Genomic DNA, 45588 nt, shown 5'->3' with positions numbered 1-45588 from the left:
AAGCCGCCCCAAACGGTCCGCCGCGGTGTTTCAGAGGGACCGAGGTGTCTGGTCTTAGGGCGGCTTCGCCGCCCAGCGCGGGGCAAGCCCGCTCACTACAGCCACCTTGTAAGGGTTATTGTTGGGCGGTTTTCAGATCCCAACTCGGAATCTTGAATACCCAGAACGACCCGCCCTGTGCCACCGGCTTGGTCAGCTCGGCCATGTCGCCGCCCCACAACGGCACCGCGCCGCCGTAGCCAACGGTCACGCCGATGTACTGCTCGCCATCCTGTTCCCAGGTGATCGGCGGGGAGACGATGCCGCTGCCGGTCTGGAACTTCCACAGCTCCTTGCCGGTTTTCGCGTCGAAGGCTTTGAAGAATCCGTCGCCGGTGCCGGTGAACACCAGGTTGCCCTTGGTCGCCAGCACGCCGGCCCACAGCGGCAGGTGTTCCTTGTGCTCCCACACCACCTTGCCGGTGGTGGGGTTCATCGCCCGCAGGGTGCCGACGTGGTCGTCATACATGCGCTTGATGCGGAAACCCATGCCCAGGTACGCCGAGCCCTTCTTGTAGTTGACCTCTTCGGTCCAATATTCCTCTTTCCACTGGTTGCCCGGGATGTAGAACAGGCCGGTGTCCTGGCTGTAGGCCATGGGGTTCCAGTTCTTGCCGCCGAGGAACGGCGGCGAGACTTCCACCGGCTTGCCCTTGGTTTCACCCGGCAACGGTTTGGCTGGGCGTTGGCCCTCGTTCTCGACGGGGCGGCCAGTCTTGAGGTCGATGTGGCTGGCCCAGGTGATGTTGTCCACGAACGGGAAGGCGTTTTGCAGCTTGCCGTTGTTGCGGTCCACCACATAGAAGAAACCATTGCGGTCGGCGTGGCCGGTGGCCTTGACCACTTTGCCGTCTTTGCCCTTGTAGTCGAACAACACCAGTTCGTTGTTGCCGGAGAAGTCCCAGGCATCGTTTGGTGTGTGCTGGTAGAACCACTTCACTTCCCCGGTGCTTGGGTCGACGCCGACCTGGCCGGAGGTGTAGAGGCTGTCGAAGTCGTGGGGGTTGCCGTCCTTGGACGTGCGCGCCCAGGTGTTCCACGGGCCGGGGTTGCCGGCGCCGACGATGATGGTGTTGGTCTCGGCATCGAAGCTCGCGCTCTGCCAAGGTGCACCGCCGCCGTGGCTCCAGGCCTCGACCTTGCCGGTTTCGGTGGTCGGGTCATCCGGCCACGAAGGCGCCTTGACGTCGCCGGTCGGGGTGCTGTCCTTGCCGTTCAGGCGACCCATGTGGCCTTCCACGAACGGGCGCATCCACACCTCTTCGCCGGTGTCCGGGTCGCGCGCATACAGCTGGCCGACCACGCCGAATTCATCGCCGGAGCTGCCGTGGATCAGCAGCACCTTGCCGCTGACCTTGTCCTTGATCAGCACGGGGGCGCCGGTCATGGTGTAGCCGGCGGCGTGGTCGCCGAACTTCTTGTTCCACACCACTTTGCCGGTGTTTTTGTCGAGGGCGATCAGGCGCGCATCAAGGGTACCGAAGTAGATTTTGTCGCCGAAAATCGCTGCGCCGCGGTTGACCACGTCACAGCACGGGCGAATGTTGTCTGGCAGGCGGTGGTTGTAGGTCCACAGGCGTTTGCCGGTCTTCGCGTCGAGGGCGAATACGCGGGAGTACGAGCCGGTGACGTAGACCACGCCGTCGCTGACGATGGCCTGGGATTCCTGGCCGCGTTGTTTTTCATCGCCGAACGAGTAAGACCAGGCCGGCGTGAGCTTGAATACGTTCTTGTCGTTGACCTGGGCCAGCGGGCTCCAGCGCTGGGCGTTGGTGCCCATGCCGTACTGCAGCACGTCCTTGGTGGTCAGGTGGTCGTTGGCGATGTCTTCCCAGGTGACGTTGCGCGTTTGCTTGGCGGCAGGTTCGGCGGCGGCAAAACCTGCCGCACTGAAGGACAGGCTGCCCACCAGCAAAAAGGCTTGCACGGCAAGGCTTATGGGGGAGCGGGAGGGGAGCGATCTTATTGTCATGGTTTGCAGTTCCCAGTTGAGGTTTTGGCCTGCACAGGGTGGTGCGCCGAGGCGCTGGCTGGATACGGAAAATTTCCCGCTGTTGCCGGGAAGACTTCCCGAACCGCCGCTGATTTGGACGTGCCCCACAAGCCCTACTACCAAGGGAGTAGGACGCGACCACCAAAGCAGCATACGGTGCGGGACGGCGGGTTCCTAAGATGGTTGCCATAGCCTCTGCAATGAGGTTTGCGTGCAATCCTGAGGACAAAAATAATGACAACAAAACGCAATGCCTTGCTCGTGGCCGGCCTGTTGGTGGGTGTGATCGGTGTGGGTAACGTCTGGGCCCATGGCAACGTGGTGCCCCAGGCTGTGGAGACCAAAGGACTGACGCCGATCAAGGATGCGGGCGTACCGCTCGACGCCGATGGCTGGGCCGCCAACAACCCGTATCGCAAGTCCCCTGAGCACGACAGGGCCGTCGAAATCGGCTCCTCCGCCTACAACCAGAACTGCGCCGCGTGCCACGGTCTGGAAGCCAAGTCCGGCGGCATCGCCCCCGACCTGCGCATGCTCGACGAAGGTGACGCCGGGGATGAGTGGTTTGTCGAGCGCGTGCGCCACGGTGCCGTGCGTGACGGCCGCGTGTACATGCCGAAAATGGCCGACTACCTGAGCCAGGAAGCCCTGTGGGCGGTGCGTACGTACCTGGATTCCGTGCGCGTCGAGGAGTAAGCCATGCGCCTGCTCAGCGTCGTGTTCGGCCTGGCCTTGCTGTGCTGCCAGGCGGCACAGGCCCAGGTGCGCAGCTATGACCAGATGATCGCCGCCGGCGAGTTGAAGGTGGCGGTGTACAAGGATTTTGCCCCCTACAGTTTCGACGACGGCGGCACCCCGCGCGGGGTGGACGTGGAGTTGGCCCAGGCGCTGGCCAAGGCCCTGGGCGTGCAACTGAAGCTGATCTGGGCGCCGGCCGGCGAGAAGCTCGACGACGACCTGCGCGACTACATCTGGCGCGGCAGCCCGTTGCACAACCAGCAACTGGCCGACCTGATGCTGCGCGCGCCTTACGACCACGAATACGCGCAGCGGCGCAACGACCAGGGTGAATTGGAAAACGGCCATGTGGTGATGTTCGGGCCGTACCAGAACGAACAATGGCAGGTGGCGTACGACCGCCGCCGCCTGGACAAGGTCGCCAGCGTGGCGGTGTTCGAGGAACACCCCATTGGTGTCGAAGTCGACAGCGTGCCGTCGTTTTACCTGACCTCGGTGTTCAACGGCATGCTGGCGCGCAAGACCCGTCACTATCCCAACGTGCCCCAGGCTTTTGCGGCGATGAAGGCCGGGGAGGTCGACGCGGTGATGGCGATGCGTGGCGAGATTGACTGGCAGGTGCATCAGGCCAACGACCCGCAACTGGCCCTGGCGCAAAACGCTTACCCGAACATGGGGCGGCAACGTTGGGAGATCGGCATGGCGGTGCATGAAAGCAATCGGCAACTGGCCTATGCCGTGGAGGAAGCGCTGGAAGGCCTGATCCGCGATGGCAGCCTGCAAGCGATCTACAGCCGATACGGCCTGCGTTACGAAGTGCCCGAGATGTACCAATGAACTGGCGCCTGACGGTGTTACTGGCCTGCCTGTTGCCGTTGGCCGCGCCCGCCAGTGAGGTCGATCCGGTGCCATCGGTGATGTGGGCGTTCTATCACAAGCAGTTCCTGAACGACGCGCCGTTCGTGTTCGACGAGCGGGTCAAGCTGTTGGCGCCGCCGTTCGCCGAAGACGCGCGGCAGGTACCGTTGGAAATCGATGCGCGGGCCTTCAAGGGCCGGGTGGTGCGCATCTTCGCCTGGGCCGAGCTGAACCCGCTGCCAAAAATCGTCGACTTCCAACCCAAGGCCGGGGTGTTGCCCTGGCTGTCGCTGCGCATCCGCATCGAACAGGCCACGCCGCTGCGCGCCGCGGTGCTGACCGATGACGGCGTGTGGCACGTCGGCTCGACCCTGATCGACGCGGCAGGCGGCGGCTGCACCGCGCCGAGCGTGGTGCGCACCCAGCCGGGGTGGGAAGAGCATATCGGCGAGGTACTCGGCGGGCGTTATCCCCGTGGCGAGTACAGCCGCGTGCGCGTGCAGGTTGCGCACCCGATGGACAACGGCATGGTCAGCGGCATCCCCGAGTTTTACCTCAACCACGCCCAACTGCTTGGGGACAACGGCCAGGTCATGGCCGAGCTGGAGCTGTTCCCGGCGGTCAGCGAGAACCCTAACCTGGCGTTCGACATCGAGGGCGCCGGGCAGACGCGCCTGGTGCTGCGCGACAACAGTGGCAACCAGTTCGACGCGGCCATCCCCTGACCAGAAGGAGCGCGGCATGCGCTGGATACTGTTGTTATGCCTGGCCCTGAGCCTGCCCGCCGTGGCCGACATGGACTATGCCCTCAAACCCCGGCAGATCGCCGAAGGCACCTGGCTGCTGGAAGGCAGCACCGAGAATTTCGCCAAGGCCAATGGCGGCAATATCGTCAATGTGGCGTTTATCGTCACCGAGGCGGGCGTGGTGGTGATCGATACCGGGCCGTCCAGACGCTACGGCGAAGCCTTGCGCCAGGCCATCGCCAGTGTCACGTCCAAACCGGTGATCCAGGTGTTGCTGACCCATCATCACCCCGACCATGCCTTGGGCAATCAGGCATTCAAGGACGTGCCCATTGGCGCCCTGGCCGACACCACAAAGCTGTTGCACGAGCAAGGCGACAGCATGGCGGAAAACCTCTATCGCATGGTCGGCGACTGGATGCGCGGCACCGAGGTGGTGTTGCCCAGCGAAGTACTGGAGCCGGGGGGGCGCAGCTTCGGTAATCATGATCTGCGCCTGCTGGCGCTGACCGGGCATACCGGCGCCGACCTGGCGATTCTGGACCAGAGCACCGGCGTATTGTTTACCGGCGACCTGGTCTTCTACCAACGCGCCCTGACCACCCCCAACAGCCCCGGACTCGCCGCCTGGCTGGCCGACATCACCACCCTGCAAGGTTTGCCCTGGACCCTGGTGGTGCCCGGTCACGGCCCGATCGCCACGGATGCGCAGCCCTTCGAACAGATGCGCGACTACCTGAGCTGGCTCGATCAACTGCTGCGCGACGGCGCCGCCAACGGCAATGACATGAGCGAGATGATCCGCAGCCCGATCCCCGAGCGCTTCGCCGCGATCAGCCTTGCCCGCTACGAATTGATCCGCAGCGTCAGCCACCTGTACCCGCGCTACGAGCGCGAGCAGATGCACCCGCTACTAAGGAACTAGCAAACTCGATACTGCGGTCAATTGTGACGGCGGCCCCTGCGCCCAAGAATCTGCACCAGACCGGGAAAATTTCCCGGGTATAACAAAAAACCGCAGAGGTAGCCGTCATGACCCAACCCGCACGCCGCCAACCCTTCGCCTTGAGTGTGTTGCTCGGTGCCATCCTGTTATCCGGCCAGGCCCTGGCCGCCGTGACCGACCAGGACATTCTCCAGGACCCGAAAAACCCCGAGCAGATCGTCACCAACGGCCTCGGTGTGCAGGGCCAGCGCTACAGCCCGCTGGACACGCTGAACGTGGACAACGTCAAGGACCTGCGCCCGGTCTGGGCGTTTTCGTTTGGCGGCGAAAAACAGCGCGGCCAGCAGGCGCAACCGATGGTCAAGGACGGGGTGATGTACCTCACCGGTTCCTATTCGCGGGTGTTCGCGGTGGATGCGCGCACCGGCAAGAAACTCTGGCAATACGACGCGCGCCTGCCCGATGACATCCGTCCGTGCTGCGACGTGATCAACCGTGGCGTGGCGTTGTATGGCGACCTGGTGTTCTTCGGCACCCTTGATGCCAAGCTGGTGGCGTTGAACAAGGACACCGGCAAGGTGGTGTGGAGCAAGAAGGTGGCCGACCACAAGGAAGGTTACTCCATCAGCGCCGCGCCCCTGGTGATCAACGGCAAGCTGATCACCGGCGTGGCCGGTGGCGAGTTCGGCGTGGTCGGCAAGATCGAAGCCTATGACCCGAAAAACGGCGACCTGCTGTGGACCCGTCCGACTGTCGAAGGCCATATGGGCTACGTGTACAAGGACGGCAAGGCGGTGGAGAACGGTATTTCCGGCGGCGAGGCGGGCAAGACCTGGCCCGGCGACCTGTGGAAGACCGGCGGTGCGGCGCCGTGGCTGGGCGGCTACTACGATCCGGAAACCAACCTGCTGCTGTTCGGCACCGGCAACCCGGCGCCGTGGAACTCCCATCTACGCCCGGGCGACAACCTCTATTCGTCTTCGCGCCTGGCGCTGAACCCGGACGACGGCACCATCAAATGGCACTTCCAGAGCACCCCTCACGACGGTTGGGACTTTGACGGCGTGAACGAGCTGATCTCGTTCAACTACACCGAAGGCGGCAAGGAAATCAAAGCGGCGGCTACCGCCGACCGCAACGGCTTCTTCTACGTGCTGGACCGCACCAACGGCAAATTCATCCGTGGCTTCCCGTTCGTGGACAAGATCACATGGGCCACCGGCCTTGATAAGAACGGTCGGCCGATCTACAACGAAGCCAGCCGCCCCGGCGCGCCGGGCAGTGAAACCAAGGGCACTTCGGTGTTCGTAGCGCCGGCGTTCCTCGGTGCGAAGAACTGGATGCCGATGGCCTACAACCGCGACACCGGGCTGTTCTACGTGCCGTCCAACGAGTGGGGCATGGACATCTGGAACGAAGGCATCGCCTACAAGAAAGGCGCGGCATTCCTCGGCGCGGGCTTCACCATCAAGCCGTTGAACGAGGACTACATCGGCGTGCTGCGCGCCATCGACCCGAAAACCGGCAAGGAAGTGTGGCGCCACAAGAACTTCGCGCCGCTGTGGGGCGGGGTGCTGACCACCAAGGGCAACCTGGTGTTCACCGGCACGCCGGAAGGTTTCCTGCAAGCGTTCAACGCCAAGACCGGCGAGAAAGTCTGGGAGTTCCAGACCGGCTCCGGCGTGCTCGGTTCGCCTGTGACCTGGGACATGGACGGCGAACAGTACGTCTCGGTGGTCTCCGGCTGGGGTGGCGCGGTGCCGTTGTGGGGCGGTGAAGTGGCCAAGCGCGTGAAGGACTTCAACCAGGGCGGCATGCTCTGGACCTTCAAGTTGCCCAAGGAACTGGTGGCCAAGCACTAGTTCTACGACCAAATGACCATAGCCCCCCTGCCAACGGCGCATTCGCCCGGTAGCGGGGGCTCTTTACTATCGGCTCATCGCCTGTTGACCAACAGGCCCGGACCCCGACAGAGGCCTCATCATGATCTACGCACAACCCGGCACCCCAGGCGCTATCGTCAGCTTCAAGGCGCGCTACGGCAACTACATCGGCGGTGAATTTGTCGCGCCGATCGATGGCAACTACTTCACCAATACGTCGCCGGTGACCGGCGAAGTCATCGCCGAATTCCCACGCTCCAGCGCCGCCGACATCGACAAGGCCCTCGACGCCGCCCACGCCGCCGCCGACGCCTGGGGCAAGACCTCGGCCCAGGACCGCGCGCTGGTGTTGCTGAAAATCGCCGATCGTATCGAGCAGCACCTTGAAGTACTGGCCGTGGCCGAGACCTGGGACAACGGCAAGGCCGTGCGCGAAACCCTCAACGCCGACGTGCCCCTGGCTGCCGACCACTTCCGTTACTTCGCCGGCTGCATCCGCGCCCAGGAAGGCGGCGCCGCCGAGATCAACGAACACACCGCGGCCTATCACTTCCACGAGCCATTGGGCGTGGTCGGGCAGATCATTCCGTGGAACTTCCCGCTGCTGATGGCGGCCTGGAAACTCGCCCCGGCCCTGGCCGCTGGTAACTGCATCGTGCTCAAGCCGGCCGAGCAGACGCCGCTGTCGATCATGGTGTTTGCCGAGTTGATCAATGACCTGCTGCCACCGGGCGTGCTGAATATCGTCCAGGGCTTTGGCCGCGAAGCCGGCGAAGCGCTGGCCACCAGCAAGCGCATCGCCAAGATCGCCTTTACCGGCTCGACGCCCATCGGCGCGCACATCATGCATGCGGCCGCCGAGAACATCATCCCGTCGACCGTGGAACTGGGCGGCAAGTCGCCGAACATCTTCTTCGAAGACATCATGAACGCCGAGCCACAGTTCATCGAAAAGGCCGCCGAAGGCCTGGTGCTGGCGTTCTTCAACCAGGGCGAAGTGTGCACCTGCCCGTCGCGGGCGCTGGTGCAGGAGTCGATCTACGACGCGTTCATGGCCGAGGTGATGAAAAAGATCGTCAAGATCAAGCGCGGCAACCCGCTGGACACCGAGACCATGGTCGGCGCCCAGGCGTCCGAGCAGCAATACGACAAGATCCTCTCGTACCTGAAAATCGCCCAGGAAGAAGGCGCGGTGCTGCTCACCGGCGGCGCGGCCGAGCGTCTGGAGGGCGACCTGTCCAGCGGCTATTACATCCAGCCGACCCTGCTCAAGGGCCACAACAAGATGCGCGTGTTCCAGGAAGAAATCTTCGGCCCGGTGGTGGGCATCACCACCTTCAAGGACGAAGCCGAAGCCCTGGCGATCGCCAACGACAGCGAATTCGGCCTCGGTGCCGGCCTGTGGACCCGCGACATCAACCGTGCCTACCGCATGGGCCGCGCGATCAAGGCCGGCCGCGTGTGGACCAACTGCTACCACCTGTACCCGGCGCATGCGGCGTTTGGCGGGTACAAGAAGTCGGGTGTGGGGCGTGAGAACCACAAGATGATGCTGGATCACTACCAGCAGACCAAGAACCTGCTGGTGAACTACGACATCAATCCGTTGGGGTTCTTCTAACCCTCCAGGCTTGAAATGCAGTCCCCTGTGGGAGCTGGCTTGCCAGCTCCCACATTTGGTTCCCTGTATGCCTGAGACTATTGCAGTGCGCGAACTCCTTCGAAAGTAGCATTCGCCTCCCATACCCCCCATGCATTAATGACCCGACCGGAATCTTCCGGCACAACAAGAGGAACGTCCCATGTGGAAAAAACCCGCGTTTACCGACCTGCGTATCGGCTTTGAAGTGACCATGTACTTCGCCAGCCGTTGATCTACCGCCGGCCAGTCTCGTGCTGGCCGGTGCTCAAGCGGTCTTTGGGACCCGTCCTACGACCCCCTCGGAAAGTCTCACCTGAGAAATAACGGTACTGCGTGATTTGATCCTGCCTTTTCGGACAGGGACTGTTGCGCATGACGGATACGCTGTGGGCTGCCCGCGAAGGCGACGCGCTGTTGCACAGCTCGATGTTGGCGGACGTGTTGGGCGGCGTGCTGGAAGTTGCGGCGACGGTGGCCGTGACGGCACTGGCCACGGCGGCCGTTGTGGCTGCAACCGGCATCAGCGTGGCGACAGGTGGCCTAGGCTGCGTTGTGCTGGGGGCCGCGGTCGGTGTGGTGGTCGGGCTCGGCATGGGTGCAAGCGGCGCCGATAAAGGCCTTTCGCGATTATGTGAGTCTTTCGCCAACGCGCTCTTCCCACCCGTCATCGATGCATTCATCAGCAGCGGTTCGCCGGATGTGTTTATCAACGGCAAACCGGCAGCGCGGGCGGCCGGGAAAGTCGCCGCCGCCGTGGCAGAAGCGGGCAGTGAACCGACTTATCTGGATATCGCCGAAGGTTTTTTCTCTCAGCTCTGGCGTCCTACGGTCGCTGCGCCGGTGGCGGGCGCTGTGCCTTGTCCTGCCGATACCGTCGACTGCACTAAACACCCGCCCATGCCGGAGCAGTACCTCGCCGAAGGTTCCAGCAAGGTATTCATCAACGGCCAGCCCGCCGTGCGCAGTGGGGACAGAAGCACCTGCGAAGCCACGGTGGGCAAGGTGCAGATTTCGTCCAACGTGGTCATCGGCGGCGCGCCGGTGGTGGTGCGTGAGATTCGCAGCGGCAAGGCGCCGGGTGTAGGGCTGGCGGTAACGGCGTTGTTGGCATCGCGCGGTGGTGGGGCGAAGTTCTTCAGCACATTGCCCTGTATGACGGTGGGTGGGTTGGTGTCGTGGGGCACAGGGCAGGTGAGCAACGCGCTTGCGTCAGCAGTGCGCGGCTCGCCCAACCCGGTGCATTGCGCCACGGGGGCGAAGATTCTCGACGGTGACGACGACCTGGATTTTGCATTGCCTGGCCTGTTGCCAATCGAGTGGCAGCGCTATTACAGCAGCCGGGATGAGCGCCGTAACGGTCTGTTCGGTGCGAATTGGAGTGTGGCCTATGAGGTTTTCGTCGAAATGGGCCCGCATCCCGAAGGCGGCGAACGGCTGATCTACACCGACGAGCAGGCTCGGCAGATCGACATGGGCGTGATCCCGCTAGGTGCTGCGGTGTTCAGCGCCGGCGAAGGCTTGAGCGTACGCCGCCATGCCAGCGGCCACCTGCTGATTGAGCGTGTCGACGGGCTGTATCGGCTGTTCGAACCCACACCGGACAACCCTACGCATTTGCGCTTGGGCCAGTGGGGAGATCGCAATGACAACCGCGTTTTCCTCGACTATGACGATCAGGGCCGCCTGAGCCAGTTGCGCGATACCTTTGGCGTTGTGCGAATCGAGCTGAGCTACAGCCAGCAATGGCCCCGCCGTGTCGAACAGATCGAGCGCCTGTACCCCGATCATCGTCGCGAAACGCTCTCCAGCTATACCTACGACACGCACGGCGATCTTGCAGCCGTGCGCGATGCCGATGGGCATGTTCAGCGCCGCTTCGCCTATGACAGCGGCCAGCGCATGGTCGAACACCAACTGCCCACCGGCCTGCGCTGCTTTTACCAATGGGCCTGTGTGGACGACCGTGAATGGCGAGTGGTACGGCACTGGACCGATGAGGGCGACGATTATCAGTTTGACTACGACCTGCTAGTCGGGCTTACGCGGATTACCGATGGCTTGCAACGGGTCAGCACCCGCAAGTGGAACCCGCAGTACCAGATCACCGAATACACCGACAACCTGGGGCACACCTGGCAGTTCGATTGGAATGACGAGCGCCAGTTGTTGGGGGCTACCGATCCTCTGGGTGGCCAGTGGCGATTCGGCTACGACGAATCCGGCAACCTGTGCAACACACAAGATCCGCTGGGCCGTATTGAATCGACGGTGTGGCTGGAACACTGGTCGCTGCCATTGGTTGAAACCGATGCAGCCGGCCACAGCTGGCAGTATCGATACGATCAACGCGGCAATTGCGTCAGTGAAACCGACCCGCTGGGGCACGTTGTGCGCTATCGCCATGATGGAGTTGGGCAGGTCATCGAAACCACCGACGCCACGGGCAAGCGCAAAATCCAGCGCTGGAATGAAACCGGGCAGTTGATCGAGCAGGTCGATTGTTCGGGCTATGCCACAAGGTTCGAGTACGACCGTCGAGGTCATTTACAAACCCTTATCGATGCAGTCGGTGAACGCCAGCGCTATCAACACGACAGCCACGGCCGATTGCTGCAAATCGAACGGCCCTACGGTTACATTGAACATTACCTGCGCAACACCAGTGGTCAGTTGAGCGCCTACACCGATGCGGCGGGCCACACTACCCGCTACCAATATGATCGGCGCGGGCAGCTGGTGCGGCGCATTGATGCCCATGGCCGCCAGATCGAATATCGGCACGATGCCTACGGTCGATTGCAAACCCTGACCAACGAAAACGGCGAGCACTATCGCTTCGCCTGGGACCAGGGCGATCGACTCACGCAACAGCAAGACCTCGATGGCAGTGCACGGCGTTATGCCTATGACGCGCTGGATAACGTGGTCTCCGTCGAATACGTCCCGCTGGATGATGCATCTCCTACCGTGCATCGCCTGCAACGCGACGCTGTTGGGCGTATGCGGATCAAGGAGACTGACGAGGGCCGAACCGAATACACCTACGACGCGTTGGACCAACTCACCGACGTCACCACCACCGACCGGCAAGGCAATGCTCAAGCACTGGGTTTTGCCTATGACGCGCTAGGCCAACTGACGTGCGAGCAGAGTACAACCGGCAAGCTGCAACACCACTACGACGAACTCGGCAACCGGATCCAGACGCAACTGCCCGATGGCCGCAGGCTCAACCGCTTGCACTACGGCGGCGGCCACCTGCACCAGATCAACCTGGACGGCCAGGTCATCAGCGACTTCGAACGCGACCGCCTGCACCGCGAAGTCCTGCGTACCCAAGGCCAGATCACCACCCGCAGCGAATACGACCGTTGCGGTCGGTTGCGTTCGCGAACGCGCCGCCCTACAGGCCAGCCCCGACAGTTGCCACCAGCCCAACAAAAGACTTTCGAATACGACCCGGCTGACAATCTGATCGGTCGTTTGGAAGGCGGTCAACGCCAACTGCTGCACTACGACGCAACCGGCCGGATTATCGCTAGTCAGGACAGCACTCAAGGCCAGCTGGAAACCTTCGGCTACGATGCTGCCGCCAACCTGTTGGACGGGGCACAGTCTAGTGCCGGCTTAGTGAGGCACAACAAGCTACTGACCTACCAGGACAAACGCTACCGCTACGACGGCTTCGGTCGAATGATCGAAAAACGCAGTACTCTGCGTGGCCTGCAACGTTTCACCTACGACGCCGAGCACCGGCTGATCGAAGTGCACAACGCCAGCGGCAACGTGGTGCACATGACCTACGACCCACTGGGTCGGCGCATCGCCAAAACCGAGCGGGACAGCAGCGGTCGTCTGCTGGGCGAAACCCGCTTCACCTGGGATGGCCTGCGCCTGTTGCAGGAGCATAAACACCGCCAGACCAGCCTTTACGTCTACGTAGACGAAGGCTACGAGCCGTTGGCGCGAGTCGATGGCATCGGTCCGCAACAGAAGATCCGCTACTACCACAACGACCTCAACGGCTTGCCGGAGCAGTTGACTGAAACCGACGGGCACAACGTCTGGAGCGCGACCTATCGGGTGTGGGGCAGCACGCTGGAAGAGGTACGTGAGCCTGACTACATTGAAGAACAGAACCTGCGGTTCCAGGGGCAGTATCTGGATCGTGAGACGGGGCTGCACTTCAATACGTTCAGGTTTTATGACCCGGATGTGGGGCGGTTTACGACGCCGGATCCGATGGGTCTTGATGGTGGTTTCAACTTTTTCCAGTATGGCCCCAATCCAATATTCTGGATTGATCCATTGGGGCTTGCCCCGGAGCTTTATTACCTGATTGCGAAGAAGGATGGCTATTACGATGAAATGAAGTGGGGCCACAAGCAGCCAATAGGTCAAGTCTATTTAAAAAAAGGTGAAGTGTGGAAAGTCGGCGAAACTGTCAATCCGCACCGGCGGTACACACAACGGTGGCTTAAGGTTAAAAATTTGGCCTACCAGCGCATTATGGCAGCGCCTACGAAGGGCAACATGCGGATATGGGAAAGTCTAAAAATCGGAAAATATTTCAAGCGTCGAGGAAAGTTGCCACCAGGCAATAAATGCAGGCACTGATATAAGGATTTCATCATGCGAGTCGATACCACATCGGACTCCCCGAGCTGGACAAACGTCTTTGAGATCACTGATGAGCTAAATGGCCTCAGTGAAACTCTCGAAAAGAAATACCCCAACCTTGATTTGGAATTGGCGGTCTGCGTGAGATGCGTACCCAAGAAGCTTGAGCGCAAGAATATTTGCCGCTACTACGGCAAAGACAAAATGCTCGGTCTGGATATCGCCTTGGACGAAGAAGATTTCGTTCCACTGAAAAAAGACAAAACTGCTCAACGAAAATTAATCGGTGCCGCTTTTGTCAGTTTTTTTGCAGAGAGCGTCAAAAAGTACGAGAAAAAAATTCCCGATTTTCAACCGTTTTCAACGCAACTGATTGCAGATGTGCAGCAATGGTGCGCCGAAAATGAATGGACTACCTGAAGTCAGCGATTGGGCAGGAGTCCCGCAGTATTTGCCCCATTGGAAATGACCCTTTGGTCTGATTGCAATCGCCCCCGGATCGGTTAGTGTGGAGCCCATCCTTCCAAAATAATAAAAACAGGCTTTCCAATGAGCCCAAACCTCAGCCTCCTGCGTAAATTCGTCTCGCCTGAAATCATCTTTGGCGCCGGCTGCCGGCACAACGTCGGCAATTACGCGAAGACCTTCGGCGCGCGCAAGGTGCTGGTGGTCAGCGACCCCGGGGTGATCGCCGCCGGTTGGGTCGCCGACGTCGAAGCCAGCCTGCAAGCCATCGGTATCGATTACTGCCTGTACTCCGCCGTGTCCCCCAACCCCCGCGTTGAAGAAGTGATGACCGGCGCCGAGGTCTACCGTGAAAACCACTGTGACGTGATCGTCGCCATCGGCGGCGGCAGCCCGATGGACTGCGGCAAGGCCATCGGTATCGTGGTCGCCCACGGGCGCAGCATTCTCGAGTTCGAAGGCGTGGACACCATTCGCGTGCCCAGCCCGCCGCTGATCCTGATCCCCACCACCGCCGGCACCTCGGCGGATGTCTCGCAGTTCGTGATCATTTCCAACCAGCAGGAACGCATGAAGTTCTCCATCGTCAGCAAGGCGGTGGTGCCGGATGTGTCGCTGATCGACCCGGAAACCACCGCCAGCATGGACCCGTTCCTGTCCGCCTGTACCGGCATCGACGCGCTGGTGCATGCCATCGAGGCGTTTGTCTCCACCGGCCATGGCCCGCTGACCGATCCCCATGCCCTGGAAGCCATGCGCCTGATCAACGGCAACCTGGTGCAGATGATCGCCAACCCCACCGACATTGCCCTGCGCGAGAAGATCATGCTCGGCAGCATGCAGGCCGGACTGGCGTTCTCCAATGCGATCCTTGGCGCAGTGCACGCCATGTCCCACAGCCTCGGCGGCTTCCTCGACCTGCCCCACGGGCTGTGCAACGCGGTGTTGGTGGAGCATGTGGTGGCGTTCAACTACAGCTCGGCGCCGGAGCGTTTCCAGGTGATTGCCGAGACGTTCGGCATCGACTGCCGGGGCCTCAACCACCGGCAGATCTGCGGGCGGTTGGTGGAGCATCTGATCGCGTTGAAGCACGCGATCGGTTTCCACGAAACCCTCGGCCTGCACGGGGTGCGTGTGGCGGATATTCCGTTTTTGTCCGAGCATGCAATGGATGACCCGTGCATCCTCACCAACCCGCGCGCGTCGAGCCAGCGTGATGTTGAGGTCGTTTATGGCGAAGCACTCTGACGACCCGCAACGCGCGCTGTCTGCGCTGCTGGGGCTGGGCGATCAGTCGGCGCGCAAGAGTCACTACCCGGAGCTGACCGCACGCCTGGATGAGCTGGAGGCCGAGCGCAAGCGCTATATCCGCCTCAACGACGAGTTGGAGCAGCGCGTCGCCGCACGCACCGATGAATTGCTGGAAGCCAACCACAACCTGCAGCAGCAGATCGCCCAGCGCGAACAGATCGAACAGGATCTGCGCGACGCCCGCGACGCCGCCCAGGCCGCCAACCGCAGCAAGGACAAGTACCTCGCTGCCGCCAGCCATGACCTGCTGCAACCACTGAACGCCGCACGGCTTTTGATCGCCACCTTGCGTGAGCGCCAGTTGCCCGATGTCGAGCGGGTACTGGTGGAACGCACGCACCAGGCGCTGGAAGGCGCCGAGGATCTGCTCACCGACCTGCTCGACATCTCGCGACTCGACCAGGCGGCGGTCAAGCCGGATGTGGCCCTGTATCGCCTGGATGAAGTGTTCGCGCCGCTGGTCTCGGAATTCCAGTCGGTGGCCCAGGCGGCCGGGCTGAATTTGCGCGTGCACACCGGGCATTACGCGGTGCGCACCGACCTGCGCTTGTTGACGCGGATTCTGCGTAACTTTCTCAGCAACGCCTGCCGCTACACCGACGACGGCTGCATCCTCCTCGGCGCACGACGCCGGGGCGATTGCCTGCGCCTGGAGGTGTGGGACACCGGGCGCGGGATTGCGGCGGATCGGCTGGAGGCGATTTTCCTTGAGTTCAACCAGCTGGATGTCGGCCGTGCAGCGGATCGCAAGGGGGTGGGGTTGGGCTTGGCGATTGTCGAGCGGATCGCCGAGATCCTTGGCTACCCGATTGCCGTGCGCTCCTGGCCGGGGCGCGGCTCGATGTTCAGCATCGAAGTGCCGCTGAGTGCCGAGATGCCCCTGGCGATCAGCCAACTGCCGGTACAACCGACCACCGGCAATCCGCTGCCGGGGCGGCGCTTGCTGGTGATCGACAACGAAACCAGCATCCTCGAAAGCATGAGCGCGCTGCTCGAACAGTGGGGCTGCGAAGTGCTCACCGCCACCGACCAGGCCGGTGCGATGGCGGTGTTGCGGGGCAGGGCGCCGGAGTTGATCCTCGCCGACTATCACCTCGACCACGGCGTGGTCGGCTGCGAGGTGGTCAAGCAGTTGCGCGAGCATTTCGCCTGCAAGATCCCCGCGGTGATCATCACCGCCGACCGCACCGACCAATGCCGTCGCGCCTTGCGTCGGCTGGATGCGCCGTTGCTGAACAAACCGGTCAAGCCCGGCAAGTTGCGGGCGGTGTTGAGCCAGTTGCTCAGCTGAATATCCAGGTCCAGCTATGTAAACCCGATCCTCTGTGGGAGCGGGCTTGCTCGCGAATGCGGTGTATCAGTCAATACATTTGCTGACTGACACTCCGCCTTCGCGAGCAAGCCCGCTCCCACATTTGAATCGCTTGATACCCGTCAACACCGCGTGCGGCAAAATGCACCATGCTCAAGGCCCGATCTAGAGCCTTGGAGCACCCGATGAGCGCTGCACCCTTCAAATTGCCCTTGGGCCTGGTCATCGCCGTACTGGTGATGGCCGGGGTGCTGCTGTTGCCGCTGCCGGCGGATTTGCCGGTGGCCGGGCATCGCATGCTGGCGATCCTCGCGTTTGCCGTGGTGGTGTGGATCACCGAGGCGGTGTCCTACGAGGCCAGCGCGATCATGATCACGTCGCTGATGGCGTTCCTGTTGGGCACTGCGCCGTCGCTGCAAGACCCTGCGCATCTGATCGGCACCAGCCCGGCCATCAGCATGGCGTTGACCGGGTTCTCCAACCCGGCGCTGGCGCTGGTGGCGGGCGCGCTGTTTATCGCGGCGGCCATGACCCACACCGGCCTGGACCGGCGCATTGCGTTGGTGACGCTGAGCCGGGTCGGCACCAGCACCCGGCGCATCCTGCTGGGGGCGATTGCCGTGACCATCCTGCTCAGCCTGGTGGTGCCCAGCGCCACGGCGCGCAGTGCCTGTGTGGTGCCGATCATGATGGGCGTGATCGCTGCATTCGGCGTGGACAAGCGCTCGAACATCGCCGCCGCGATCATGATCGTGGTGGCCCAGGGCACCAGTATCTGGAACGTCGGCATCCAGACTGCTGCGGCGCAGAACCTGCTCACCGTCGGTTTCATGGACAAGATGCTTGGCCAGCGCGTGTCGTGGATCGACTGGCTGATCGCCGGGGCGCCGTGGGCGTTGATCATGTCGGCGGTGCTGTTGTTCCTGGTGCTCAAGCTGCTGCCGCCGGAGACCGATAGCATTCCCGGTGGCAAGGAGGCGGTGGCCCAGTCACTGGTGGACATCGGCCCGATGACCGGGCCGCAGAAACGCCTGCTGAGCGTGTCGGTATTGTTGCTGCTGGCCTGGGCCACCGAAGGGCGCCTGCACAACTTCGACACCACCTCGACCACTTACGCCGGGCTGGTGTTCCTGCTGCTGCCGGGGCTTGGGGTGATGACCTGGAAGGATGTGCAGTCGCGCATTCCGTGGGGCACGGTGATTGTGTTTGGTGTGGGCATCAGCCTGGGCACCGCGCTGCTGACCACCCAGGCCGGGCAATGGCTGGGCTCCCAGGTGGTGGCGCATACCGGCCTGGATCAAGTCGGGCCGCTGGGGGTGTTTGCGATCCTGGGCGCGTTTTTGATCCTGATTCATTTGGGCTTCGCCAGCGCCACGGCGCTGACCTCGGCGTTGCTGCCGATTTTGATTGCGGTGTTGCAGACTTTGCCTGGGGAATTCAGTCGGTTGGGCATGACCATGTTGCTGGGGTTTGTAATGAGCTACGGGTTTATCCTGCCGATCAATGCGCCGCAGAATATGGTGTGTTTGGGCACCGGGACGTTTACGGCGCGGCAGTTTGCCAAGGTGGGGATTCTGGTGACGCTGATCGGCTATGGCTTGATGCTGGTGTTCGCTGCCACTTACTGGAGCTGGCTGGGCTGGATCTGACTCAGAACACGCCGCAGATCCAATGTGGGAGCGGGCTTGCTCGCGAATGCGCAGTGTCAGTCAGCAAATGTAGTGACTGATCCACCGCATTCGCGAGCAAGCCCGCTCCCACACAAGCCTGCTCCCACATTTTTTCCGGCGCACACTTCAGTCATCATTTGTACCTTCTCGATGGCAAGATGAACTTCGCTCAGGTTTACTGTCTCTGAGTACCGGTTTACCTGAGTCGTCGAATGGACAAATACACCCCCCGCACCTGGCAGCCCCACGAGCGGCCGAGCCTGCCCGGTTCGCCGTCCACCCCGTTGCACCCGACGCCCAAGCGCTGGCTGTTCGCACTGGTCGGCGTGCTGGTGGCAATCACCGGCGGCTTGGGCAACGCGCTGGTCATCGCCAACCTGCAATACCTGCAAGGCGCCCTCGGTGCGACCACTGCGGAAATGGCCTGGCTGCCCGCCGCCTATGTGATGACCAACGTGTGCATGAACCTGTTGCTGGTGAAGTTCCGCCAGCAGTTCGGCCTGCGTGCGTTTACCGAGGTGTTCCTGGTGCTGTACGCGCTGGTGACCTTCGGGCACTTGTTCGTCAACGACCTCAGTTCGGCGATTGCGGTGCGGGCGGCCCACGGCATGGTCGGCGCGGCACTGAGTTCGTTGGGCTTGTATTACATGATCCAGGCCTTCCCGGCCAAGTGGCGTTTGAAATCCCTGGTGCTGGGCCTCGGCACGGCACAACTGGCGTTGCCGCTGGCGCGGTTGTTCTCCGAGGACTTGCTGCAAATTGCCGAATGGCGCGGCTTGTACCTGTTCGAACTGGGCCTGGCGCTGATCTGCCTGGGCTGTGTGTTCCTGCTCAAGTTGCCGCCTGGTGATCGTTTCAAGACCTTCGAAAAACTCGACTTCCTGACCTTCGCCCTCTTGGCCAGCGGCGTGGCCCTGCTGTGTGCGGTGCTGTCCCTGGGCCGGATCGACTGGTGGCTGGAAGCGCCGTGGATCGGCGTCGCCTCGGCGTGTTCCCTGGTATTGATCATGGCTGGCCTGGCCATCGAGCATAACCGCGCCAACCCGATGCTGATGACCCGCTGGCTGGGCAGCGGGGTGATGATCCGGCTGGCGTTGGCGGTGATCCTGATCCGCATGGTGCTGTCCGAGCAGTCCACCGGCGCCGTGGGGTTCATGCAGGTGCTGAACATGAGCTACCAGCAAATGCACACGTTGTACCTGGTGATGCTGGCCGGGGCGATTGCCGGGCTTGCGGTCAGCGCGTTGACGATCAACCCGGCGCATCTGCTGATGCCTCTGGTGATTTCCCTGGCGTTGATGGCCACAGGTTCGGTGATGGACAGTTTCTCCAGCAACCTGACCCGCCCGCAGAACCTGTACATCAGCCAGTTCCTGCTAGGCTTCGGCGGCACGTTCTTCCTTGGGCCGACCATGGTGCTGGGCACCAAGAACGTGCTGGCCAACCCGCGCAATCTGGTGAGTTTTTCAGTGATGTTCGGCATTTGCCAGAACCTCGGCGGCCTGATCGGCGCGGCGTTGCTGGGTACGTTCCAGATCGTGCGCGAGAAGTTTCATTCGAGCATGATCGTCGAACACCTGACCCTGCTGGACCCGCGTGTGGCCGCGCGGGTGGCGAGCGGTGGCTCGGCCTACGGTGGTGTGATCGCCGACCCCGAGTTGCGCAACCTCATGGGCATCCGCAGTCTCGCGACGGCGGCCACCCGTGAGGCGAATGTGATGGCTTACAACGATGTGTTCATGCTGATCGCGATCATCGCGATGCTGACCATGATCTGGATCTTTATCCGCAGTCTGTGGCTGATGAGTACCACTCGAGCAGCCACTCCCGTTCAACCCAGCGGCGCACCTACATGACCGAACCTTCAACCACGACCACCACCGCCATCGCCGCCACCCCCGAAGGCAGCACGCCGCCGGGCGCGGTGCCCACCGAACTGCGCCCGCTGCGGGTGCGGATCATCTCGTCCCTGGGCTTTGCCGCGATTGCCATTGTCGGCGTGCTGATCGTGCTTTACGCCTGGCAACTGCCGCCGTTCAGCAGTGCAGTGGAAACCACCGAAAACGCCCTGGTGCGCGGGCAGGTCACGATCATCGGGCCGCAGCTCAGCGGCTACGTGTTTGAAGTCCCGGTGCAGGACTTCCAATACGTAAAGACCGGCGACCTGCTGGTGCGCCTGGATGATCGCATCTACAAACAGCGCCTCGACCAGGCGCTGGCACAGTTGGCGGTGCAAAAGGCGTCGCTGGCCAACGTGGTGCAGCAGCGCAACAGCGCCGAAGCCACCATCAAGCTGCGCCAGGCGGCGTTGGCGGACAGTGAGGCGCAGGCGCGCAAGAGCACCGCGGATTTGCGCCGCAATGAAGAGCTGATCAGCGATGGTTCGGTGTCCCGGCGCGAGCTGGACGTGACCCGTGCCGCGAACGCGCAGACCCTCGCGGCGGTGGCCCAGGCCCAGGCGAGCCTGGAAATCGCGCGGCAGGATTTACAGACGGTGATCGTCAATCGCGGTTCCCTGGAAGCGGCGGTGGCGAGTGCGGATGCGGCGGTGGAACTGGCGCGGATCGACCTGTCGAACACGCGCATCACCGCACCACGTGACGGCCAGCTGGGGCAGATTGGCGTGCGCCTGGGTGCCTACGTCAACTCCGGCGCGCAACTGATGGCACTGGTGCCGCCGCAGTTGTGGGTGATCGCAAACATGAAGGAAACCCAGATGGACAACGTGCAGGTGGGGCAACCCGTGACGTTCACCGTGGATGCACTGAACCACCGCAAGTTTCATGGCACGGTGCAGCATATTTCACCGGCCACCGGGTCGGAGTTCAGCCTGTTGCAGGCAGACAATGCCACCGGCAATTTTGTGAAAATTGCCCAGCGGGTGCCGGTGCGGATTACGGTGGATGCGGATCAGGCCGAGAGTGAACGGCTGAGGCCGGGGTTGTCCGTGGTGGTCAGTATCGACACCGCAGGGCGCCTCAAAAACAGCCCACCCTGACACTGACACAACAGCGATCAAAACTGTGGAAGCGGGCTTGCTCGCGAAAGCGGTGTGCCAGGCGCTGAATGAGTTACTGCGCCACCGTATTCGCGAGCAAGCCCGCTCCCACAGTTGGAAGGTATTTCAGCTTGAATGACAGATGTGCCGACTGGTTTTGTTCCAGCAACTTCAACCCCGGCTTGCCGGGCAGATGATGGGCATTCACCGGGTGGCTTACCGGCTCGATGCAAAAGAACTCCAACCCCGGCGGGCAGTAGAGCAGGAAGTAATCGGCGCCGCTGGCCTGGCATTCCAGGGCGTAACCCAGGTCCGGTTGCTCGATGCGGCACTGCCCATCCCAGTGACAGAAGCCGTTGTCGACCAGGCCGTCGGGCAGGCCTTTCAACTGCTGGAAATCCCAATCCACTGGCACCGGCGCCAGGCCCGTGGGCAGTTTCGCCGCATCACTGAGCCACACCTGCGAAGCCTTGGCCTGCAACCGCGTGCCGGGTGTGCGGGGCAAATACGGATGCAGTCCCAACCCATGCCACGCGGCTTTCTCGGCCAGGTGCGTGACCGTTAACGCGATGTTCAACTCACCGTCCCGCAAGCCAAAGCGTTGCTCGGCGCGATAGGCGAACGGTGTGTCGCACAACACCTGCATCACCACTTCATCCGCCGACTGGCTGACCACCTGCCACGCCTGCTGCCACGCCGAACCGTGGATCGGCAACGGGTCGGTGCGGCTGTTGGGTTGCAGGGCCAGCCAGCCGTCGGGGTTGTTGAAGCCGCCTGCCGCGATGCGGTTGGACCAGGGCGCGAGTGGGTAGCAGCCCAGTTTGCCCGGCAGGCCGCTGTTCACGGCGTGCTCATCGCTGTGGCGCAACAATGGCTGGCCGGTGGCGATGACCTGCCAGTTGACGATGCTGCCGCCGATGGCGGGGGCCAGGGTGAGGTGGGTGAGGGCGTCTTTGAGTTCGATCATCAGGGCTGTCCCGTCAGAGGGTGAAAGTCGGCTCGGGCAAACCCTGCACGCCAGGATTGAGGGCAAACACGCCACCCGACAGCGACTGTTCGCTCGGGTCATCGCGGATCGAGGTGACGAACAGTGTGTCCAACCGGCTGCCGCCAAAGGCGCACATGGTGGGCTTTTTCACCGGGACGCTGAGGGAGCGGTCGAGGCGTCCGTCGGGGGTGAAACGGTGGATCAGCCCGGCGTCGTTGGCGCAGATCCAGTAGCAACCGTCGGCGTCCACTGCGGCGCCGTCGGGGCGGCCGGGGTGCTGGTGCATGTCCACGAATAGGCGGCGGTTGGATGGCGTGCCGCTGTCGATGTCGTAGTCGAATGCCCAGATCTGTTGCACCAACGGGTGAGAGTCCGAGGCGTACATCGTGCGCCCATCGGGGCTGAAGGCCAGGCCGTTGAGGGTGATGAAACCGTCCAGTTCGGCATGGGGCGCCTGGCCAGCGGTGTACCGATACAGAATGCCTGCGGCCGCATTCAAGCCCATGTCCAGCACCATGCTGCCGGCCCAGAAGCGGCCCTGGCGATCACAGCGGCCATCGTTCAGGCGCATGTCCGCGCGGGGGTGTTCGACGCGTTCCAAGGGCGTGCTGTCGAGGCTGCCGTCGTTGTGCGCGGTGAGCTGGAAAAAGCCGCTTTCCATGCCGGCGACCCAGTTGCCCGCCGTCGTGCGGGCAATGCAGGCGAGCATCTGCGGGGCTTTCCAGGCGGCGATGTGGCCGCTGGCGGCGCTCCAGCGTTGCAGGCCGCCGTGGGGGATGTCCACCCAGTACAGTGCGTTTTCTGCGGGCACCCACACCGGGCATTCGCCTACGGCGTTGCGGGCGTCGACAATCAGTTCTGCACTCATGGGTCAGTCCCCGAACGGCCCGGCCGCGCAGAAGGCGCCGCCCTGGTAGACCTTGGCCGGATCATCGGCGGCCACTGGTGGCAGGGCTTCGACCTGGGCGCGGAACACTTCGGAGTTATCCTTGGGCGCGTAGCCCAGGTGTGCGGCGTAGCGGTTGTCCCACCAGGTGTCGAGGTTATCCGACATGCCGTAGACCACGGTGTGGCCGACGTCTGGCGTGTACAGCGCGCGTTCGAGCAGTTGGGTCAGGTCATCGAAGCTTAGCCAGGTGTGCATCATGCGGCGGTTCTGCGGTTGCGGGAACGACGAGCCGATGCGGATGCTCACGGTCTGGATGCCGTAGCGATCGAAGTAGAAACTGGCCATGTCCTCGCCGTAGGACTTGGACAGGCCGTAGTAGCTGTCCGGGCGACGGGGCGAATGGGCGTCGAGGATTTCACCTTGTTTGTGAAAGCCGATCACGTGGTTGGAACTGGCGAAGATCACACGTTTGACCCCATGCCGACGTGCAGCTTCGTAGATATGGAAAATCCCGCTGATGTTGGCGCCGAGGACCTCTTCAAAGGAGCGCTCCACCGATACACCGCCAAAGTGCAGGATGGCGTCGACGCCTTCCACCAACTGGTGCACGGCTTGTTTGTCGGCGAGGTCGCAGGGTTGGACTTCTTCGGCGTCGTCAGCGGCCGGGGCCATCTCGGCGATGTCCGACAGGCGCAGTACGCGGGCATAAGGGCGCAGGCGTTTACGCAGGACTTTGCCCAGGCCACCGGCGGCACCAGTGAGCAGCAGGCGGTTGAAGGGAGCGGGAGTGGTCGTGGTCATGGGCGTTCCATTGTTGTTGTAGGTTGTCGTATGACTAGGCCAAAGTATCGTTACAGATTCCCCGGCTTGTCAACGCTCCTTGCGGCGAATGCAATTCAAGTGTGGGAGCGGGCTTGCTCGCGAAAGCGGTGTGTCAGTTACAGGTGTGCTGACTGATCCACCGCTTTCGCGAGCAAGCCCGCTCCCACAGGGGGATTTGCGTTGGCTGCACAGGCGGGTTCGACGTGAATGTTTACAGCAGTGAAATCGGGTAGCTGATGAAGAGTCGGTTCTCGTCGAACTCATTGTTGCTGAAGTCGCGACGCATGGTCGAGTTTCGCCATTTCACGTTCAGGTTCTTCAGCGCGCCACTTTGCACGGTGTAGGCCAGTTCCGACTCGCGGCCCCATTCCTTGCCGTCGGTGATCGTTCCGGTGTGCACGTTACTGCCACTGATGTAGCGATTCATCAGCGTCAGCCCCGGCACGCCAAGCACCACGAAGTTGAAGTCGTGCCGCACCTGCCAGGACTTTTCCTTGGCGTTGTCGTAGCTGGCGTTGTAGCTGTCGTTGGCCAGGGTGCCGCCGCTGGTGCCGTTGATCTTCATCCAGGCGCTGTCGCCGGTGAGTTTCTGCAGGCCCACATAGAAGGTGTTGCCGCCGTAGCGTGCCGAGAGCAGGGCGAAAGCGGTCTTGTTGTCGAGGTCGCCAGCCAGGGCGCTGCCGTCTTCCTTGCCGGTGAAGAAACCGAGGTTGGCGCCCAGGGTCCAGTCGCCTACGGGCTGGCTGTGCGTGAGGTTGAGGTACTGTTGCTGGTAGATGTCGCTGAGTTCGGCGTACCACAGGCCGACCTGGGTGCGCTTTTCGTTGAAGCTGTATTCGGCGCCGCCGAAGTTGAAACGATCGGAGGTGAACGCGGCTTTGCCGTTCATGAACATGTCTTCCATGCTCGCGTCGTTGCGTGGGCTGTTGCCACGGAACTGGCCGCCGTAGAGGGTCAGGCCGGCGATTTCATTGGAGGTGAGCTGGCCGCCACGAAAGGTCTGGGGCAGGGAGCGGCCGTCGTCGGAGCGCAGGATCGGCAGCACCGGCATCCATTCGCCGACCTTCAGTTCGGTCTTCGACAAGCGGGTTTTCAGCGCCACGCCCAGGCGTCCGAAGTTGTCTGCCGGGCGGCCGTCGCTGTGGATCGGCAACAATTGGGTGCCACCCGTGCCTTTGCCGCCGTCGAGCTTCTGCGAGTACAGGCCCAGCACGTCAATGCCAAAGCCCACGGTGCCTTGGGTGAAGCCGGACTTGGCGTCGAGAATGAAGTTCTGCGTCCACTCTTGCGCCTTGGCCTGGGGGTTGCTCGGGTTGGTGAAGTTGCGGTTGAAGTAGGCGTTGCGCAGGTTGAGCGTGGCCTTGGCGTCATCGAGAAAGCCGTCGGCGTGGGCGCCGAGGGGCAGGGTGACGATCAGGCTGCCGAGGCTGACAAGGCCCAGGCGTACGCAGGAATTGCGGGCGAATTGACTCACAGTGGAGCTCCCTTGCTTTGTTGTTTTTATTATTTGTCGTACGTCGTCGTACAACATTGAGCTGAGTATTTGCGTGGTTTGTGGGGGTTGTCAATCAGAAGTTATACGATGACCTGGTTCGCCACCGTTTATAGAATGGGCACGGTTCAAGTGTGGGAGCGGGTTTGTGTGGGAGCGGGCTTGCTCGCGAATACGGTGGATCAGCCAATACGGCTGTAACTGACACACCGCTTTCGCGAGCAAGCCCGCTCCCACACAAGCCCGCTCCCACATTTGGATTGATGTTCGACTTGAGGGGGCTACTGGGTCATGACCATCGGCGGCAGGGTGCCGAGGAGGGACACGGCGGCGACCGCTGAAATGCCCAGCAGCCACTCCAGCAGCACACTGGCCTTCAGGCTGCCTTGGCGTTCGTCACAGCGTTCGATTCGTAATCGATTCAACAGCGCCAGGGCGAGCATGCCCAGCACCAGCATCACCTTGATCAGCAGAATCAACGCGAAACCGCTGAACAGCGGCGTTGGCCATAGCTGACCAGTCAGCACGCGTACGTTGATCAACCCGGTCACCAACAATCCCGCGACCAAGCCATAGCCCACGCCGCTGAACCGCCGCAAGATCGGCTCCAGCGCATAGCCCTGGGTTTGGCGCAGGATCAACACCAGCACCCACAAACCGCCGAGCCAGGCGCCGACGCAGGCCAGGTGCACCACCTGATTGAGGATCAGCAGGCGCCCGCTGAGCCCATCGAGCATCGCGCCATGGCCCACGGGGGCGAGGGTGGCCAGCAGCAACGCGATCAGCGGCAGGCGCAGCGTCGGCCAGGGTTTGATCAATGCGGTCAACAGCAACAGGTTGAGCAGCAGATGCCACACCCACACCTGGCCAAAAAACGTCTTGCCCAGCACCAACTCGACGGTGGTCGGTTGCCATGCGGCGTCCCAACTGCCAGCCATGCTGGCGGTGATCAGCAGCAGCCAGGTGATCCCAGACAACAGCGCGACCCAGGCCAGTGCCCGGGTGCCGCGCAGCAGTTGCCGGTCCAGCGCCGGTTGCACTTCGTTGCCGAGCAGCCAGGGCTTGAGCACGCAGGCCCCGAACATCAACAGCACCGCAATGAAATGCACGAAACGGCACAGCACCAACAGCGTCGCCATGGCTTATTGGCCGACCTTGAAGCTGTATTCACCGTTGCTCTTGTGGGTGTCGACCGATACCGCGTTCCACACCACCTTGTAGTTGCCGGCAGCCAGCGGCGCGGCAGGGGTGACCACCAGGGTTTTCTTGTCCTTGTCCGGGGTTGCCAGGCCCTTGATGGCGACTTCGGTGCCGTCTTTGCTCAGGGAGACCTTGGTGAAGGTGGCTTCGACGCCTTCGCTGAAGGTCAGGCGCAGGTCGGCGGGCGCGGCGACGGTGCTGTCGGCGGCGGGCGTGGCGCTTTTCAGGTGGGCGTGGGCAAAGGCCGCCGAAGCGCCCAGCAGGGAAGCGAGCAGGGTAAGGGTGGTCAGGGTCTTTTTGATCAACATTGTTCAATACCAATCAATGGGGAGAAGCGGGCAGTGTACGAAGTTTCGGTATGGCCTGTCGCCGCGATCTAGAGCCGGTGGTAGTCTCTAACCCATGTTGTTGTCGGGGAGCCCTCATGGGCAATCACAAGATTGGCATTCGTCGGGTCAACGTCGAGAAAATCCTGCTGGCGGCAGAGAAGATCTTCGCCGAAAAGGGCTATGGCAGCACCGCCATGGCCGACATCGCTGAAGAAGTGCAACTGCCGCGTTCCAACCTGCACTACTACTTCACCACCAAGAGCGAGCTGTACAGCGCGGTGCTGTTCGACCTGCTGGAAGTGTGGAAGCAGGACGCCCTGAGCTTCGAGACCTTCGATGACCCGCGCGTGGTGCTCAGCAGCTACATCCGCGCCAAGATGCAACGCTCGCGCACGCGGCCGTATGGCTCGAAAGTCTGGGCCAACGAAATCATCCACGGTGCGCCCACACTGGGTGAGGCGTTGGATGCCAGCCTGTACGACTGGGCCAAGATGAAAGAGGCGAAGATTCGCCAGTGGGTGGAGGACAAGCGCATCCTGCCGGTGGAACCGTCGAGCCTGCTGTACATGATCTGGGCGTCGACCCAGCACTACGCGGACTTTGATCACCAGGTGAAGATTCTGAATGATCACCAGCCGTTGTCGGATATGCAGTTCGAGCGGGCGATCCAGACGGTGACCGGGGTGATTTTGCGCGGGATTGGGTTGGAGCCCTGATTTTTGTGGTGGGGCTGAGGGCCTCTTCGCGAGCAAGCCCGCTCCCACAGTGGACCGCATTTTATCTGGAGGAATGCGGTTGAATGTGGGAGCGGGCTTGCTCGCGAAGGCGGCTTAAAGGACTACACAGCCTCCCGATATGGATTACGCGGGTCCTGCGTCCAATTCAAATACGGCTTGCCCGTGTCTATCGCCACCATCTCGATGCAGTCCGCTACCGGGCAGGTGATCTGGCACAGGTTGCAGCCCACGCACTCGTCATCGATGACCTCGTATAGGTGCGTGCCATCCGCCTGTTTCAAACTCGCAATCGCCTGGTGCGAGGTGTCCTCGCAGGCAATATGGCAACGTCCGCAACCTATGCATGCCGCCTGATCGATCTTGGCGATGACCTGGTAGTTGATGTCGAGGTACTTCCAGTCCGTGGTGTTGCCCACCGCCCGCCCGGAGAATTCCTGCAAGCTCTTGTAGCCCTGGCTGTCCATCCACCGCGACAGCCCGTCCTTCATCTCTTCCACAATCCGGAACCCATGCAGCATCGCCGCCGTGCACACCTGCACCGCGCCGCAGCCAAGGGCCACGAACTCCGCCGCATCGCGCCAGTTGCCGATGCCGCCAATGCCGCAGATCGGCAGGCCCTGGGTCTGCGGGTCGCGGGCAATTTCGGCGACCATGTTCAGCGCGATCGGCTTGACCGCCGAGCCGCAATAACCGCCGTGGGTGCTTTGGCTGCCGACCACGGGCAGGGCGACCATGCGCTCCAGGTCCACGCTGGTGATGGAGTTGATGGTGTTGATCAGCGACACCGCATCCGCGCCGCCGCGATAGGCCGCCCGCGCCGCCACGCGGATGTCGGTGATGTTCGGTGTGAGCTTGACGATCACCGGCAGCGAGCAATAGGTCTTGCACCAGCGCGTCACCTGCTCGACGTACTCCGGCACTTGGCCGACCGCTGCGCCCATGCCGCGCTCGGGCATGCCGTGGGGGCAGCCGAAGTTCAGCTCGATACCGTCGCAGCCGGTGGCTTCCACCAGGGGCAGGATGTTTTTCCAGGATTGCTCCACACACGGCACCATCAGCGAGACGATCAGCGCGCGGTCGGGCCAGTCTTTTTTCACCTGGGTGATTTCCCGCAGGTTGATCTCCAGGGAGCGGTCGGTGATCAGCTCGATATTGTTGATGCCCAGCACTTCGCGGTTGGCGCCGTAGTGCGCCGAGTAACGTGACGACACGTTGACCGCCGCCGGGTCTTCACCCAGGGTTTTCCAGACCACGCCGCCCCAGCCGGCTTCGAAGGCGCGGACTACGTTGTAGGCCTTGTCGGTGGGTGGCGCAGAGGCCAGCCAGAATGGATTGGGGGCTTTGATACCGGCGAACACAATCGAGAGATCGGCCATTACGCAGCCTCCATATTCAGCATGAGTTGGGCGTGCATGGCAATGGCTGCCAGCTTGCCGTGTTGCACCGCCTGCACGGTGAGGTCCTGGCCGAGGCTGACGCAATCGCCGCCGGCATACACCCCGGGAATGCTGGTGCGCAGCTGCTCGTCGACAAAGATCCGCTCGCCGACGCGTTGCAGTTGCTGGGCCAGTGGATCGTGCAGCGCCGCGTTGTCGAAGCCTTGGCCGATGGCTTTGAAGATCGCATCGGCGGCCAGTTCGAAGGTTTCGCCGGTGGGGTGCAGGCGGCCGTTTTCCAGGCGTGTGCGCAGGAAACGCATGCCGCGTACGTGGCCTTGGTCATCCAGCAGGACTTCTTCGGGTTGGGCCCAGGTCAGCAGGCGCACCTGGTTGGCTTTGGCGATGTCTTGCTCATGCTGGGTGGCGCCCATGTCCGCCAGGCCACGGCGGTACACCAGGTTTACATCGCGGGCGCCGAGGCGGGCCATCTGCACGGCCATGTCGATGGCGGTGTTGCCGGCGCCGAGCACGATGCAACGGTCGGCCAGGGGCAGTTGGGTGAGGTCATCGGCCTGGCGCAGTTCGCGGATGTAGTCGGTGGCGGCGAGCAGCCCGGGGGCATCTTCATGGGGCAGGCCCAGTTGTTTGCTGGCAGCCAGGCCGAGGCCGAGGAACACTGCGTCGAACTGCTGGTGCAGGTCGCTCAGCGTGAGGTTGTCGCCCAGGCGCTGGCCGTGGCGGATCTCGATGCCGCCGATCTGCAGGAGGAAATCCAGTTCCTTCTGGGCGAAGTCATCCACCAGTTTGTACTTGGCGATCCCGTATTCATTCAGGCCGCCGGCTTTTTCCCGGGCTTCGAAGATCACCACGTCATGGCCGTGCAGGGCGCTGCGATGGGCACAGGCCAGACCGGCGGGCCCGGCGCCGACCACGGCGATGCGCTTGCCGGTGGACGCCGCGCGGTGGAACGGGTGTTCGCTGAAGTGCGCGTTGTCCACGGCGTAGCGTTGCAGCAGGCCGATCAGCACGGGGGCGCATTCCTCGGCGTTGTTGCGCACGCAGGCTTGCTGGCACAGGATTTCGGTGGGGCAAACCCGGGCGCAGCTGCCGCCGAGGATGTTGGCCGAGAGGATTTTCTGCGCGGCGCCTTGCACGTTGTCGGTGTGGATATTGCGGATGAACGACGGGATGTCGATCTCACTGGGGCATGCGTTCACGCACGGCGCGTCGTAGCAGTACAGGCAGCGCGAGGCTTCCAGTTGGGCCTGGCGGGCGTTGAGGGGCGGTGCCAGGTCGGTGAAGTGGCCGGCGAGGGTGGGTCCATCCTCGGTGGGATGGGGGAGGTGGGTCAGGGTCTGGATCACGGGTTTGGCCTCACGGTTATTGAGGTACTGCCTCTGATGGGCATTGGTTTTTGTGTTGCCTGTGCTGGCCTCTTCGCGAGCAAGCCCGCTCCCACATTGGATTGGGTTCACATATTTTTATTTGTGAATACAGTCAGTGTGGGAGCGGGCTTGCTCGCGAAGGCGGTGTCAGCGTTTCACAGCCATGGGCCTGGAATGCGCAGCCCGCTTGCTCAACTGCTCAAACACCGGCGGATACGCCGGCCGCTCCACATACCGCCCGGCACCGCGCTCGGCGCGCAGGTCGCCATCGGCCCAGACCAGCTTGCCCTGGCTGATGGTATGGCTCGGCACGCCGCGCACGGTCTTGCCTTCGAAGATGTTGAAGTCGACTTGTTGATGGTGGGTCTTGGCGGAAATCGTCCGCGTACCCTCGGGGTCCCACAGCACCAGGTCGGCATCCGCGCCCACCCGGATCGCGCCTTTGCGCGGGTAGAGGTTGAAGATCTTCGCGGTGTTGGTGGAGGTCAGCGCAACGAAGTCCTGCATCGACAGGCGCCCACTGTTGACGCCTTCGTCCCACAGCACCGCCATGCGGTCTTCGATACCGGCAGTGCCGTTGGGGATCTTGCTGAAGTCGTCACGCCCGGCGGCTTTTTGCTCGGCGCAGAAGCAGCAGTGGTCGGTGGCGGTGGTGTGCAGGTTGCCCGATTGCAGCCCCTGCCAGAGCGCCTCCTGATGCCCGCGTGGGCGGAACGGCGGGCTCATTACGTAGCCCGCGGCGGTTTGCCAGTCGGGGTGGCGGTAGACGCTGTCGTCCAGCAGCAGGTGGCCGGCGAGGACTTCGCCATACACCGGCTGGCCTTTGCCACGGGCGTAGGTGATTTCATCCAGCGCTTCTTTGGTGGAGACATGCACCAGATACAGCGGTGTGCCGATGGTTTCGGCGATGCGGATCGCGCGGCTGGCCGCTTCGCCTTCGACCTGGGAGGGGCGCGACAGTGGATGCGCTTCCGGCCCGGTAATGCCCTGGGCCATCAGCTTGCGTTGCAGGTGATACACCAGCTCGCCGTTTTCGGCGTGCACGGTGGGCACCGCGCCCAGTTCCAGGCAGCGCTCGAAGCTGGCTACCAGGGTATCGTCCGCCGCCATGATCGCGTTCTTGTAGGCCATGAAGTGCTTGAAGCTGTTGATGCCGTGGTGGTTGACCAGTTCGGCCATCTCTTCGCGGACCTGCTCGCTCCACCAGGTGATCGCCACGTGGAAGCCGTAGTCGGCGGCGGATTTTTCCGCCCAGCCGCGCCATTGGTGAAAGGCTTCGAGCAAGGACTGCTGCGGGTTGGGAATTACAAAGTCGATGATCGAGGTGGTGCCCCCCGCCAGGCCTGCCGCCGTGCCACTGAAAAAATCTTCGCTGGCCACGGTGCCCATGAAGGGCAGTTGCATATGGGTGTGGGGGTCGATGCCGCCGGGCATCAGGTATTGGCCGCTGCCGTCGAGTATTTCAGTGCCGGCGGGTATATCCAGGTTTGTACCAATAGCCCGGATTAGACCGCCTGCGCATAAAACATCGGCGCGGTAACTTTCATCATGGGTAATAACGGTGGCGCCACGGATCAACAGCGACATGTCGAGTTCCTCACAGGCTTGACCGGCTTGTGCCAGTTCTAAGTGTTGTAATGCTGCTGGCCGATGAGTGGTTTATTCCTGTCATCGGTGACAGGAATAGAAACTAGCCCGAGTTTTTCGATTGAGCAAGCAGAATTTACATAAACTTATATCGTGTTTAAGTGCATGATTTTTAAAGACAAAAAACAATAATCACCAAAATGAGGCGTGTGTTCACCGTTTTGACGCACTTGACAGGTTCATAAATTGAGCAACATTTCTTATTGCAAATCAGACGCTTGAGATATGCCGCTTGACGGCGCTAGGAAATAAAAATAATTGTGTTGCACCAGATTGAGTCCTGACAGTTCGGGCAACTTCCAGATTATTTAGCCTGAGTAACCTGGCAAGTACCCTGGGTTCAATCGGAAAGCTGATAAACATCAGTTGGTTATATAAGCGGTGCGGGTAGCGGGGCAGTGGTCGGCACGGTTATTGAGTGCAGTGGCGGCTGGCCGGGCCCGTGATGTCATGTTGTTTACGAGGTACTCCGGCCATCCGGCGCAACACGCTGGGTGAGCAACAATAATTCGAAAAAACCGTGGAGCGGCCATGCAACAGAACAGATCGCAAGTCATTGAACGCAACGGCCTGTACGAACTCGACGCCGGCCCCGACGTCCTCGACAGCCCGCGCTATAACCACGACATGGCACCGACCAAGGTGCATGAACGAACCTGGAACAAATGGCACATCACCGCGCTGTGGGTCGGCATGTCGATCTGCGTGCCCACCTATACGCTGGGTGGCGTGCTGACGGCGTATTTCGGCTTGTCGGTGGGCGAGGCGCTGATGGCGATTTTGCTGGCCAACATCGTGGTGCTGATCCCGCTGACCCTCAATGCCTTTCCTGGCACCAAGTACGGGATTCCATTCCCGGTGTTGCTGCGTTCGTCGTTCGGCATTCTTGGCTCCAACGTGCCGTGCCTGATCCGCGCGCTGGTGGCGTGCGGCTGGTTTGGTATCCAGACGATGTTTGGCGGGCTCGCGATCCACCTGTTCCTGGGCTCGGTTTTCGAGGGCTGGAAGTCCCTCGGGGGTACCGGCGAAGTGATCGGCTTCATGATTTTCTGGACGTTGAACCTCTGGGTGGTGCTGCGCGGCGCCGAGTCGATCAAGCGCCTGGAGACCCTCTCGGCACCGCTGTTGGTGGCGGTCGGGATTGGTTTGCTGGTGTGGGCGATGCCCAATGTGTCCATCAGCGAGTTGATGGCGATCCCGCCGAAACGCCCGGAAGGCGCGAGCCTCACCGGTTACTTCATGGCCGGCCTGACCGCAATGGTGGGCTTCTGGGCCACCTTGTCGCTGAATATTCCCGACTTCAGCCGCTACGCGAAAAGCCAGAAAGACCAGATCCTCGGGCAGATCTTCGGCCTGCCGCTGACCATGTTCCTGTTCGCCGCCCTCGGCGTGATCATGACCGCGGCGTCGGTGAAACTGGTCGGCGTGAGTGTGTCCGACCCGGTGACGTTGATCGGGCATATCCAGAGCCCGGTGTGGGTGGCGATTGCAATGTTGCTGATCATCATCGCGACCCTGTCCACCAATACGGCGGCGAACATTGTCTCGCCGACCAATGACTTCCAGAACATCGCGCCCAAGCTGATCAACCGCACCACGGCGGTGATTCTCACCGGGTTGGTGGGGCTGGTGTTGATGGGGCATGAACTGCTGAAAAAGCTCGGGCTGATCGTTTCCGATGTGAGCCTGGAGACCGTCTACTCCAACTGGTTGCTCGGCTATTCGAGCCTGCTGGGACCGATCGCCGGGATCATGGTGGTGGACTACTTCATCACCCGCAAACAACAACTCGACCTTGCCGGTTTGTACCGCGATGACGTGTACCCGGCGTGGAACTGGAGCGGGTTTATCGCGTTTGGCGTGCCTGTGGTGCTGACGTTGCTGTCGTTGGGCAGCGATGCGTTCAGCTGGTTCTACAGCTACGGCTGGTTTACCGGCTCGGCGTTGGGTGGGTTGTTGTATTACGGCTTGAATGCCAAGCGCGGGGCCAGTCCGGTTGCCGTCAAGACTTGACCTCTTTTCACTGTTGCAAAGGGTTCAAACCATAAGAAATGTAGCCTGAGGAGATCCCCAATGAACGCTGCCCTCGACGTTCTGCAATCGCCCCATCAGCACATCAACCGTGACCGCCTGTGGCAGTCGCTGATGGACCTGGCCAGGCTCGGCGCCACGCCCAAGGGCGGCGTGTGTCGCCTGGCCCTTACCGACCTCGACCGCCAGGCCCGCGACCTGTTCGTGCAATGGTGCGAAGACGCCGGTTGCACGGTGACGGTCGACGGCATCGGCAACATCTTCGCCCGTCGTCCTGGTCGCAACCCCAACCTGCCCCCGGTGATGACCGGCAGCCACATCGATACCCAGCCCACGGGTGGCAAGTTCGACGGATGCTTCGGCGTGCTCGCCGGTGTGGAAGTCCTGCGCACCCTCAATGACCTCAAGGTGGAAACCGAAGCGCCGTTGGAAGTGGTGGTCTGGACCAATGAAGAAGGCTCGCGCTTTCCTCCGTGCATGATGGGCTCGGGAGTGTTTGCGCAGAAGTTTACCTTGGCCGATACCCTGGCCAAGCAGGATGCCGATGGCGTCTCGGTCGGCGATGCGTTGAATGCCATTGGTTACGCGGGTACACGACCGGAGAGCGGGCACAAGGTTGGCGCCTATTTCGAGGCACATATCGAGCAGGGGCCGATTCTTGAGGACGAGAAAAAGACCATCGGCGTGGTGCTCGGCGCGTTGGGGCAGAAGTGGTTCGACCTGAAGTTGCGCGGCGTTGAAGCCCATGCAGGGCCGACGCCGATGCACCTGCGCAAGGATGCCCTGGTCGGTGCGGCGGCCGTGGTGGCCGCGGTGAATGCCGCGGCGTTGGGGCATCAGCCTCATGCGTGTGGGACAGTGGGTTGCCTGCAGGCTTACCCCGGTTCACGCAACGTGATTCCTGGCGAAGTACGCATGACCCTGGACTTCCGTCATCTGGAAGCGGCGCGGTTGGATTCGATGATCGCCCAGGTACGCCAGGTGATCGACGACACCTGTGCCAAGCATGGCCTGACGTTCGAGATGGTGCCGACGGCGGACTTCCCGCCGCTGTATTTCGATAAGGGCTGCGTGGACGCGGTGCGGGATGCGGCGAACGGGTTGGGCCTGTCGAACATGGATATTGTCAGCGGGGCAGGGCACGACGCGATCTTCGTCGCCGAGCTGGGCCCGGCAGGGATGATTTTTGTGCCGTGTGAAGGGGGTATCAGCCATAACGAAATCGAGAATGCTGCCCCGGATGATCTGGCGGCGGGCTGTGCGGTGTTGCTGCGCGCAATGGTTGCCGCTTCTGCTGCTATCGCCAACGGCAAACTCGCCGCCTGATTGTAGTGAGCGGGCAAGCCCCGCGCTGGGCGGCGAAGCCGCCCCAAACCCAGGCACCTCGGTCTTCCTGAAACACCGCGGCGGACCATTTGGGGCGGCTTCGCCCCCCAGCGCGGGCAAGCCCGCTCACTACAAGGTGTTGTGCCAGCCGCCGCCGAGGGCGGTGAGCAGGCCGACACTTGCTTGCAACTGCCGCGTTTGCACCGCCTGTAATGTCCGCTGTGCCTGCAACGCGGCGGTTTGGGCGGTCACCACATCCAGGTAACTCACGGCGCCCGCCTGGTAGCTGTTCATCGCCAGCGCTTGGGTATGCTGCGCCGCATCTGCCGCCGCTTGTTCATCCTGGGCTTGCTGCTGCAAATCCCGCAGTTGCGCCAGGTTGTCTTCGACTTCGCGCACGGCTCTCAACACCTGGCTGCGGTACTGCGCCGAGGCTTCTTCGAATTCGGCCTTGGCTTGGCGTTCATTGGCGCTCAAACGACCGCCGTCGAAGATCGGCAAGTTGACCAGCGGCCCCAGCGCCCAATAGCGATTGCCTGCCGAAAGCAGGTTGCCGACGCCTTGGGTCTGCCCGCCGATCAAGCCGGTCAAGCTGAAATCCGGGTACCACGCCGCCTTGGCCACGCCGATATTGGCATTGGCGGCGAACACTCGTCGTTCTGCTGCGGCAATGTCCGGGCGACGTTGCAGCAGGTGGCTGGGCAACTGCGTTGGGATCTGCGGCAGCGCGATCAACTGTGGGCTCGGCGGTAGCGTGAAATCGCTGGCCGCCACACCGACCAATTCGCCTATCGCATGCTCAGTGAGGTTGCGCTGGCCGTGGATGTCATCCAATTGCGCCTTGGCTTCGGCCAGTTGGTTTTGTGCGCGGGTCAGGTCCAGTTCCGAGGCGATCTGGCCTTCATAGCGGCTGCGGGTCAGTTGCAATGCCTGGCTGAAGTCCTCCAGCGAGCTGTTGAGAATGCGTGCCTGTGCATCCAGCCCGTTGAGCTGCACATACAAGCTCGCCAACTGATGCTGCAGGCTCAAGCGGGCCACTGCCAGGTCGTCGCCAGAGGCCTGTGCCTGGGCATCGCCGGCGGCGACCTGGTTGCGGACTCTGCCCCACAGGTCCAGGTCGTAGCTCAACGAAAACCCGGCGGTATTGCTGTTGTACACCGATGGCTGAGTGCTGCCCCGCAGCGGTCGCGAGTCGGATTGCCGTTGGCGCAGTGGCTGCGCACTGGCGCTGATTTGCGGGAACAGCCCGGCATGCAATTGGCTGGCGTATGCCTGGGACGCATCGAAGTGGGCCAGTGCCGCCGCGAGGTCCGGGTTGGCCTTGAGCAGTTGCTGTTGCAGGTCGTTCAGGCGCGTATCGTTGTAGAGCTTCCACCATGCCGGCGCCAAAGTGTCGGCCGGTTGCGCGCTGTGCCATGGGCCATCGCGGGTCTGTTCGCGATAGCCCGCCGGCAGGTTGACCGAGGGCACCTGATAGGTCGGTGCCATGGAGCAGCCCTGCAAGGCCAGCAGCATCAAGGCGGCGAGGGGGTTAAGCCTTGGGTGCATGGGCACCTCCGCTGGCGTCCGCCAGTTGCACCGGATCGCCTTCGCGCAGGGCATCGGGCGGATTGTCGACCACTCGGTCGGCGGGTTTGAGGCCCTGGTCGATCACCAGGCGTTCGCCGAGGTCGAGGCCGATGTGGATGGTTTGCAGGTGCACGTGGTTGTGCGCATCCAGCACCGCGACCTGAGTGCCTTGGGCGCGGAAGATCAGCGCACTGGCCGGGATGCTCACGCCGTGGGTGTCGGCCGGAATCGGCAGCGTCGCCTCGGCGTAGTCACCGGGCAGCAGTTCGCCGTTGGGGTTGTCGGCGACGAACTGTGCGAGCAGGGTGCCGGAGCGGCGGTCGATGGCGGTGGAGTCGCCGATCAGCCGCGCCTTGAAGTGTTGGCCTGGATGCTCGGGCACCGTCAGTTCGGCTTCAAGGCCCGGGTGGATCACCGCGGCATAGTTCTGCGGCACCGGCACATACAGGCGCAGTTGGTGAGTGTCGGCGATGTTGAACAACTCCGGATCGCTGTCGGTATCGGCCTTGATCAACTGGCCGATGTCGGTGTTGCGTGCGGTGATGGTGCCGGCGAACGGTGCGCGGATGGTCTTGTAGCTGGCCAGGGCCGACAGGCGCGCGCAGTCGGCGGCGGCGGCGTCGGCGTTGGCCTTCGCGGCGGCGGCGTTGGAGGTTTTTTCATCGGCCTCCTGGCGTGACACCGAGTGGCTGGCCAGCAGGTTTTGCCAGCGGGTCGCGGTGGTTTGCGCCAGGCGTGCGTTGGCTTGTTCCTGCACCAGTCGTGCATGGGCTTGGGCCAGTTGCTGGTCGAGGTCAGGGCTGTCGATTTCGGCGAGAACCTGCCCGGCCTTGACCTGGGTGCCGATGTCGGCTTTCCAGTCCTTCAAATAGCCGCTGACCCGCGCGTGGATCGGTGCCTTGCTCCACGCTTCCAGGTGCGCCGGCAACCGCAGGGTATCGCCGGCGGCGTTCTGTTGCGGCTGGAACACCAGCACCTGGGGAATGGCAGCGGTTTCCGTCCAGGCGGTCACTGCTTGTTCATGCAACGTGCGGGCGTGCAGGCCGTTGGCGACCAGCAGGGCGGCCAGGGTCAGGCCGCCGACACCCATGAGCATCAGACGCTTGCGCGAGGGTTTGTGATCAGGCGACATGTGGGGTTTCTCCAGCAACTGCGCGAGTAGGGTGACGACCGTGGACCAGGCTGAAGACCACGGGGACAAACAACAGGGTGGCGATGGTGGCGAAGATCAACCCACCGATCACCGCCCGGCCAAGGGGGGCGTTTTGTTCTTCGGAAAGGGCCAGTGGCAACATGCCGATGATCATCGCCAGGGCGGTCATGCACACCGGGCGGAAACGCGTGTAACCGGCCTCCATCGCAGCCTTGAGCGCATCGCCATGTTCGGCCAGGCGTTCGCGGCAGAAGCTCACCACCAGGATCGAGTTGGCGGTGGCCACGCCCATGCACAGGATCGCGCCGGTGAGCGCCGGCACCGACAACGAGGTGCCGCTGAGGAACAGCATCCATACGATCCCCGCGAGTGCGGCCGGCAATGCCGTGATGATCACGAACGGGTCGGCCCACGACTGGAAGTTGACCACGATCAGCAGGTAGATCAGCACCACCGCGCCGAGCAGGCCCAGGCTTAAACCGCTGAAGGCTTCATGCAATGCGTCGATCTGCCCATGCAGGCTGATGGTCGCGCCTTTGGGGCGCATCGACGCGGTGTCATCCAGCACTTTTTGCACGTCGCGCGCTACGCCGCCGAGGTCGCGGCCTTGTACGTTGGCGTAGAGGTCCAGGGTCGGCTCGATGTTGTAGTGGGTCACCACCGCCGGGCTTTGCACGCGGGAGATGTCCGCCACGCCGCCGAGGATCTGCGATTGGCCGTCGGCGCCGGTGACCGGCAAGGCTTCCAGGGATGGCAGGCTGTCGAGGCGGTATTGCGGGGTCGCCGCGACGATCGAGTACGACACACCGTTGGCTGGGTTGAGCCAGAAGGTCGGCGCGGTCTGCGAGCTGCCGGCGAGGGAGGCGACCATGCTGTTGGTCACGTCACGCTCGGTGATGCCTAGGCCATTGGCGCGCAGGCGGTCGACATTGACTTGCAACGACGGGTAGCCGGTGGACTGCTGGATACGCAGGTCGGCGATGCCGGGTACGTGTTGAAGACGGCGTTCAAGTTCCACCGCATAGGCACGGTTTTCTGCATCGTTGCGCCCGGAGATTTTCACGTCCAGCGGGGCCGGGGCGCCGAAGTTGAGGATCTGGCTGCTGATGTCGGCCGGCAGGAACGCGAAGTGGCTGCCAGGGAAACTTTGCGGCAGGGCTTCGCGCAGTTTTTTCACGTAGTCGGCGGTGGGCGCGTGGTGTGGTTTCAGGCTGACCTGGATGTCGCCATCCTGTGGACCGATGGTGCCGCTGCTGCTGTAGGCCATGTCGATGCCGCTGAGCGGGATACCGATGTTGTCGACGATGGTGTCGAGTTCATCGCTTGGGATCACTTCGCGAATCCGCGCTTCGATGCGGTCGAAGGCGGCGGCGCTTTCTTCGATGCGCGTGCCCAGCGGCAGGCGCACGTGCAGGGCGAGGGCGCCGGCGTCGGTGGCCGGGAAGAAGTCCTGGCCCAGGCTTGGCAGCAGCAGGAACGAGGCGAGCACGCAGGCCAGGAAGCCGACGATAAAGCGCTTGCGATTGCCCAGCGCCAACAGCAGCAGGCTGTGATAGGTGTCGCGGATATTCGAGAAATGGCGCTCAAAACCCTGCTGGAAATTCAGCACCGCTTGCAGCGCGGCATGGCGCGGTTTGGCGTGTTGCTCACCCTCGTGGTGGTTGATGAACTCGTCTTCCGGGTGATGACCCGCGCCCGGTTCCGGCGTGTGCGGCTTGAGCAAAAACATCGCGAGTGTCGGCACCAGGGTGCGCGAGAGGATGAACGAGCTGGCCATGGCAAAGATCACCGCCAGGGCCATCGGCCGGAACAGGTAACCGGCGATGCCTTGCAGCATAAACATCGGCACGAACACGATGCAGATGCACAGCAGCGAGACGAACGCGGGGCCGACGATCTGCGCGGCGCCGTCGAGGATCGCGGTCTTCACCGCCTTGCCTTGTTCCAGGTGCCAGTTGATGTTTTCGATGGTCACGGTGGCGTCGTCCACCAGAATCCCCACCGCCAATGCCAACCCGCCGAGGGTCATCACGTTGAGGGTTTGCCCGCTGACGGCCAGTAGCGCGATGGCTGACAACACGGCCAGGGGAATCGACGCGGCGATAATCAGGGTCGAGCGCCAGCTGCCGAGGAATAGCAGGATCATCGCGCTGGTCAGCAGGGCGGCGATGATGCCTTCCTGGGCCACGCTGCCCACCGATTGCTTGACGAACACCGAGGCGTCGCCCAGCAGCGAGGTTTTCAGCGAGGGTGGCAGGGTTTCGTCGATGCGCGGCAGCATCTGGCGGATGCCGTCGATGATCGACAGGGTCGAGATGCTGCCGTTTTTCAGGGCCGGCATCAGCACGGCGCGGTGGCCGTCGACACGTACGATGTTGGTTTGCGGCGGCGAGCCGTCACGCACATGGGCGACTTGGCCGATAGTGATCAGCGCGCCGTCGACGGTCTTGATCGGCAAGTCGTTGAGTTCATCGATCGCCTTGGGGCTGTTGTTGAGCAGGATCGTGTATTCGTTGGGGCCGAGTTTGGCGGTGCCCACCGGGATGATCTGGTTTTGCAGGGCCAGGGCGGTGCCCACGTCCTGGGCCGACAGGCCTTTGGCGGCCAGTGCCTGCGGGTCGAGGTCGAGGGTGATCTGGCGTTGCTTGCCGCCCATGGGCGTGGGCATGGCGAGGCCGGGCAGGGCGCTGAGGGGCAGGCGGATATTGTTCTGCACCAGGTCGCGGATCTTCGCTTCCGACAGGCTCGGGCTGGAGAATGCCAGTTGCAGGATCGGCACGGTGGAGGCGCTGTAGTTGAGGATCAACGGCGGCGTGATGCCGGGTGGCATCTGCTTGAGCACGGTTTGTGACACGGCGGTCACTTGGGCGTTGGCGGTGCGGATGTCCACGCCGGGTTGGAAGAAGATCTTGACGATGCCCATGCCGGGCAGTGATTGCGATTCGATGTGTTCGATGTCGTTGACAGTGGTGCTCAGGGAGCGTTCGTAGGTGTAGATCACCCGACCGGCCATGGCATCCGGCGACAAGCCGTTGTACTGCCAGACCACGGCGACCACGGGGATGCCGATGTCGGGGAACACATCCGTGGGGGTGCGCAGGGCCGCCATCGGCCCGATGATGCAGATGAATATGGCCAACACGATAAACGTGTACGGCTTTTGCAGTGCGGTCTTTACCAGCCCGAGCATGCGTGAACCTCCGAAAGGAGCAGGATTGCAAACCCCGGCAGTCTTGCCCGACCCACCTAACACGCGCCTTTCAGCCAGGTGAAGGAACATTTAGGAAGGGGCTGAAGATCGTTTCATGCGTATTCATTTGTTCAACACAGGTCGGCTCCGCAAGCTTGTAACCCATCGGACACATCGTCTTTTTTGGAGCCCTGCCATGTCACTTAAACCTCTGTTGTTGATTCCAACCCTCGGTGCCGTGCTGTTGTTGTCGGCGTGCGCCGGCCCGATCCCCAAGGCGGACCCGAGCGAAGCATGGATAGGATTGAAGGAAGAAGCGCCGAATGACCTGATGGCCGAACGCGTGGATGGCAAGCGCGTGGACGATGGGCGCTTTTTTGAAGTGACACCGGGCGACCATCGCCTGGACGTGACGTTGTACGAGGAAGAGCCGGGCGACGACAATCAGCAGGACTGCCAGGGGCGGGTCGAGTACAAGAATTTCAAGGCCGGTGAGCACTACACCCTGGTGGAGTCGAGCCTGGGCACTACCGTGCGCGCGTCGCTGAAGGATGGCCACGGCAAGGAAGTTGCCGCGACCCAGGATTTCAGCTGCATGCCTGGTTAGGCGTGGTGCACCGCGGCCTTGTGGGGCTTGGCGGGTTTGGCGTGGGGGTGGTGTCGACGGGCAATACGCAGCACCCCCCACAACATGGCGGCGGCAACGGCCAGCCAACCACAGATCAACAGGATTATCGTCGTTGCAAGGCTCATCAGGGCCTCCTTTCGCCCCGCTCGGGGCACACACAGTCTTCTCAATGGACAGTCTAGCTACCTGGCGGTTGCCTGCTATTGACCAATGGTCGTGTCCGTCCAACTTGTTTGCTCTATGCCGCACGCTTTACTGACGCCTGAGGCTATACCCGCGTGGCAGAGCGCCCTATGATCAGGGCCCTTACCGGCAGTTGATCAAGAGAGTAAAAAATTGCGGTTACGGTCGAACGTAAAAACATCCTTGTTGCTGGCCTTTGCCCTGGGGCTCGCGGCCTGTTCCGGGCACCCGTCGAAACTGCCGGGCCTGCCGGAGCGGGTCGAGCTCAATGGCGTGCCGACTTTCCGCAGCGAGGCGTATCAGAGTGGCCCTGCTGCTCTGGCCAGCATGCTGTCGCAACAAGGCATTGTGATGACACCGGGTCTGCTGGATAAGCCGCTGCGCTTGCCGGGCGGCGAGGCGGACCTGGAGCGCAACATGCAGGTGCTGGCGCGTGAGTACGGGTTGATGGTGTATCCGCTGGATACCCAGCTGACGGCGTTGCTGGCACAGGTTGCAGCCGGTTACCCGGTGATGGCGCGGATTGGCGGCAGCCTGTGGTCTGACGCACGGTACGTGGTCGTGGTGGGGTTCAATCAGCAGAAAAGCACGGTGCTGCTGCGCGCCGGGATGGACCGGCGCCTGTTGATGAGCTTCAGCGAGTTTGAATCGAAGTGGAAGAGCGCCGGGAGTTGGGCGATCCTCACCCAGCGGCCAAGCCAGTTGCCTGCCAAGGTGGACGCGCAGCGCTGGCGTGAGGCGGCGAACGCCACGGCCCAGGCCGGGCAGGAGCGGGCGGCGGCGCAGGCGCTCAAGGTGTTGGCAGAAACACAGTAAAGCAGGACGCCGCAAACCTCATTTGGGAACAGGCTTGTGTGGGATGTGGGAGCGGGCTTGCTCGCGAATGCGGTGGGTCGGCTGAGGTATCTGTCGCTGATACACCGCATTCGCGAGCAAGCCCGCTCCCACACAGGCCCGCTCCCACATTCTTTTAGCGGCGCACTTCTGCCGCGTTCGGGCGGTTTTTCAGATTCTTGTCGGCCTTGTAGCGCAACGCTACATCCGGCACCGAGCCGCTCTTGCCGGTCTCGACCCAGTTGCGAATGCGGCTGGCATCGGCAAAGTGCGTGAATTTGCCGAAGGCATCCAGAATCACCAGCGATACCGGACGATTCCCCATGCTGGTCACCAGCACCAGGCAGTGGCCGGCCTGGTTGGTGAAGCCGGTCTTGGTCAGCTTGATGTCCCAATTGGCGCGGTTGATCAGGTGGTCTGTGTTGGAGAAACCCAGGGTGTAGTTGGGTTTGCGGAACGACACCGTCTTTTCCTTGGTGGTGCTCAGTTGGCTGAGCATCGGGTAGTGGCGCGCGGCGGCCAGCAATTTGCTCAGGTCGCGGGCAGTCGATACGTTGTGGATCGACAGGCCGGTGGGCTCGACGTAGTGGGTGCTGGTCATGCCCAGCGCCTTGGCCTTGGCATTCATTGCGGCGATAAACGCCGGGTAGCCGCCCGGGTAGTGGTGGGCCAGGCTGGCGGCGGCGCGGTTTTCCGAGGACATCAGCGCGATCAACAGCATTTCTTTGCGCGGCATTTCGCTGCCGATCTTCACGCGGGAGAACACGCCTTTCATTTCTGGCGTGTCCTTGATGTTGATGTCGATGTATTCGTCCATGTTCTGCTTGGCTTCGAGCACAATCAGGCCGGTCATCAGCTTGCTCACCGAGGCAATCGGCACCACCACGTCGGGGTTGCTGGAGTAGATGACTTTGTTGGTCTGCAGATCCACGAGCATGGCACTGCCGGAAGCGATCTGTAGTTTGGAGGTGTCGCGCGGGGCCTGGATGGTCTCGGCGGCGTGCGCGAAGGTGCCTGTAAATACAAAAAATAGGCTGGCGATGGAGAGACGAATTTTCACGCGGATGAACTCGCTAAGAAGTAAGGAAATACCGTTGGAAAACGGGTGCTTTGAAAAATTACGTTACATTCTAGAAGTATGGATCAGAAACTGTCGAATGTTCTTCGAGAACCAGACGAAAGTGCTTAAAAACTAAGAAAAAAAGGTTTTTATGCCGGGCAATAAAAAGCCCTGCGATAAGGCAGGGCTTTTTCAGTGCTGCTGGTTATTAGCTGTGCAGGGTTTCTGCCGCATACAGCGTGTTTTCCAGCAGGCAGGCGCGGGTCATCGGGCCGACGCCGCCTGGCACTGGCGTGATCCAGCCGGCGCGGGGCAGGGCGGTGTCGTAGACCACGTCGCCGACCAGCTTGCCGTCTTCCTGGCGGTTGATGCCCACGTCGATGACGATGGCGCCTTGCTTGATCCACTCACCCTTGACCAGGCCTGGCTTGCCGGCGGCAACCACCACCAGGTCGGCGCGGCCGACGTGGCCGGCAAGGTCCTTGGTGAAGCGGTGGGTGACGGTCACGGTGCAGCCGGCCAGCAGCAGTTCCATGGCCATTGGGCGACCTACGATATTGGAGGCGCCCACGACTACGGCGTCCAGACCGTACAGGTCGACACCGGTGCTTTCCAGCAGGGTCATGATGCCTTTGGGGGTGCAAGGGCGCAGCAGCGGGATGCGCTGCGCCAGGCGGCCGACGTTATAGGGGTGGAAGCCGTCGACGTCCTTGTCCGGGCGGATACGCTCCAGCAGCTTGGACGCGTCCAGGTGCTCGGGCAGCGGCAATTGCAGCAGGATGCCGTCCATTGCCGGGTCGTCATTAAGGCTGTCGATCAGGTCGGTCAGGGCCTGTTGGGTGGTGTCGGAAGGCAAGTCGTAAGCCTTGGAAATAAAGCCGACCTCTTCACAGTCTTTACGCTTGTGCGAGACATAAACCTGAGAGGCAGGATCGCTGCCGACCAGGATCACCGCGAGGCCAGGCGTGCGCAGGCCTTGCTGGCTACGCTCGGTGACGCGTTTGGCGATCTGCTGGCGCAGGCTGGCGGCGATTGATTTGCCGTCGATAAGTTGTGCAGTCATTACGCGTGATTAACCATCGAGAGGGGGAAGAAATGTGTGCGCATTCTCGCATGCCACAGCGTGAGGGCAAAGGCGCTTGGTCTGCAAATTGCCCTAACCCCTTAAATAAAATGAATTTTTTTCAAAAAAGATTTGACGGCTTTCCGGGGCGTCTATACTATTCGTCGCACTTGTCGGGCACAGCCTAGCACTGGTTAAGAAGGTCGAGCAGAATAGAGTGTTGTTCTGCAAGGCTGGAAGCACTTAGTTTGTAATCCTCCAAGAGTACAGATTAATAAGGCGCCCGTAGCTCAGCTGGATAGAGCATCCGCCTTCTAAGCGGATGGTCGCAGGTTCGAGTCCTGCCGGGTGCGCCATTAGGCAGCTTTGGCACAAGTACTGTTAGATGGTGGGCGTAGCTCAGTTGGTAGAGCACGGGATTGTGACTCCCGTTGTCGAGGGTTCGATCCCCTTCGTCCACCC

The 45588-nt window shown here is 62.2% G+C and carries 35 protein-coding genes and 2 tRNA genes; 21 read left to right on the top strand and 16 right to left on the bottom strand.

The features are described from left to right. Positions 1–115: 115 nt before the first annotated feature. Complete coding sequence (exaA, locus tag OPU96_RS27220; protein ID WP_498560040.1) at positions 116–2011, bottom strand: quinoprotein ethanol dehydrogenase; 1896 nt, start codon at positions 2009–2011, stop codon at positions 116–118. Between the two features lie 255 nt (positions 2012–2266). Here exaA and pedF point away from each other — a divergent pair, with 255 nt between their 5' ends. From pedF to OPU96_RS27150, 14 genes are all read left to right on the top strand, one after another. Beyond that, positions 2267–2728, top strand: a complete 462-nt coding sequence (gene pedF, locus OPU96_RS27215; protein WP_226457752.1) for a cytochrome c-550 PedF — start codon at positions 2267–2269, stop codon at positions 2726–2728. Between the two features lie 3 nt (positions 2729–2731). Next, positions 2732–3607, top strand: a complete 876-nt coding sequence (locus tag OPU96_RS27210) for a substrate-binding periplasmic protein (RefSeq protein ID WP_226457753.1) — start codon at positions 2732–2734, stop codon at positions 3605–3607. Further along, positions 3604–4353 (top strand): quinoprotein dehydrogenase-associated SoxYZ-like carrier, encoded by a 750-nt coding sequence (locus tag OPU96_RS27205; RefSeq protein WP_305391157.1) that lies wholly within the window; start codon positions 3604–3606, stop codon positions 4351–4353. Before OPU96_RS27210 ends, OPU96_RS27205 begins: the two co-directional genes overlap by 4 nt. Positions 4354–4369: 16 nt before the next feature. After that, positions 4370–5299, top strand: a complete 930-nt coding sequence (locus OPU96_RS27200; protein WP_498560039.1) for a quinoprotein relay system zinc metallohydrolase 1 — start codon at positions 4370–4372, stop codon at positions 5297–5299. A 107-nt stretch (positions 5300–5406) separates the two neighbouring features. Then, positions 5407–7182, top strand: a complete 1776-nt coding sequence (locus OPU96_RS27195; protein ID WP_192296681.1) for a PQQ-dependent methanol/ethanol family dehydrogenase — start codon at positions 5407–5409, stop codon at positions 7180–7182. Between the two features lie 121 nt (positions 7183–7303). Next, positions 7304–8824 (top strand): acetaldehyde dehydrogenase ExaC, encoded by a 1521-nt coding sequence (gene exaC, locus OPU96_RS27190; protein WP_498560038.1) that lies wholly within the window; start codon positions 7304–7306, stop codon positions 8822–8824. A gap of 181 nt (positions 8825–9005) precedes the next feature. Beyond that, positions 9006–9077 carry a pyrroloquinoline quinone precursor peptide PqqA gene (pqqA, locus tag OPU96_RS27185; RefSeq protein ID WP_020289857.1) on the top strand — a complete coding sequence of 24 codons (72 nt, stop codon included), beginning with the start codon at positions 9006–9008 and terminating at the stop codon, positions 9075–9077. A 140-nt stretch (positions 9078–9217) separates the two neighbouring features. Then, positions 9218–13462, top strand: a complete 4245-nt coding sequence (locus OPU96_RS27180) for an RHS repeat-associated core domain-containing protein (protein ID WP_498560037.1) — start codon at positions 9218–9220, stop codon at positions 13460–13462. A gap of 15 nt (positions 13463–13477) precedes the next feature. Beyond that, positions 13478–13885 carry an Imm44 family immunity protein gene (locus tag OPU96_RS27175; protein WP_305391153.1) on the top strand — a complete coding sequence of 136 codons (408 nt, stop codon included), beginning with the start codon at positions 13478–13480 and terminating at the stop codon, positions 13883–13885. Between the two features lie 129 nt (positions 13886–14014). Then, complete coding sequence (ercA, locus tag OPU96_RS27170) at positions 14015–15178, top strand: alcohol dehydrogenase-like regulatory protein ErcA (RefSeq protein WP_124528356.1); 1164 nt, start codon at positions 14015–14017, stop codon at positions 15176–15178. Then, positions 15162–16532, top strand: coding sequence for an ATP-binding response regulator (locus OPU96_RS27165; protein ID WP_498560036.1), 1371 nt, complete (start codon positions 15162–15164; stop codon positions 16530–16532). Before ercA ends, OPU96_RS27165 begins: the two co-directional genes overlap by 17 nt. A gap of 206 nt (positions 16533–16738) precedes the next feature. Beyond that, on the top strand, positions 16739–18202 hold the full coding sequence (locus OPU96_RS27160; RefSeq protein ID WP_463983529.1) for a DASS family sodium-coupled anion symporter: 1464 nt from the start codon (positions 16739–16741) through the stop codon (positions 18200–18202). Between the two features lie 233 nt (positions 18203–18435). Continuing rightward, positions 18436–20079, top strand: a complete 1644-nt coding sequence (locus OPU96_RS27155) for an MFS transporter (RefSeq protein WP_192296672.1) — start codon at positions 18436–18438, stop codon at positions 20077–20079. Next, positions 20076–21221 (top strand): HlyD family secretion protein, encoded by a 1146-nt coding sequence (locus OPU96_RS27150; RefSeq protein WP_192296671.1) that lies wholly within the window; start codon positions 20076–20078, stop codon positions 21219–21221. The genes OPU96_RS27155 and OPU96_RS27150 overlap by 4 nt, the downstream gene beginning before the upstream one ends. A 73-nt stretch (positions 21222–21294) precedes the next feature. Here the strand turns inward: OPU96_RS27150 and OPU96_RS27145 are convergent, their stop codons facing one another. From OPU96_RS27145 to copC, 6 genes are all read right to left on the bottom strand, one after another. Further along, positions 21295–22188, bottom strand: coding sequence for an aldose 1-epimerase (locus OPU96_RS27145; protein WP_305391150.1), 894 nt, complete (start codon positions 22186–22188; stop codon positions 21295–21297). A gap of 13 nt (positions 22189–22201) precedes the next feature. Further along, on the bottom strand, positions 22202–23077 hold the full coding sequence (locus OPU96_RS27140; protein WP_498560035.1) for an SMP-30/gluconolactonase/LRE family protein: 876 nt from the start codon (positions 23075–23077) through the stop codon (positions 22202–22204). A gap of 3 nt (positions 23078–23080) precedes the next feature. Next, positions 23081–23899 (bottom strand): NAD-dependent epimerase/dehydratase family protein, encoded by an 819-nt coding sequence (locus tag OPU96_RS27135; RefSeq protein ID WP_498560034.1) that lies wholly within the window; start codon positions 23897–23899, stop codon positions 23081–23083. 232 nt (positions 23900–24131) lie between these two features. Beyond that, positions 24132–25394, bottom strand: coding sequence for an OprD family porin (locus OPU96_RS27130; protein WP_226457764.1), 1263 nt, complete (start codon positions 25392–25394; stop codon positions 24132–24134). A gap of 299 nt (positions 25395–25693) precedes the next feature. After that, the gene (gene copD / locus OPU96_RS27125; protein WP_498560033.1) at positions 25694–26551 is read right to left on the bottom strand and encodes a copper homeostasis membrane protein CopD; all 858 of its coding nucleotides are present in this window, start codon (positions 26549–26551) and stop codon (positions 25694–25696) included. A gap of 3 nt (positions 26552–26554) precedes the next feature. Next, positions 26555–26920: a copper homeostasis periplasmic binding protein CopC gene (gene copC, locus OPU96_RS27120; RefSeq protein ID WP_192296665.1), complete on the bottom strand. Its 366-nt coding sequence runs from the start codon at positions 26918–26920 to the stop codon at positions 26555–26557. A 116-nt stretch (positions 26921–27036) separates the two neighbouring features. Here copC and OPU96_RS27115 point away from each other — a divergent pair, with 116 nt between their 5' ends. Then, positions 27037–27657, top strand: coding sequence for a TetR/AcrR family transcriptional regulator (locus OPU96_RS27115; protein ID WP_226457766.1), 621 nt, complete (start codon positions 27037–27039; stop codon positions 27655–27657). 122 nt (positions 27658–27779) lie between these two features. Here OPU96_RS27115 and preA read toward each other — a convergent pair whose 3' ends face one another. From preA to hydA, 3 genes are all read right to left on the bottom strand, one after another. Continuing rightward, positions 27780–29054, bottom strand: coding sequence for an NAD-dependent dihydropyrimidine dehydrogenase subunit PreA (gene preA / locus OPU96_RS27110; RefSeq protein ID WP_192296663.1), 1275 nt, complete (start codon positions 29052–29054; stop codon positions 27780–27782). Continuing rightward, on the bottom strand, positions 29054–30421 hold the full coding sequence (locus OPU96_RS27105) for an NAD(P)-dependent oxidoreductase (RefSeq protein ID WP_498560032.1): 1368 nt from the start codon (positions 30419–30421) through the stop codon (positions 29054–29056). Before OPU96_RS27105 ends, preA begins: the two co-directional genes overlap by 1 nt. Before the next feature lie 168 nt (positions 30422–30589). Continuing rightward, the gene (gene hydA, locus OPU96_RS27100; protein WP_498560031.1) at positions 30590–32029 is read right to left on the bottom strand and encodes a dihydropyrimidinase; all 1440 of its coding nucleotides are present in this window, start codon (positions 32027–32029) and stop codon (positions 30590–30592) included. Between the two features lie 591 nt (positions 32030–32620). On the opposite strand from hydA, the gene OPU96_RS27095 reads away from it, so the two are divergent. After that, complete coding sequence (locus OPU96_RS27095) at positions 32621–34102, top strand: NCS1 family nucleobase:cation symporter-1 (RefSeq protein WP_192296661.1); 1482 nt, start codon at positions 32621–32623, stop codon at positions 34100–34102. A 60-nt stretch (positions 34103–34162) separates the two neighbouring features. Then, complete coding sequence (locus tag OPU96_RS27090) at positions 34163–35446, top strand: Zn-dependent hydrolase (protein ID WP_498560030.1); 1284 nt, start codon at positions 34163–34165, stop codon at positions 35444–35446. A gap of 129 nt (positions 35447–35575) precedes the next feature. Here the strand turns inward: OPU96_RS27090 and OPU96_RS27085 are convergent, their stop codons facing one another. Genes OPU96_RS27085 through OPU96_RS27075 form a run of 3 tightly spaced genes read right to left on the bottom strand, consistent with a single transcriptional unit; the run spans position 35576 to position 41358 of the window. After that, the gene (locus OPU96_RS27085; protein ID WP_498560029.1) at positions 35576–36994 is read right to left on the bottom strand and encodes an efflux transporter outer membrane subunit; all 1419 of its coding nucleotides are present in this window, start codon (positions 36992–36994) and stop codon (positions 35576–35578) included. Then, positions 36978–38147 carry an efflux RND transporter periplasmic adaptor subunit gene (locus tag OPU96_RS27080; RefSeq protein ID WP_226456451.1) on the bottom strand — a complete coding sequence of 390 codons (1170 nt, stop codon included), beginning with the start codon at positions 38145–38147 and terminating at the stop codon, positions 36978–36980. The genes OPU96_RS27085 and OPU96_RS27080 overlap by 17 nt, the downstream gene beginning before the upstream one ends. Then, positions 38137–41358: an efflux RND transporter permease subunit gene (locus OPU96_RS27075; protein ID WP_192296657.1), complete on the bottom strand. Its 3222-nt coding sequence runs from the start codon at positions 41356–41358 to the stop codon at positions 38137–38139. Before OPU96_RS27075 ends, OPU96_RS27080 begins: the two co-directional genes overlap by 11 nt. 196 nt (positions 41359–41554) lie before the next feature. Between OPU96_RS27075 and OPU96_RS27070 the strand changes: the two genes are divergently transcribed. Continuing rightward, positions 41555–41965 carry a PA0061/PA0062 family lipoprotein gene (locus OPU96_RS27070; RefSeq protein WP_226456449.1) on the top strand — a complete coding sequence of 137 codons (411 nt, stop codon included), beginning with the start codon at positions 41555–41557 and terminating at the stop codon, positions 41963–41965. Here the strand turns inward: OPU96_RS27070 and OPU96_RS27065 are convergent. Continuing rightward, entirely contained in the window at positions 41962–42111 is a 150-nt protein-coding gene (locus OPU96_RS27065) for a hypothetical protein (protein WP_192296655.1), read from the bottom strand. The genes OPU96_RS27070 and OPU96_RS27065 overlap by 4 nt on opposite strands. A 211-nt stretch (positions 42112–42322) precedes the next feature. Between OPU96_RS27065 and OPU96_RS27060 the strand changes: the two genes are divergently transcribed. Further along, entirely contained in the window at positions 42323–42985 is a 663-nt protein-coding gene (locus OPU96_RS27060) for a cysteine peptidase family C39 domain-containing protein (protein ID WP_226456448.1), read from the top strand. 154 nt (positions 42986–43139) lie between these two features. Here the strand turns inward: OPU96_RS27060 and pbpG are convergent, their stop codons facing one another. Next, positions 43140–44063, bottom strand: coding sequence for a D-alanyl-D-alanine endopeptidase (gene pbpG, locus OPU96_RS27055; RefSeq protein WP_226456447.1), 924 nt, complete (start codon positions 44061–44063; stop codon positions 43140–43142). Positions 44064–44271: 208 nt separating this feature from the next. Further along, positions 44272–45126 (bottom strand): bifunctional methylenetetrahydrofolate dehydrogenase/methenyltetrahydrofolate cyclohydrolase FolD, encoded by an 855-nt coding sequence (gene folD, locus OPU96_RS27050; RefSeq protein ID WP_192296652.1) that lies wholly within the window; start codon positions 45124–45126, stop codon positions 44272–44274. A 279-nt stretch (positions 45127–45405) separates the two neighbouring features. Between folD and OPU96_RS27045 the strand changes: the two genes are divergently transcribed. Next, positions 45406–45482: transfer RNA gene (locus OPU96_RS27045), tRNA-Arg, on the top strand. A gap of 32 nt (positions 45483–45514) precedes the next feature. After that, positions 45515–45587, top strand: a tRNA-His gene (locus OPU96_RS27040). Position 45588: the final 1 nt, after the last annotated feature.

Source organism: Pseudomonas sp. RP-B7, assembly GCF_059803535.1.
The sequence above is the reverse complement of the archived record's forward strand: the minus strand, read 5'-3'. Positions and strand labels throughout refer to the sequence as shown.

Bases quoted from the DNA above. Each gene is read 5' to 3' on its own strand.
- exaA (WP_498560040.1), bottom strand. From the start codon at position 2,011: ATGACAATAAGATCGCTCCCCTCCCGCTCCCCCATAAGCCTTGCCGTG.
- pedF (WP_226457752.1), top strand. From the start codon at position 2,267: ATGACAACAAAACGCAATGCCTTGCTCGTGGCCGGCCTGTTGGTGGGT.
- OPU96_RS27210 (WP_226457753.1), top strand. From the start codon at position 2,732: ATGCGCCTGCTCAGCGTCGTGTTCGGCCTGGCCTTGCTGTGCTGCCAG.
- OPU96_RS27205 (WP_305391157.1), top strand. From the start codon at position 3,604: ATGAACTGGCGCCTGACGGTGTTACTGGCCTGCCTGTTGCCGTTGGCC.
- OPU96_RS27200 (WP_498560039.1), top strand. From the start codon at position 4,370: ATGCGCTGGATACTGTTGTTATGCCTGGCCCTGAGCCTGCCCGCCGTG.
- OPU96_RS27195 (WP_192296681.1), top strand. From the start codon at position 5,407: ATGACCCAACCCGCACGCCGCCAACCCTTCGCCTTGAGTGTGTTGCTC.
- exaC (WP_498560038.1), top strand. From the start codon at position 7,304: ATGATCTACGCACAACCCGGCACCCCAGGCGCTATCGTCAGCTTCAAG.
- OPU96_RS27180 (WP_498560037.1), top strand. From the start codon at position 9,218: ATGACGGATACGCTGTGGGCTGCCCGCGAAGGCGACGCGCTGTTGCAC.
- OPU96_RS27175 (WP_305391153.1), top strand. From the start codon at position 13,478: ATGCGAGTCGATACCACATCGGACTCCCCGAGCTGGACAAACGTCTTT.
- ercA (WP_124528356.1), top strand. From the start codon at position 14,015: ATGAGCCCAAACCTCAGCCTCCTGCGTAAATTCGTCTCGCCTGAAATC.
- OPU96_RS27165 (WP_498560036.1), top strand. From the start codon at position 15,162: ATGGCGAAGCACTCTGACGACCCGCAACGCGCGCTGTCTGCGCTGCTG.
- OPU96_RS27160 (WP_463983529.1), top strand. From the start codon at position 16,739: ATGAGCGCTGCACCCTTCAAATTGCCCTTGGGCCTGGTCATCGCCGTA.
- OPU96_RS27155 (WP_192296672.1), top strand. From the start codon at position 18,436: ATGGACAAATACACCCCCCGCACCTGGCAGCCCCACGAGCGGCCGAGC.
- OPU96_RS27150 (WP_192296671.1), top strand. From the start codon at position 20,076: ATGACCGAACCTTCAACCACGACCACCACCGCCATCGCCGCCACCCCC.
- OPU96_RS27145 (WP_305391150.1), bottom strand. From the start codon at position 22,188: ATGATCGAACTCAAAGACGCCCTCACCCACCTCACCCTGGCCCCCGCC.
- OPU96_RS27140 (WP_498560035.1), bottom strand. From the start codon at position 23,077: ATGAGTGCAGAACTGATTGTCGACGCCCGCAACGCCGTAGGCGAATGC.
- OPU96_RS27135 (WP_498560034.1), bottom strand. From the start codon at position 23,899: ATGACCACGACCACTCCCGCTCCCTTCAACCGCCTGCTGCTCACTGGT.
- copD (WP_498560033.1), bottom strand. From the start codon at position 26,551: ATGGCGACGCTGTTGGTGCTGTGCCGTTTCGTGCATTTCATTGCGGTG.
- copC (WP_192296665.1), bottom strand. From the start codon at position 26,920: ATGTTGATCAAAAAGACCCTGACCACCCTTACCCTGCTCGCTTCCCTG.
- OPU96_RS27115 (WP_226457766.1), top strand. From the start codon at position 27,037: ATGGGCAATCACAAGATTGGCATTCGTCGGGTCAACGTCGAGAAAATC.
- preA (WP_192296663.1), bottom strand. From the start codon at position 29,054: ATGGCCGATCTCTCGATTGTGTTCGCCGGTATCAAAGCCCCCAATCCA.
- hydA (WP_498560031.1), bottom strand. From the start codon at position 32,029: ATGTCGCTGTTGATCCGTGGCGCCACCGTTATTACCCATGATGAAAGT.
- OPU96_RS27095 (WP_192296661.1), top strand. From the start codon at position 32,621: ATGCAACAGAACAGATCGCAAGTCATTGAACGCAACGGCCTGTACGAA.
- OPU96_RS27090 (WP_498560030.1), top strand. From the start codon at position 34,163: ATGAACGCTGCCCTCGACGTTCTGCAATCGCCCCATCAGCACATCAAC.
- OPU96_RS27085 (WP_498560029.1), bottom strand. From the start codon at position 36,994: ATGCACCCAAGGCTTAACCCCCTCGCCGCCTTGATGCTGCTGGCCTTG.
- OPU96_RS27080 (WP_226456451.1), bottom strand. From the start codon at position 38,147: ATGTCGCCTGATCACAAACCCTCGCGCAAGCGTCTGATGCTCATGGGT.
- OPU96_RS27075 (WP_192296657.1), bottom strand. From the start codon at position 41,358: ATGCTCGGGCTGGTAAAGACCGCACTGCAAAAGCCGTACACGTTTATC.
- OPU96_RS27070 (WP_226456449.1), top strand. From the start codon at position 41,555: ATGTCACTTAAACCTCTGTTGTTGATTCCAACCCTCGGTGCCGTGCTG.
- OPU96_RS27065 (WP_192296655.1), bottom strand. From the start codon at position 42,111: ATGAGCCTTGCAACGACGATAATCCTGTTGATCTGTGGTTGGCTGGCC.
- folD (WP_192296652.1), bottom strand. From the start codon at position 45,126: ATGACTGCACAACTTATCGACGGCAAATCAATCGCCGCCAGCCTGCGC.